The following is a 44373-nucleotide window of genomic DNA, read 5'->3' as shown; positions in this document are numbered from 1 at the left end:
CGCCTTACAAAACTGTAAAGCGTATATTGCAAGAACGGACTGACCGCTACAAGTCGGAACTGACCGACTCAGGCTCTAGTTACACGCTTGGCAACAAGACATTAACAGAGTGCGAATTAGTCCTTGACTATGTTTGAATACATTTTAAGGAACAGGAACCATGAATACTGTTGCAGTCCTGAAATTAACATTACATCACGTTGTCGTTGGATACTTGGCAGGATTTCAGAGCGGAAAAAATATTCTGGTTTTCACAGATTCTTTTCACTTGGATCAGCAACGTCCGACCTTGAGCTTGCTTACTTCCCCTTTATATCCTCAAGCGGATAAGATTTTAGAAAAGACCTATGTTACACATCAGCGCTTACACCCCTTGCTATCAAATCTGCTACCAGAAGGTGCATTACGCGAACTCATAGCACAAAGCCTCAAAATACATATAGACAATGAATTTCAGTTATTGGCAGCTTTAGGTCATGACTTACCTGGGGCACTGATTGCAACCCCAGTAGATCCAGAAGAAATCCCAGATGGAATAAAATTTAAGCTTCAGATCTCGAATCCAGATCAGATATTAAAACAAGAGATTCGGACAAATAATAAGTTTTCCTTGGCTGGCGTCCAAATGAAGTTTTCCATGAAAGCCAAAGATGGGCGTTTTACATTAGCACAGGCAACGGAATCCAGCCTACTCGGTGATTGGATTGTCAAAACTCCTTCTACCAGACATGCTTTTGTTCCGCTGAATGAATACTCTATGATGATCCTTGCCAAAATGGTCGGAATAGATATCCCAGAGATTCGTTTGGTAGATATGGCACTCTTACAAGACCTTCCACCATTAAATCTACCCCAAGAGCAATATGCTTTTGCAATTAAGAGATTCGATAGGCAGAGTACTGCTAATACTACAGAGCTTATTCATATTGAAGATTTTGCTCAGATCTTTGGTTCATATCCACACCAGAAATACAGCACCACAAATTATGAGCAGATCGGTAAGATCATTTATCACTATTCAGATAACAAAATTTTTGATATTCAGCAATTTGCCAGCCGTTTACTCGTCAATATTTTACTCGCCAATGGAGATGCACACTTAAAGAACTGGAGTATGATTTATCACGATAAAACAACGCCAAGATTATCCCCTGCATACGATATATTGATGACAAGTGTATATATTGAAAATGAGCGTCATTTCGCCTTAAATCTTGCCAAAAATAAAGATTGGTATTTAGCTGAGATGAAACACTTTGAACAATGGGCTGAAAAAGTCGGTGTTCCATGGCGTGTTATTGAAAAACAACTTCACGCGATCATGGACAAAGCACGGTCGGTATGGCCAGTGCTATTACTAGACTTACCTATGATTTCTGTTCATAAAGAAAAATTAAGAGAACATTGGAAAAAATTGCATCCGGACTTTCAGATACTTACAGATGATTAGGGTAATCTGAAACCAAACTAAAATTTCTCAAACAAGTTCATCACGTCATTTTCCGTCAGTTTCGCTTCGCCTTCATGATCTGTACTTAGAATAGAGTGTGCCAGTTCTGCTTTATTTTGCTGTAAGGCAAGAATTTTTTCTTCTATGCTTTTATTAGTAATCAGCTTATAGACAAATACCGGCTTGTCCTGTCCAATCCGCCATGCACGATCTGAAGCTTGATCTTCAGCAGCAGGGTTCCACCATGGATCATAGTGAATGACCGTATCTGCGGCAGTTAGATTCAAACCGACCCCTCCTGCTTTCAGACTGATTAAAAATACCGGCACTTGTCCAGACTGAAACGCTGTAATGACTTCATCTCGCTTTTTGGTCTTTCCAGTCAGCTTCACATAGCCAATTTCTGCGTGATGGAACTGTTGTTCAATCAGTTCCAACATTGAGGTAAACTGAGAGAAGATAAGAATTTTTCGCCCCTCTTCCACCATTGGAACGACCATATCCATCAACTGTTCAAGTTTGGCAGAATGCGCCTGCCCAATTTTCACTGAATCCAGCTTTAGTAAGCTAGGATGGCAGCACACCTGACGTAGCTTCAGTAAGGCATCTAAAATTTGAATTTGACTACGTTTAAAGCCTTTTTCTGCCACAATTTTCTGAATGCTTGCCTGCATCGTGGCACGAACAGCCTCATATAACTTGGATTGCTGGTCATTCATATCAATATTGACTTCAATCGTGGTTTTTTCTGGCAACTCTTTGGCTACGTCAGTTTTCAAGCGACGTAAAATGAAGGGCTTAATCCGGTTGACCAACTTTTGTCTTAACTGCTCATCACCGCGCTTTTCAATCGGATGACGGTACTTTTTATTAAAAATTTCTTGTGAATATAAAAATCCTGGCATCAGGAAATAAAATAGTGCCCACAGCTCACCCAAATGATTTTCCATAGGTGTACCGGTTAGACATAGACGATGTCGCGCTGTTAATTGCCGTACTACCTGTGCAGCTTTGGCGCGCGGATTTTTGATATTCTGCGCCTCATCCAAAATGAGTTGATGATATTCATATTGCTTTAGTTGTTCTTCATCTCTCGCTAGAAGCGGATAGGTGGTTAACACAATATCATAGTGCGGAATCTGCTCAAAATTCTGATGGCGGTCGGGCCCCTGTAGCAGCAATACCTTGAGCTCAGGGGTAAATTTCTCCGCTTCTTTGAACCAGTTATGCATCAGCGATGTGGGTGCAACAATTAAGGCGGGACTGTCCTGCAAATATCCAGCCTGCTTTTCCATGAGTAAATGGGCTAAAGTTTGTGCTGTTTTCCCCAAGCCCATATCATCTGCCAGAATCCCGCCATGCTGGGTTTCCCTTAAAAACTGTAACCAGCCTAAGCCCTGCTGCTGGTATGGACGCAACTCCCCCTGAAAACCTTGTGGTGTCGGCAGTTGTTGCTGATAGCCTTGTTTGAATTTCTGTACAAATTGCTGCAGGCGATCACTGACCTGCCATGTCATCCCAAGATTATGCTGCAATTCTAATAATTGACTCGCATCATAGCGATCAATACTGCGCTCTTCTTGCTGTAAAATGCTCTGCAGATGTAACAATACCGGCTTAATATCCCTAGCGGATAACGCCAAATCAGGTTGATCAACTGCAGTTTTCACGGTGAAAATTTGACTGTCATGCAGATGAATAAAAGTCCGCGGATCAAGTAAATCAGGATTTACTCGCACCAAAGCTACGAGCGCATCAAGTAAATTATAAGAATTGCCTGCACTGTCTTGAACCGTCGCCCCGATATTGAACCAGTCCTGCTGGCCTTCAGATTCAGTGATAGAAATATTTAAATTTTCAACATATTGCAGGTTAAAGGGGCTGTTTTCCAGATGCTCTATCTGCCAGCCCATCAACTCAATTTGATTGATGGGCATCAGCTGTTTGATCCAGTCTCCATAGAAAGCAAAAACCATAGAATCGAGACGTTGTTTATCCAGTTTTAATTGCTGGTCATAACTAAGATCTTTCACCCACTTCAGTGATTCGACCAATAGCTGTAAACGCTGGATTGACTGTTGTTCCTGAACTAAGTCCCGAAGCTGTCGCACCATTTTGTCATGCTGCTCACCAATGAAACTGTCACCTGATGTACCTGCTTTAATTCGCCCGCCTGCATAGGAGAATTCAATTTCAGCACAAACAGACTCTTCCCATTTCCAATCAAATTTATCTAAAACACCGAAGCGTAAAATTGGCTGGGGACTACCCTCAAGGACATCAATATGCTGAATAGACTCGGGCTGAGGCAGATTTTTCACGTCTGAATATTGATGAGTCAGTTTCTCAAACTCTGGCAAGAGCATAGATGGAAGATCAGGCATCTGTAAAAAATGGTACAGAAGATTTGCCGTATATTCACCATATAACTGGCCCACCGTGTTCTGTTGAATATCCACATAACACGGTGGCTGGCTAGCGAGAATTTGGATATGTGGATTTGATTTTAAATCGAGTCGAATATCACCATTGACCAATTCAATATTTAAATGCTCTGTCTGTTTGTTTACACCTTGTTGCCAGATCAGTTCGATGTGATAGCCTTGTTCTGACCATTGAAGTGCAGTATGGCTCTTTTTTTGCCAGTACACATCGCCACTTTGAATAAAAGATTTGAAATGCTCCAATAAAATTCCGGAGATATCAAGATTGCTTTGATAAAAACGTTCGTCACTGTTTATTTTGGCATAATAATAAATCTGGTTAAATAATTGTCGTTTTTGTTCAGGTAAAGTCAGATGCTTTCTGGTGATATTTTCATATTGGGTATAATAACTTTCCCCCGCAATTGAGCCGTTTTTATTGCGTCTGGCCTTCTGAACATCAACTGTCAATTTCTTTAAGCTGACAGACTGATCTAACAGGTAAATTAAATAATTGTTTGTTTTGACAGATTGCTCTGGTTCAGTCTGTTGTAAATACCGTTTAAAATCATTCAACCAGCGCTGTGCCTGATCATCCCCCCGTAGGCGTTTTGCGATTCCCTGCGGGGATTGAGAGTCAGCATAACGCTGCTGAAATTCCTGGCGATATTCCTGAAAGAATAACCGCGCTAAAGCAGCAGCATGTTTACAGTTATATCCAACCGGACAAGTACAGTCGTCATCGATTAAACGGTCTTTTTGGGGATTATAGGTAATTGCAGTATCGTAATAATCTGTCCCTTCAATTTGGGCATACATCGTAACCCCGTCTTTTTCCTCAAAGAACTCAATCGTTTCCCTATCAATGCGTTTAGCATAGCTCAGACTGCGCTGAAGAGTTGCTGTACTAAAGCGAGATAGAAAATTGATCAATGAGGACATAATTACCAGACACTAAAAATGTTTATACAATTATAACGGACAAAGGTGTCAATTCAGAATAGTAGCCGAACGGCCCAACCTGAGCATAACTTGGATTCACTCAAAAGGAATATTGTAAATAAAGACTACTTTTTGCATAAACATTCAAAGCCAAACCTCTCTAAGCCATTCAAATTTAAGTGAAAACTTAGGAATTTAGTTTACCTAATTCTGTCAATCTATTCAGCACTGCTACACGTCAAAATATATTACAAAGACTTGCTAATCAATGAATCTTTGTCATCACTGCTAATATCGCTATTGCAAGCCCAAGCTTCACCTTATTCCAGACCCAAACCTCAATATGTCTACATCATCACAGCATGCATTTCCCACACATATTGACTGCGCATCAATTGCTTTAATTGTTTAAGGTCTTGATATTTTTCCAGTATCTCTTGCGCTCGAGCTAATTTTTGTTGAACATGTCGATAGTCTTGCTCATATTTTCGATACAAATCCTGCACTTTAATTTTACGGTTAGAATATAAAAACTGACTCCAATTAAAAGAGTAAATAATGTCATCCACTTGCATTTGCAAAGTTTCTAACTGTTCTTCTAAAAGCAGGTTATACGCTTTTAATTGTTGATTGGCGAAAGACAAATTATGCTGCTGACCCAACTGAATTTGCAAATTTAACAATGTCAATAAATCATTGGCTTCATAAGCCTGATTGGCTTGCTGCATCAATACGGTTTTTTCTTGTTTTTTCTGCTCATCTTGCTCACGATCTGGGTGAATCCACGCTGTAATTTTTAAGTAAATCGCTTTAATGGACTGATTTGCTAGTTTCTTGGCTTCTTCACGCTGTTGCTGTTTTTTTGCTGCTTTGGCTTTTTCACGGGCAATTTGCTGTTCGGCAAAAGCTTTTTGCGCACTACTCAACTGACTTAAAAAATCCAGCTCCTCTTGTTCTTGCATTTTTTGTTCAAATTTTTTTATAAAGTCATCTAAATCTAATGGATCATGCTGAAAATCAAAAAAATCTAAATCTAGGTCATATTCTTCACAAAGAAAATGCTTCAAACTTTCTAGCTTGAGCTGTGCCAAGCGCTCTTGTTCAGACTCATCATGTTCAAAACTATTTTGTTCACATTGTTCAACATTTTCGTCTTCTGACTCTGTTGCTGTTTTAGCTTCAGATCTTAAATCCACATCATCTGTGTCTAGCAATTCAATATGATGCCCATAACTGTTCAGCAATTCTGTTAAAAACTGAACTTGTTCGGTAGACATCTGCTGCGAATCCAAAAGTTGTAAACTGAGTTGCTCAATTTTTTGATCCAGCTTAGTTTGCTGGGCTGCCGTCACTTTTTGTTGTTTTTGCTGAAGCAATTGTTGAATTTGCTGAAATATAACTTCACGCAATTGCGCATAAGTCGGTAAAATTTCACGGCTGGCACGTGCCTGTATATCGGCTTGTGCGGTCTGCCATTCATTCAAACGTAGCTGTTCCTGCTCAATTTTTTGGCATAATTTCTGAAATTTTTTCTGTGGCGCAGAAAGTTTCTGCTCTGGCTCTAAAGTACTTTTCTGTAATTCCATCTTCAATCATATCGAACACATAAGTCTGAGCCGTATTTTAACCAACTTCTTACTCATTAAAAACGCCTTTGCCCATCACCACATCTTTTCTCATCCATAGTCTTTGACCTGAAACATCTTCAAGCAATTGATCTTCCATTCTATACAGCACATTACACACAGTTCGATTATCATAGGCAGCAATACGATTTTTCCAAATATTTAGGACAATACATGAGCACATTAACCTGTTTTAAAGCCTATGACATTCGCGGAAAATTGGGCACAGAACTCAATGAAGAGATTGCCTATAAAATTGGTCGTGCTTACGGACAAATTTACCAACCTAAAACCGTTGTAATTGGCTGCGATATTCGCCTTAGCAGCGAAGGCTTAAAGCAAGCCACCATTCGTGGTTTAAATGATGCAGGGGTCAATGTGCTCGACTTGGGAATGACAGGCACAGAAGAAGTCTATTTCGCAGCTTTTCATTTAGACGTGCAAGGTGGCATTGAAGTGACTGCCAGCCATAACCCCATGGACTACAACGGCATGAAACTGGTACGTGAAAATGCACGTCCGATTAGTGCCGATACCGGCCTAAAAGACATTCAGGCTTTGGCAGAATCGGGCGAATTTACCCCAGTTGAGCACAAAGGTAGCACTCAAAGCTACAATATTTTGCCTCAATTTATTGACCATTTAATGACGTATATCGAGCCTAGCAAAATTCGCCCAATGAAACTGGTCATGAATGCAGGCAATGGCGCTGCAGGGCATGTGGTCGATGCGATTGAAGAAAAATTTAAAGCCCTGAATATCCCTGTTGAGTTTGTCAAAATTCATAATGATGCCGATGGCACCTTCCCCAATGGTATCCCCAACCCCATTTTAGTGGAAAACCGTGACAGTACCCGTAATGCCGTATTAGAACATCAAGCCGACATGGGCATTGCATGGGATGGTGACTTTGACCGCTGCTTCCTATTCGATGAAAAAGGTCAATTCATTGAAGGTTATTATATTGTTGGCTTATTGGCACAGGCATTTTTACTCAAACAAGCAGGCGAGAAAATCGTGCATGACCCACGTTTAGTCTGGAATACCTTTGATGTGGTCGCTCAATATCAGGGTGAAGCGATTCAATCTAAATCTGGGCATGCCTTTATTAAAGATGTGATGCGTGAGCACAATGCCGTTTACGGCGGTGAAATGAGCGCACACCACTATTTCCGTGATTTCGCCTATTGTGACAGCGGGATGATTCCATGGCTATTGGCGGTTTCGGTATTGTCTGAAACAGGACAATCGCTATCAAGTCTAGTCGAAGAAATGATTGCCAAGTTCCCATGTTCAGGGGAAATTAACTTTAAAGTGGCCGATACTCAAGCCACCCTCCAAAAAATCTTTGAGCATTATGCTAGCCAAAACCCAGCAATTGACCAAACCGATGGCGTGAGTCTTGACTTTGGGGCATGGCGTTTTAATGTCCGTGCGTCAAATACCGAACCATTATTGCGCTTAAATATTGAAAGCCGTCGTGACCACAATCCACGCCCGATGCAGGACTATGTGGATGAGTTGACGCAGTTGATTCAAGGTTAAATTGTTCTGCATGCTAATAAAAAACCATTCAACTTATCATATAGGTTGAATGGTTTTATTTTTAGCTGAATTTCCGATGGGTTCTCTAAAAACGGACAGCTTATTAAAATAATGAGCGATCCAATGGAATTTTGACTCCAATAGATACTCCCGCATCTTGACCATAGACATCAGAATCACTCACCCATCCATTCAGTTTCAATGGCGCATTTGGTTTTAAGTAATGTGTCCAAGTAAGATCTAAAGCTTTAATTTCATCTTTTTGAGTAAATGCCTGATTATTTATCGAATTTGATTGATTAACTTTTGCCACCATTACTCGCCCATTTAAGCGATTCATAACATCAAAGCGAATATCTCCACCAAGACTTACCATTTGACCATCCCCGCCCATGACATGCCCTAACGGGAAGCCGTGTTGATAATAGCCATCTGTATATATATGATGATCGTAAGAAATACCAAGCGCATCACCATTGGTTCGTGTATCTGCCCACTCTGCATAAATTTGATAAGGCATGCTATTCAGTTGAGAGGAATAATCAACTCCAGCCAAATACATTTTCTTAGAAGGTAGAAGTCCTGCCTCATCCTCACCCACATATTGAGCATACATACTCATGGGGATGTCTGTAAAATGATTCAGATTCAAGCGCGCATCAAAACCTGCTATTTGATTCGATGCATTGTCTTCACCAACACATACACCCTCATTACATCCATTATCTTTCCCAACAAAAGCATTCCAATATGCTTTTAAGCTACCTGGTTGCCCTTGACCATCAATTTGAAAAGTTCTTGAGGCACCGAGCTCAAGATAAGGCAATGGCTGTGCAGTTAGACGCAGCCCTAATAGTTTGGCATCTGGAATCGCACTGTAGTCATCTAATTGACCTGCAAAAGCTTGATATTGCCAAGGTCCAATCCAAGACAACCACTTTGTTTCAAAGGCCTGTTGTTCCGCTCTTTGCATAGTAAAACCATAAACAGGGCGACTCGCATCACCACGGATTAGGCTTCCTTCATGTCCAGGTCCCCAATAGGTCGGGATTTGCCCAGCAATGAGCCATTGATTCCACAATTTTCCTGCAATATAAGAACCTTCTAAATTGACATCATGTCCATGGTCAATGATTGGATCTTTTTCAGTATTGACTCGCAGTCTTGCATCCCACTGCGTTCCACCTGCATTCAATTCAAGGGCCGCTTGATATTGCGATTTTTGCTCATCTGCAAATTTTTGCGGGATGTTCTGTGGATCTGTTTCAGCAAATAAAGCGAGCTTAATAGAGGTATTTTCTGCTTCTAAATTTGCCATGACCGAATTGACAACTTTCTGCTGAGCATTATTTTCAATTTTGGCAGTAGATAATGCACGCTGAATTTCTTCACCACTCAATGGCCAAGTCGAAGTGCTGATTTGAATCACACCTTGTTGGTTCAGCCAATTTAGATCTGTACGTAGACCATCATTATTCAAAATGATCCCTTGAGCGTAAACCGGCAGAGCTAGAGAAGAAAAAATGGCAAATGATAAAACCCTAAGAGCTTGATATTTCATATATTATTTCAGTCAATTTATCTTTCACATATGATAACGATTTTTTTCAAACAAAAGATAAGATCTATCATCATTTTTGCACAATCAATACACGACTCACGACTTAAGTTAAGTAGTGAGAAGTATGGCAAATACAAAATTTGCCATACTGTATTTAATGAATTTACACACTAAATTTAAATCTTAGTTGTATCCATTTGGATTTTGCTTTTGCCAGTTCCAGCTATCCTTCAACATATCTTCTAAACCATATTGAGGCTGCCAATCTAACTCTGCGATAGCACGGGCATTATCAGCAAATGAAGTTGCAACATCACCTTCTCGACGAGGTACATATTCAAAAGGTATCTCAACACCATTCACTTTTTCAAAAGTATCTCGAATTTGTTTTACTGAAATTCCATTGCCTGTACCAATATTCCAAGCGCGGCATCCTTGTGTTTTTAAACGATGATTCAATGCGCATAAATGTGCATTGGCCAAATCAACCACATGAATATAATCACGCACACCTGTACCATCTACCGTGTCATAATCATTGCCAAAAATTGACAACTTATCACGACGGCCGACTGCCACCTGTGTGACATAAGGCATCAAATTATTGGGTATCCCTTGTGGGTCTTCACCAATTTGACCACTTTGATGTGCCCCTACAGGGTTAAAATAACGCAGCAATGCAATTGACCAGCGCTCATCTGCAGCCGATAATTTTTCTAGTAATTGCTCGACAATCAGTTTGGTATAGCCATAGTTATTACTTGGCATACCTGTAGGCATGGTTTCATTCAAGGGTGAAATATTGGCTTCATCATAAACTGTTGCCGATGAACTAAAGACCAACTTAAAGACTTGAGCACGCTCCATCGCTTTAACTAAGCTAATAGAACCTGAGATATTATTTTCAAAATATTTTAGTGGCTCTTTTTGGCTTTCACCCACAGCTTTTAAGCCTGCAAAGTGAATCACTGCATCAATAGAATGATGCTGAAAAATTTGATCTAAAATTTGCTGATCGAGAATATCACCTTCAACAAAGTCTAATTTTTTAGTTGTCAGTGCCTGAACACGTGCTAATGACTCGACAGAACTGTTGGATAAATTATCCAGTACAACAACCTCATGCCCTGCGGTTAAAAGTTCAATACAGGTATGAGAACCAATATAACCCGCGCCACCAGTTACTAAAATTTTAGCCATTATTCTTTCCTAATAGTATCTGCAATAAACCTTGTGTTGAGGCGTCTAGCGCAGAAAGATCATTCTGTTCCCCATTCAAAATAGGCAGTAACTGATTGGCAATTTCCTTACCTTTTTCTACACCCCATTGATCAAACGGGTTAATGTTCCAAAGCACCGACTGTACAAAAACTTTATGTTCATACATTGCAATCAACATGCCCAAACTATATGGATTTAGCTCTTGCAATAAAATGGTTGAACTTGGTTGATTACCTTCATATTGTTTATATTCCGGCAAATCTTGTACTTCTTGTTGATTTAAAGCTTGATTACCAAATGCCAGTAAGCGCGATTGAGCCAAACAATTGGATAAGGCCAAATGATGCTGTTCCACCAGCGCCTCTGCATTATCGACATAGGTAAATTGTTGTGCCTGATAGCGCTGCACTGGCGCAATAAAATCACAACTCACTGCTTGACTACCTTGATGCAGCAATTGATAAAAAGCATGCTGCGCATTTGGTCCCACTTCTCCCCATATAATCGGACAAGTGTCTAGATCTACTTTTTTCCCATCGCGTTGAATCGATTTACCATTCGATTCCATTTCTAACTGCTGCAAATAAGAGGCGAAATATTTCAAACGCCCATCATAGGGCAGTACTGCATGAGTCTGAATATCAAGGAAATTATTATTCCACGCACCCAATAAGCCCATTAATACAGGAATATTTTGTTCGAAAGGTGCCGTCTGAAAATGCTGGTCTACTGCATATGCGCCAGCTAACAGTTGTTTAAAGCCATCAACACCAATTGTCAGTGCAATCGGTAAACCAATACATGACCAAAGTGAATAGCGACCGCCTACCCAATCCCAGAGCAAAAATTGGTTTTCGGCTGCAATACCCCATTCTGTCATTTTATCTGCTTTGGTAGATACGCCAATAAAATGATGCTTTAAAATTTGTGATTCTTGTCCAAGTGCTTTTTCGAGCCATAACCGCACTGTTTGCGCATTGGATAAGGTATCAATGGTCCCGAACGATTTTGAAGAAATAATAAATAGCGTGGTTTCGGGGCGAAGTTGATGCAATAAATCTGAAAGCTGACTACCATCAATGGTCGACACAAAATGCACATTGAGTGGCTTATGTGTGGATTTTTTGAAATCAGATAAGGCATGACTGACCATCAGTGGTCCTAAGTCTGACCCTCCGACCCCAATATTGACCACGTCTTGAATGACTTCACCCGTTGCACCGCGGCATTGGCCGGCATGAATTTTTTCTACCAAAGCATACATACGCTCAAGTTGTGTATGCACTTGTTCTGCTAATTCAGGATGAGACTGATCATCTTTAGGTAACCGTAGCGCCCAATGCATGGCTGCACGCTGTTCGGTATAGTTAATTTCTTCAGTAGAAAATAAACGCTTTATCCACGACGTTAAATCTTGTGTCTGTGCCCACTGGACTAGATTTTTGACAACGGGCTGATTGACTCTATGTTTACTAAAATCAAAAACCACCGGCTCTAAAGGCACAGAAAATTTTTCGAATCGCTGAGGGTCTTCAGCAAAGAGTTCTGTTAAATGCTTATTTTCAAATTCAGTTTTCAAACTATGAAGACTGCCTAAAACTGAATCTAAATGTTCGACCGTATAGGGTTGAGTTTTAACAGCCATTAACGTCCTACCCCCATATATGCAAAACCTTGAGACTTCACATATGCTGGATCATAAATATTGCGCCCATCCAAAATAAGCGGATGCTGCATGGTTTTAAGCAATTCGGTATAATTTGGACTCCAATATTGTTTCCATGCAGTCAATAAACACAAAGCATGTGCATCTTGCACTGCCTCATATTGCTCTGTGCAATATATAAGATCAGGTCGCTCACCATATATTTTTTTAATTTCTTCCAAGGCTTGAGGGTCGTGTAATTTAACTTTTACACCTTGAGCCCATAGTGCTGCCAACATGGCATGAATAGGAGATTGTCGCGTACTGGAGGTTTTTTCTTTAAATGCAGCGCCCCATATTGCAACAGTTTTCCCTTTTAAATCACCATGATAATAATTCCATAATTTGCGGAATAAAACTTCTTTTTGCTGCTCATTAATTTCCCAAACTTGAGCTAGTAATTGGCTATTTGCACCAACACCTGACACCGTATGCGTTAGGGTCTGAATATCATGTGAAAAGTTTTCTCCACCAAAGCCTGCCCCCGGATAGAGATAAGATCCACCAATACGATTATCCGCAGCCATCCCCTGACGAACTGACTCAATATCAATGCCTAACTTCTCAGCAACCATTGCCAAGTCATTAATATAACTAATTCGTGTCGCCAACATGCCAGAGATACTTAACTTGGTAAATTCAGCATCTAAAATGGGCATAAATAAATATTGCTGCTGACGTGGGAATAAAGGGCGTAAGAATTCCTTAATTTTAATTTGAGCAACATTCGATGCAGCCCCAACAATCAACTGCTTGGCTTGGGCAAAGCTTTGTAACGCGTTTCCTTCCTGAATCATGTCGGGTAAATAGACCCACTCATCTTCATGCAAAATTTTTGCAAATTTTTCTGTCCCATGTAGTCCTAAAGTAGACGCATTGATCATCAGTTTAGGGTGAATAATGGGACGTTGTTTGATGTTTTGAAGAATTTCAATACATTGCTTTTCTTCAGCTGGGTTAAAACTGAAGAAATAAGCATCTGCATCTAATGGAATATTATTAAAGTCGCAGTATTTTAAAAAATTACTTTGTTGTTTGTTGAGTAGGTTTTTGACCGCTTCATCTTGCATATATACCTGTTCACTATCAGGTTTTTTGAGCAACATGCACCAAAAAACCTGATGTCCACATTCTGCCAACAAAGCAGCAAACACGCCCGAAAAAAGCGTTTGACCAAAGACTGCAACTTTCATCAAAACTCCTCAATTACAATTTGAGTTCTTGAATTAAGGCTTTAAACTCTTCACCCAATTTGGGATGATCTACACCATAATGTAAAACCGCTTTCAAATAGCCAATTTTACTGCCGCAATCAAAAGTTTGACCTTTGATCCGATAGGCTTCCACCGTATCGGTCGCTTGCAAAGCTGCAATTGCATCGGTCAACTGAATCTCATTACCTGCCCCTTTAGGCGTGTTCTCAAGTAATTGCATAATTTTGGCAGGTAAAATATAGCGGCCCACTACCGATAAATTTGATGGCGCAGTGCCGACGGTGGGTTTTTCCACAATACCTTGCATTTGAATGCTATGCCCTTCTGCAGGTATAGATGCAACATCGACAACCCCATATTGATCGACCATATGATCAGGCACAGCTTCAACCATAATTTGAGATGCTTGAGTTTCATCAAAACGTTGAATCATCAAACTCAAATCATTGGTTTCTGATGAATCTTTTACAAGAACATCTGGTAATAGCACAGCAAAATCATCATCACCTACTACAGCTTTAGCACACAGTACAGCATGACCTAAACCAAGTGGCTGTGGCTGACGTACGCTAATCACACTGACATGAGGCGGTAAAATTTCGGTAATTTCTTTGAGTAAATCAAATTTCTTTTTATGTTCTAGAGTGGTTTCCAGCTCAAAGTTACGATCAAAATAGTTTTCAATGGATGCTTTTGAGGAATGGGTAACAAGAATAATCTGTTCAATGCCAGCAGCAACTGCTTCTTTCACAACGTATTCAATTGCTGGACGGTCAACCACTGTGACCATTTCTTTGGGAATAGATTTACTCGCAGGTAGAAACCGTGTACCAAGGCCTGCGACTGGGAGAATGGCTTTTTTGATCATATGACTCATTGTGATAAAAATAAATTATTTACGAATTGATTCAGACTGAGAATTATTTTTGCTTGAAAAACGGACAGCTCCAACCTCTTGGTCCGGAGCATTAATACCTTCTTTCTTTAACATGACTTCAACTGTTTTAAACATAATGTTAAAATCAAGCCATATCGTATGAGTATCGACATATTGTACATCTAACTCAAATTTTTCTTCCCATGAAAGATTATTACGACCACTGACTTGAGCGAGCCCTGTCATACCTGGCTTTACTTCATGTCGTCGCATTTGCTCAGCAGTGTAGTGTTCCAAAAAATCTTTCATTTGTGGACGAGGGCCCACAATACTCATGTCACCCTTTAAAACATTTAAAAGTTGTGGCATTTCATCTAATGTTGTTGCGCGTAATTTATGTCCGAATGGTGTAATTCGTTGATCATCTGGCAAAGGATTTCCTTCTTTATCAAATGCATCTTTCATCGATCGGAACTTTATCATTTTAAAAAGTTTGCCATCTTTACCTGGACGGTCTTGTAAAAAGAATATCGGTGATCCCAACTTTTTGCGTACTTGATAGGCAACATATGCGAATATAGGAGAGAGTACAATCAGTGCTAAAGTAGCAATTACTAAATCTAAAAGCCTTTTAAGCATTTTACTAAAACCCTGTTATGTATTTTGTTTAAAGATAGCTTGATCTAAACACTTCTCATTTAGTTTGGTCTTGTTTAAGTCAAAAAACCATCCCCATTTATGAAAATATTTTATCGCACTTTCTAAGTGAGCTTTCAGTAATTTAGCATTTTTATATGAAGCTTGTTCATGATGATGTATCACCGTTGCAAGAGGATAGTAGATTGTACCAAATTTTTCAGCGCATCTTCTTGATAAATCAACATCCTCCATGTACATAAAGAAGCGCTCATCAAAACCATCTAATTCTAATAAACAATTAGATTTAAAAAGCATGAAACAACCAGATAAATAAGGCACGAAATAAGGTTTACTAAGATCTAAATCTTTCAATAAATAATTTTGATCAAGTTTCTCCGCCAACTTAGATGAAAATCTGCGTGCAAACAGGTTTAATGCACTTGGTAATAATCGCGCACCGAACTGATTCTCTCCACTAGGGTACACGATTTTAGGCAAGAATAGGCCTTCAGTACGGGTTTCAGCAAAATCTAATATTTTTTGAAATTCACTTTGAGTAAACTGAATATCAGGATTACAAATCAGGAAATAATCACTTTCTCTTGCATACTTTTGAATTGCAAGATTATGACCATATCCAAATCCAAAATTTCCTGCTGATTTCTCGTATATGACTTTGGGATGATGAAACTTTGAAGCCCAATCACTTTCATCATTATCGACAAGTATAACTTTTTCAATCACTTCGCAAGCACATAGGCTATCTAAGGTCTCTTTTAAATCATTGTAACTATGTTTATATATAACGATTGAAGCAAAAATTTTCATCTATCTAATATACCGAAATGGGAATTTTAAGTACTCGAAGACCAAGGATAAAATTAAAAAAAGTAAATTAATCTTATTATATCTAAACAATATCATATTTGCAGTAATAAAGCCTTTATGCATTGCATAAATGTTAGATGATAAGCCAGAATCACCAATAGGTTTTTTAAATCCACTTGCCAGAGGATAGTCTATAAAAAAAATCTTTTTTTTACCTTCATTGTTTATAATCCAACATAAGTAATCCTCGCAGTGACTTAAATTTTCATTAAAAGCTATAAATCCTTCTCTTAGAGCCATTACTGTAGGAGTTGCAATATATTGCTTAAAAATAAACTTACTAATCGATATTGATTTACATTTATTTTTTAACTTATATTTATTGAGGTCAAAATCACCCAAAGGTGAATACAAGTGAAATGTAAAAGATAAATTATCCTTCTCCATAAGATCATATTGTATTTTCAATTTATCTTTATCCCAGACATCATCAGAGTCCAAAAAAGCAATATATTTTGATTTTGATAATAATATACCCTTATTTCTTGCTACTGATGGCCCAGAATTTAGCTGAGAAATAATTTTTATATCAATTTTTGATTTCTTTTTTAATCTAAAAATAATATCAACAGTATTATCCTGAGAACCATCATCCACACATATTATTTCTCGCGGATATATAGTTTGATCTAAAACTGACAAAATAGATTTCTCAATAGTTTTTGAAGAATTAAAGCATGGTATTATTACAGAAACATCACAATACAAAATTCACCCCTTAAAAAAACCACTTAATTTTAACTTAAAATACAATAATATTCTTTTCAAATCAAATATATTAAAGTGATTCACTAACTTTTTTAATAGCACAAAAACATTTATTAACTTTGGATCATTATTATACAAGTGAGAAAACAAAATTTCTTTTTGATATTCATTAAGATGATGCTTTTCTGAAAATCTATTAAATGCTTTAAGTCCTTTTTCTAACTTAAAGTTAGATATCCTTTCAAAAGGATGAGATATATCATGAACATAAGAATATTTTTTAATATTTAAAGCATATCCTTTAGTTTTACTAAGAATGTGATACCAACATTCTATATCCTGCCACATAGGCATTTCTTCATCAAAACCTATCTCTTTAAGTATTGATGTTTTAATAAATACTTGGTTAGTAATGTAATTATTATAAAGTATATCTTCACTGAAAACTTTTTCTTTCTTAAATTTATCACCTAAGAAATTAATAACGAATTTATTTTTTTCTTTTTTAACGATTATATTGGAAAATAAAAAGACCGGAGAACTTTTACAATTTAAAAAATACTCAACAAAACTTTCTACTCGATTTTTTTCAAAGTAGTCATCATCATCCAACCCTGTTATAAAAAAACCGTTAGCATTTGCTATAGCAATATTTCTACTTTTGCACGCACCACTATTATTTTCTTTAAAATAATAGTGTAGTCTATTATCTTTTTTTGCCATTTCAACTAGAAGCTCTCTAGTACCATCTATTGAACCATCATCAACAACAATAACCTCTATATTATGATATGTTTGATTTAGCACAGAAAGAATTGCTCTTTCCAACAAAAACTTCCTATTATATGTTGGTATATAAACCGTTACTAATGGATTGTTCAATTTACCACCTCATTTTATATAATGAATTAAATTTTTATAAATTGAATAGAAGAAAATGTAACCTAACAACAATAAAACTCCATATGATAAAATACTAATCTGAAAAAGACTGAAATAAAACATAAGGGAAATAAATATTAAATATTTAACCCTAATGCCTGAATCAATAATAATTTTATTTAAACTAAGGACCAAGAACACAAATAAAAATACAAATATAGGTGCCATTAAACCAAAATCATAGTAAAATAAAGAATAAAATGTAGAATAGGCATTATAATAAATATCAGTTCTTATCGAGTACAAAGTGAATTCACTAAAAATCTCAGAGATATGTCCTTGAGGCAACCCACCAAAACCACTCCCTAAAAAATAAAAAAATGGTGCAAAAAAACCTTCAAAAACAGAACTAAAAGGATAACCATTATTCAACAAAATATTTGTATCAATTTTCTGAGACATTAAAAATGGTGGAATGACATGATATTCAAACAATACCAATAATTCATCCAAGTATGAAAAATAATCAACATCATCATTAAAAGATCTAATTAGAACAGTAAAAAGTGATAACATTGAAAAAATTATAAAAACAGGAGAATATTTTTTTATATAATCATACCATCTCCCCCCTTGTATAATTGTTTTGTAATACAAAATAAGCAAAACAATATACATATTAAATCTACCAGCAAAAGAAAGATTATATAAAACCATAGATATTAAAATGATATAAAATATAAAATTCTTTTTTTTTGAATCAATAATAAGTATTAAATAAAACCATATTAATACGGATATATAAAATTGAGTCATAATTGCAAAAAACATACTCCCATAAGCCTTTTCACGAATAAAACTTGTCGAAAAGTAATTACCCCTTAAATAGTCAAAGCCAAGCTCTTTCCCCATAAAGTATAGAACGACTGTGGGTTTTAAAATAAAAAATAAAACAATAATTAATAAAAAATAATCCCAAAGACCAATATCTCTATCCTTACCGCTATATTTTATTATATTTTTTTTCTCAGGAAAGGAAAAAAAAAGCATAGCTACAATAGAAGCTATATACAGACTAACCACCAAAAAAAAAGTTGTATCAGTATATTTATATGCAAAACCATCATAGAAAATATACATCAACAATTGAAAAATCATAAAAAATAGGGGTGGTAGCATTATATCTGCAATTTTTATTTCTTTCACAATATATTCCCTATTAATTTTCTACATTTAAATCTTTTTCACTCATCACTAATTTTATTTCACTTGATATAGGCCATTTTATATTTAAAGACTTATCATTCCACAAAATACAACGCTCATATTCTTTAGAATAATAATCCGTTGTCTTATATAAAAACTGAGTATTGTCTTCTAACGCAATAAAACCATGAGCAAAACCCGCAGGAATCCAAAACTGTTTATGGTTTTCGCCGCTTAACTCGACCCCTACCCATTGACCAAAAGTTTCAGAGTCTTTACGAATATCAACAGCAACATCCCAAGCACGTCCCTGAACTACGCGAACCAACTTACCTTGTGCATGTGGATTTAACTGATAGTGCAAACCACGTAATACCCCTTTTTTTGAAAGAGAGTGATTGTCTTGAACAAAATTTGGTATCTCTAATCCACGATCAGCTAAAGCTTTTTCAAACACCTGCTGATTAAAGCTTTCCATAAACCAGCCACGATCATCTGCAAAAACACGCGGTTCAAAAATCAACAAATCTTTAATCTTGGTCTCTACAACATTCATAACACAAACTCTAATTTAGATCATCTTTTAAGAACAAAGTACCCATTTGGGCACTTTGATTTTATTTCGCTTTAGCCGCATGTTCCGGATATAGTTTAAGCAAATATTGCCCATAACCTGTTTTCTTAAAGAACTCTCCACGAGCTTTCAACTGTGTTGCATCAATCCAACCATTGTTGAATGAAATCTCTTCAAGACTTGCCACTTTTAAACCCTGACGGTTTTCAATCGTTTGAACAAACTGACTCGCTTCAAGCAAAGAATCATGGGTACCTGTATCTAACCAAGCAAAGCCACGACCAAGCACTTCGACATTCAAAGCATTCTTTTCAAGATAAATGTTATTCACATCCGTGATTTCAAGTTCACCACGATGTGACGGTTTAATATTCTTTGCAATTTCGACAACATTGTTATCATAAAAATATAAACCTGTTACAGCATAGTTCGATTTTGGCTGTTCAGGTTTTTCTTCAATACTTAATGCCTTTCCTTCAGCATCAAAATCAACCACTCCAAAACGTTCTGGATCATTGACATAATAACCAAACACTGTTGCACCGCTGGTTTGATGAGCTGCTCGTTTTAACTGATCACTAAAGTGCTGACCATAGAAAATATTATCTCCTAAGATCAAGCAGACATTGTCATCACCAATAAACTCTTCACCCAAAATAAAGGCTTGGGCTAAACCATCTGGAGATGGCTGAACTTTATAAGAGAGTTGAATACCAAGTTCTTCACCTGTACCTAACAATTTCTCAAAGTTAGGTAAATCTTCAGGCGTAGAAATAATTAAAATCTCTTTAATACCCGCTAACATTAATACGGATAAAGGGTAGTAAATCATTGGCTTATCGTAAATTGGAAGCAACTGCTTAGATGTTCCCATTGTGATTGGATACAAACGCGTGCCCGAACCACCAGCCAATATAATACCTTTACGCTTTATTGAAGTTGTCATGTTTTTAAAATCTCATTCATTACTTGAGCTACTCCTTGCTGCCATTCGGGTAAGCGAAGTTTAAAAGTTTTCTGCAATTTCTGCGTATTCAATCTTGAATTCAATGGCCTACAAGCAGGTGTTGGATAAGCCGAGGTCGCAATTGGATTTACTTTTTGAATAGCTAAATTCACACCACTTTGGCGAGCTTGCTCAAAAATATATTGAGCATAATCATACCATGTAGTTTCACCCGTTGGTGCCAAATGATAATGCCCATGTAATTGTAACTGTTGTTCAGATGGCTGCAATGTGTAATAGCGCAAAACTTGTGCCGTAACATCAGCAATCAATGCTGCACCTGTTGGTACACCAACTTGATCCTGAATAATCCCTAACTCTTCTTTGGTTTGTGCCAACTTCAACATCGTCTTAATAAAATTATGACCATGTGCACCATATACCCAGCACGTACGGAAATTAATAAAACGCACTTGGCTATTTTCTAATGCAATTTCACCATCACGTTTAGTACGTCCATAATGATTTATGGGTGCTTTGATATCATCTTCAGCCCAGGCATTTGTACCCACACCATTGAATACATAATCGGTTGAATAATGTATGAACAATGCATTCTGCTGTTTGCATTGTTCTGCCAAATGTGCAATTGCAAGATGGTTAATCAGATCCGCTTGATCTTGTTCAGATTCAGCCTTATCTACAGCTGTATAAGCAGTGGCATTTACCACAATATCAGGTTGCACTTGCTTTAATACATGTTCAATCGCTGTAAACTTTGCAATATCACCACATAGACCATCGCTATTGATATACCGATCCAAAGCAATAACTTCGCCGAGCGGCTGTAATGCGCGTTGCAATTCCCAGCCGACTTGGCCATTTTTACCTAAAAGCAAAATTTTCATCTAATTAATTAAGCCTTTTCAGTTTGATATTGCTGTTGAATCCAGTTTTGATATTCACCACTCTGAATATGCTCAACCCACTCTTGATTATTCAGATACCATTCAACTGTTTTACGCAGTCCTGTTTCAAAGCTTTCTTGAGGTACCCAACCTAGATCTTTTTTAATTTTTGATGCATCAATGGCATAACGTAAATCATGTCCTGGGCGATCTGTCACATAAGTAATGAGATCTTGATAATGCTCAATACCTGATGGCTTATTCGGTGCTAACTCTTCGAGTAACTCGCAAATTGCTTTTACAACATCAATATTTTTTTGCTCATTATGTCCACCAATATTATAGGTTTCACCTACACGAGCCTCAGTAACAACCTTATATAAGGCACGAGCATGGTCTTCTACATACAACCAATCTCGAATTTGATGACCATTCCCATAAACAGGTAGTGGTTTACCCGCCAAAGCATTTTGAATAATCAATGGAATCAGCTTTTCAGGAAAATGATATGGTCCATAGTTGTTTGAACAGTTGGTGACAACTACAGGCAAACCATATGTGCGATGCCAAGCTCGAACTAAATGATCTGAACTGGCTTTACTGGCAGAATACGGAGAGCTTGGTGCATATGGCGTAGTTTCAAGAAATAAATCTTCTGTTCCCTCTAAATCACCGTAAACTTCATCAGTTGAAATATGATGAAAACGGAATGCTTGTTTTTTCTCTTGAGAAAGGGTATTCCAATATTGACGTGTTGCTTCTAATAGCTGATAGGTACCAATGATATTGGTTTCAATAAAAGTAGCCGGCCCAGAAATTGAACGATCTACATGTGACTCAGCAGCCAAATGCATAACAGCATCTGGTTGAAAGCTTAAAAACAAGTCATCTAGAGCACTACGATCACAAATATCTGTTTGTGAAAAAGCATAACGCTCCATATTTTCGACACTTGCTAAAGACTCTAAATTTCCAGCATATGTTAGTTTATCAACGTTCAAAACTGTATCTTGAGTATTGTGAACAATATGGCGTACTACAGCAGAACCAATAAAACCTGCACCACCCGTAATTAGTATTTTCATCATTTATCTCAATGCAATTGTAATAAAAAATTAGTTTTCACCAAACAAATCACGTGTATATAACTTAGACTGTACTTCTATTAAATCATCATTCATACGATTCGCTAAAATTACATCTGAAATATTTAGAAATTCATTTAAATTATTTTGGACTGAGTAGCTTTCATAATGTTCAACATTCAATGTCGGTTCATACACAACAACCTCAACATTATATTCTTTTAATTCACGCATAATGTCTTGAATGGCAGAATCACGGAAGTTGTCAGAACCTGCTTTCATTGTTAAACGATACACACCCACCACATTAGGGCGTTTTTTCAAAATTTCTTTAACAATAAACTGCTTACGTGTTTGGTTTGAATGAATAATCGCTTGAATTAAATTTTGTGGTACACCTTTATAGTTTGCTAATAGCTGTTTAGTATCTTTTGGTAAACAATATCCACCATAACCAAATGAAGGATTGTTATAATGGTTTCCAATTCGTGGGTCTAAACTCACACCCTGGACAATATCTAAACTGTTTAGATTATTTTTTTCACAGTAAGTATCAAGCTCATTAAAATAAGCCACTCGCATTGCTAAATAAGTATTCGAAAATAACTTTACCGCTTCTGCTTCAGTCGAATCCATGCAACGTGTTGGCGCATTTTTCTCGATTGTTGCATCTAAATAAAGTTGAGCAATCTTTTCACCACGTTCAGATTTTTCACCCACAATAATTCGAGATGGATGCAAATTATCATAAAGTGCCTTTCCTTCACGTAAGAACTCTGGTGCAAATACAATTTGATTGGTTTTAAATTTTTCTTTTAATTGTGCAGTATATCCCACTGGAATTGTGGATTTAATAATAATTGTTGCCGTGCTATTGATCGGTAAAATTTGAGCAATCACACTTTCAATCGATGAGGTATCGAAATAATTCGTTTCAGCATCATAATTGGTTGGCGTAGCAACAATAATGTAATCGGCATCTTTATATGCTTGCTCAGCATTTAAGGTTGCAGTTAAATTCAACTCTTGTTCACTTAATGCTTGTTCAATATAATCATCAGCTATGGGTGAATTTTTTTGATTAATTAAATCAATACGAGCAGAATTTATATCTAAACTAATAACTTGATGCTGTTTCGCAAAAAGAACAGCATTTGACAATCCTACGTAGCCTGTCCCAACGACTGTGATTTTTTTTAACATATTATTTCTCTTTAATGAAGTCTTTGAATATCTAACCATTGTCCCATCGTTTCTTGAGCTTTATCGTTAAATCCTCTAGCTATTCCAGCAGCTGGACTAAATGTTAACTCACCCAATACAACTCGATTATTACATTGAAAGAAATCAACTCTAATAAATTTGAAATCTTTGGCTATATCAGCGCAAATATTAACCATGTAATCGTAATCATTCGGTTTTTTAACAGGTTCCAATAAATTTTGTGGATAATCAAAATCCAACTCTTTCCAATCGTTGTCATAACAACGTGCTAAGCCTTTTTTAGTTTCTTTATTATCAAAACTCACTACCTTACAAAATCTTACTATCCCATTAAAGCAATAAAAATTATATTCAAGATTCTGTTCAGAAAAATCTAAAAATTCTTCAGCAATTATTTTAGGTAAAATTTTGGAGTAATGTTTTTCTAATGAAAGCATACCAAAATCTAATTTCAACCAGTTGTTAAATGTATTCTTTAATTCTAAATAATTTAGATCTTTCTTATTTTCACAAAAAAAATTAGTTCCCGAAGCATTATTTGTTTTTAATACAAATTTATTCGGAAGACTATCAAAAACAATTTCATCAAAAGTATCCCAAGATCCTAGCAACTTTGCATTAATCCCTTCAAGACCTTTATTTTCAAGATAAGAAGATAACAAAAATTTATCTGCACATTTAATAGCCAGCTCATTTTCAGGTAGGTCATATAATTTCAACCATTGAATCTTTTCATCAAATGTTTTTGGATTTTTTATATTTAGATATTTTTTGGTCACTTTAAAATAAAATAATTTCAAAAAAAATATAGGAAAATTTCTACGCAAAAAATCTTTTAAAAAATCTTTCATTTAACACCCTTATTTGATCTATAGAGAAAATTCAAATGTGTTTTCAAAATTAATCTATTGTTAAAAAAATAATTTGCAATTGTTAACGAAATAAGTTCGACTATTACAAAACAAATAACTGCACCCCAAATACCATATAAATTAATTAAAAAATATGATAATGCAACGCTTAACACAGTCATAACAAACATCTTTAATGATAAATATTTATAAGCACTAAATACAATCATATAACGATAGCTAATTGTACCCAGTGCTGACAATGCGGTACCTATAACGATGTAAGGAAGTAAATCTGACGATAGACTATATTCAGCACCATATAGCCATGCAACGATCCATTTGCCTAACCACAATACACCTAAGAGTGCACAGCCTGAAATTAGAAGAACAATGATATGTAATTGCTTTAAAATTTTTTGTTGAACTTCAAATTGCTTTTCTTCATAAATTTTGGAAAAAAAACTTGTAATTAAAGCAAGATTTACAAAACCCCATGCTCCACCCAAAGTCATGGCGACGTTATAAATAGCTACTTCTGAAAATGATACATACTTTGCTAAAAATATATTTGAAATTTGTGTATAGAAAACAATAGATAATGTTGAAAAAACTAAACTACTTCCCGTCACAAATAAATATTTATTATATTTTTTCGTATGTGTAACCAAAATTTTCTTGTTTTTCTGATGGTAATAAATTTTTCTTAGTAAATATGGAATCAATGCAATTATAATAATTGGATAGATCATGGTGTAAGGTTGTGCTTCAAATAACACCAAAAAAAATCTTAAAATTAAAGCTACAGCTAAACCAATGGTGTTTGAAATAGCATTTACATAAGAGATTAGCTGACTATTATTATAAGTCGTGTAAAAATCACTCACAATAAAATAGCTTGCTATAAAATTACCGAGTCCAAATATAAAGGTGAGCGGATCTGTATACAGCCATAAATAAACCAGAGCAATTACAGAGACTAACACACAAAAAAATTGTCGCATTTTTTGTGTGGATATAGCTAGCTTCAATCCAGATTGAGCATTTTGGCTAAATCTTTTAAATAGAATATTTTGAGCACCAAACCATGCCAAGGTCTGTACAAATAAAAAAATAGAAGTGGTAAAAGCTAATTTACCAAAATTTTCAGGCCCTATATATTTCGCCATCAATGCATTCACAAAAATTAAACCAAAAATGGAAATCACTTTTTCAAGCATCATCCATAAGGAATTAGAAAAAATCTTTTTAGAAAAAACTTGCATTTCAGACTTCTAATCCTATTAATAGCTTAACTCATCTACTTAGATATAATTAGTAAGAGTTCACTTACAGATTTCCACACATTATAGTAAAAACCATCTTTGTTGTCTTTGTTTTTTGACAAAACCCATGTTTTAGTGTTGTTTTTTAACATTATTAATGTACAAATCCATCTACATAAGTTCGTAATATCCTCATAAGTTGAGCTTTATTTTCATCGGTCATGATCTCATTAAATTCATTATAAACATTCGATATTTCACCATGTTTATAAAATTTCTCAAAAGACTTCAAAATCCTCTCATGCTCTGTTTTTTCAACACCATCTTGATCAATCAACAATTCCTCATATAGCTTTTCACCTGGACGCAAACCTGTAAATTGAATCTCAATATCTCCAATTCCATTTTCATCCATAGCGCGGAAACCACTCAAGCGAATCATTTGTCTAGCTAAATCAACAATCTTCACAGATTCGCCCATATCCAATAAAAATACATCTCCACCTGTACCCATCGCACCCGCTTGAATCACCAGCTGTGCAGCCTCTGGAATGGTCATAAAGTAACGCGTTACTTCAGGGTCTGTCACAGTCACAGGCCCACCTTGTGCAATTTGCTTTTTAAACAAAGGCACTACAGACCCCGATGAACCCAGCACATTACCAAAGCGTACAATACTAATTTGCGTTTTTGGATTCGTCGACGCTAGGCCCTGACAATACAATTCTGCCATACGTTTAGACGCCCCCATAACATTGGTTGGACGTACCGCTTTATCGGTTGAAATTAAAACAAAAGTTTCAACATTTTGATTCACCGCTGCATCTACACTACGCTGTGTGCCAATGGACGTATTATAAATACCTTCAAATGGGTTTGCTTCAACAAGTGGTACATGTTTATAAGCTGCGGCATGATAAACTGTTTGCACTTTGTACTCTTGAATAATACGTTCTAATTTTTGCTGATTGGTGACAGAACCTAGCACTGGAATAATTTGTATATCAGAAGCCTGCAATTCACGGTCGATTGAATACAAGGCAAATTCAGACATTTCAAACAGCACTAACATTTTAGGCTGATGCTTCACAATCTGACGACAAAGCTCAGAGCCAATTGAACCGCCCGCCCCTGTCACCATGACCACTTTATTTTTAATATTTTTTTCTAACAGTTCAGGTTTCGGCGGTACAGGATCACGCCCCAATAGGTCAATAATATCCACTTCACGGATATCTGAAACTTTAACCTTACCATCGACCAGTTGGGTTACCCCTGGCAGTTCCATAATTTTGACATCTGCTGTATCAAAAGACTCAATAATCTCTTTTTTCCGTGCACGACCAACGGAAGGCATGGCAAGTAATACTTCTTCAATGCCAAATTTTCCAAGTTTTGCTTGCGCTTTTTTGGGTGAATAAATTTTTAAACCACTCAGTGACTGACTTTGTAAGGAGCGCTTATCGTCAATAAAACACACGGGCAAATAATCATCAGAACGGTTTAAAGCGGCCGCAATCTGCTGACCTGCCAGCCCTGCGCCATAAATTGCTACACGTTTACGGCTTTGTTTTTTGGCAAAAGTTTTAAGAGTAGCGTAGCGAATAACAGCACGGCTCCACCACATGTATGAAAACAACATAAAGCCATACATGAGCGGAATACTCATGGGAATAAATGCAACATTTAATTTTTTAATCGTGTATAAGGCCACGATTTGAATAAATGTTCCGATTAAAATTCGCAGCAGATAGTCTTCATTAAATGAACGCACAATTGCGCGGTAAATTCCGAGCAAAGCAAAAATAGCAATGCCCAAAATACCGACATAAATATACCAAGCATCCAGTCCTTGCATGACCTGTACATTGGGACGCGCCAAACGTATGGCATAAGACAGCCACATCATTAACGGTAAAACACAGATATCCATCAGCACCAAAACGATTTGTTTTTGGCGACGCGGTAATGATGCTATAGAACGGATAAAGTCTTTCACAAGATGCTCAAATAGGGTCAATAAAGCGAATGAGAGCGCATATTATACGCTCTTTTCAGGTTTAGATTTTTGCGATCACCGCTTGGATCGCATCCACGGTTTTCTGCAGGCTGTGCTCAGACAATGTTGGGTGTACAAGGAACATTAAGCTTGTTGCACCTAGCTGTTTAGCTTGCGGTAAAGACTGCGCAGGACGCCAAGGCGTATCATCAAAAGCTTTTTCTAAATACACTTCTGAACACGAGCCGCTAAAACAAGGCACATTCAATGCATTGATTTCAGCCATGATTCGATCACGCGACCAGCCGTTGGGTAATGCATCGACATTGACTTGAACATAGCATTTATAGGCTGCATGCACATATTCAACAGATGGTTTTGCTACAGTAAAATACGGACTATTTTCAAACGCCGCTTGAATACGCGCCATATTGGCATTACGTTTTGCAGTCCATTCTGGCATTTGTTTGAGCTGTAAACGGCCAATCACCGCCTGTATTTCCATCATGCGCCAGTTGGTGCCAAATGAGTCATGCAGCCAGCGGAATCCCGGCGGATGTTGCTTGTTATACACGCTATCAAAGTTTTTACCGTGATCTTTATACGACCACATTTTTTTCCACAGACTTTCGTCATTGGTAGTAACCATACCGCCTTCACCGCCCGTGGTCATGATTTTGTCTTGGCAGAAAGACCATGCGCCAATATGACCAATTGAACCAGCTGATTTTCCTTTGTACATTGCACCATGCGCTTGGGCACAATCCTCAATCACAAAAAAGCCTTTTTCCTCAGCCAACCGCATGATCGGGTTCATATCACACATCCAGCCTGCCAAATGCACACAGATAATCGCTTTGGTATTCGGTGTTATCACTGCTTCAATGGTACGGCGAGAAATATTCTGTGAATCCAGCTCTACATCGGCAAAAATAGGATTGGCACCTGCAGTCACAATCGAGCTTGCCGAAGCTAAAAACGTGCGTGAGGTAACAATCACATCATCGCCTGCACCGATGCCGAGGGCTTTTAGGGCTAAATCCAGTGCCACCGTGCCGTTTGCTACGGCAATGGCATGTTTGGTTCCTGCAAACTGTGCAAATTCCTTTTCAAATTCACGGCATTCCGGACCTGTCCAATAATTCACTTTATTAGAGAGAAGAACTTTTGATACCGCATCGGCTTCTGCTTGGGTAAAGCTTGGCCAAGGCTCAAATGCACTGTTTAACATGGAATTTTCCTAAAACTTATTGCTATGAAGTGGTGACAATCCGCGCAGGATTACCCACTACTGTTGCGCCCGCAGGGACACTTTTGGTGACCACGGCGCCCATGCCGACAATCGCACCTTTGCCAATCACCAAAGGCTGATCGGAGGTGCCCTGCTTAATCATGGCACCTGCGCCAATATAGGCATGGTCATGAATATGAATATTGCCGTTGCATTTTACGCCTGGTGCAAAGGTAACGAAATCCCCAATCACACAATCATGCTCGACATAGCTATATAAATTGGCATGGAAGCATTTACCGATTTTAATATTGGAGGTGATTGTGACAAATGGGCTAAGTGCCGAACCTTCCGCGATGTGCACTTCATCCATCAAAATGACGTTGTCCGCAGAGATTGACCAAAGCTGAATACTGTCCGCTTCTAAACGATTGGCAATCTTTTCTCGTACACAACTATTCGCAATCGCAATTTGCACGTATTTTGTCGATGCTGATTCATTTAAAAAGGCTGAATAATTCATAGCACGATGACCATTCACCGAACCGATTTCTGTTAAAGCATCATCGATAAAGACAATTTCAGATGGATCTTGTTCACGCGCCAATTGCTGACGGGCAATCGGCATGAGACTGCGCCCACAACCTGATGCCCCATAAATTGCATAAAGTATTGTCATTTTTTTTGTTCCGGTGTGCCGGTAAATTTACTCATGGTCGCCTCGCCTTCGGCGCTGATATCATCTTTGGCAAGCACTTTTTTTATTGTTTTCAACATGATTTTAAAGTCGAGCCACAGTGATTGGTTTTCCACATACCATGTATCGAGTTCGAATTTCTTTTCCCATGAAATGGCATTGCGACCATTCACTTGTGCATAACCCGTGATGCCCGGACGCACGTTATGGCGTTTGGCTTGTTCCTGATTATATAAAGGCAGATATTCCATCAGCAGTGGTCGTGGACCCACAATACTCATGTCACCTTTAATCACATTCCACAGTTCAGGCATTTCATCAAGACTGGTGGCACGAAGCATTTTGCCAAATGGGGTGAGGCGTTCGCTGTCGGGTAATGGGTTGCCCTCAGCATCCAGCGCATCTTTCATGGTGCGGAACTTGATCATTTCAAATGGCTTGCCATGTAAACCCGGACGCACCTGACGAAATAGCACCGGTGAACCTAAATTCTTTTTCACCTTATGTGCCACGATCAAATACACGGGTGACAACAGAATTAAAGCCGTGGAAGCAATGGTGATATCAATAATACGTTTTAACATTGAATTCCTCTGCCCCTTAGTCAAGATCTGTCCAACGTCTATTTACAGATTGACCTGCATTATTCATGTGAATGACTTTGGCATAATTTCCTACAGCCGTAGCATTTTCAGGAATATCTTTCGTCACCACACTACCCGCGCCAATCGTTGAATTATCACCAATCGTAATTGATTCCACGATACAGACATGAGGTCCAATATAAACATTATTACCAATTTTGGCTGCACGACGACCACCATTGGCGCCAATCGTTGTGAATTGAGATAAATTGACGTTATGCCCAAGCTCTGCTGTGGGATTAATGACTAAAGGTCCACCATGTCCAATATATAAGCCATAGCCAATTTTAGTCGTGGTATGAATATCGATCCCATATTGCTTTCTTTTATAATAATAAATGGGATAAGCAAGTTTTGCTAAAAACGTTTTTGAACTGGCAATACGTAACCAAAATGAAAAATTAAAGCCGCGATTAAATAGGTAGTTTTTAATAAACAATTTAAAACTGACTTTTCCCGTATAACGATATAAGTCGCTTTTGATGTATTTAATCAACATGCGCCAGACTCTAAATTGATATCGATGACTCCCATTTCACCAAGCATATGTTTATTCACCTGATGCACATCATATTTATTTAAAGCCATCTCACGGGAGCGTTGCCCCATCAACTCGATAAGTTTTGGATCTTCAATAAAATATTGCATGCTTTTCACCAAATCATCGACTGATTTTACTTCGACCAAATAGCCGTTTACACCATGCGATACGGTTTCACGACAACCCGGCGCATCAGTGGTAATCACCGCACGTCCCATTGCCATGGCTTCTAGTACGGTACGTGGCGTACCTTCACGATAAGATGGCAATACATACACAGAGCTTTGTGCAATGGCAGGACGGACATCACTGAGTTTACCCCAATATTTGAGACGACCATCAGCCATCCATTGATCAAGTTCAGCTTGGGTAATCGCAGATGGATTATCGTCAATCCAACCGACCAAATGAAATTCTGCTTCAGGATATTGCGCTTTGATGATGCGTGCCGATTCCGCATATTCACGTACACCTTTATCACCGAGCAGGCGTGCAATCAGCAAGAAAGATGCTTTGACCTGCCCTTGTTCATTTTTTGGTAAAGGCATGACATCAAAATCTTGCACATTTACCCCTGAACCATTCACCACTACAGTCGGTTTACTAACATCCAGTAAGTGCATCTCTTGGAACAGCTTTAAATCATCTGGGTTTTGGAAAAAAACTTTGTCGCTACGTTTGAGCGCTTGTGTATATAAGCCATGCACCAGCTTTTGAAACAGACTACGCTTGCCAGATTCCACATTTTGAAAGGCATAGCCCAGACCTGTAATTAAAGCAAAACGATGCGGTACTTTCACAAGCCATGACGCAAGCGTGCCATAAATCACAGGTTTGATCGTGTAAGACAGTACATAATCCGGCTGAATTTGACGGATCTTCTGATAGAGATGTTTTAACAGTTTTAAATCCGCCAGCGGATTGGTGCCTGTGCGCTGCATGGGAATTTCATGCAGATGATAGCCAAGGGCTTGCAGTTTTTGCTGCTCTTCAGGAAATGATGCAAACTCAGGCGCCATAATATGAATTTCATAGTCTTGCGTATGAATAGCTTCCAACAGTTTCCCGCGGAAATTTAAAACAGAAGGCAGAAAACTGCTGATCATCAGAAATTTCAACGGCTTTGCTCCCAAACTTGCATATATTGCTGACTCACTTGCTCAATACTGAAATGTGCTTCTACACGCTCACGCACGGCTTGTTTTAAGCTTTGTTTTTCTGCTTCTGATTTTTGTGTATAGGCTAAAATCGCATCTGCCAAAGCTTGCGCATTACGTGGTGGAACAATACTTCCTAAATCCTGCACAATATATTTGGCATCGCCAACATCGGTACTGATACATGGCAGTCCCGATGCCATCGCTTCCACCAACACATTCGGAAAACCTTCGGTAATTGAGGTCATGAGAAATGCATCAATGGATTGATAAAAAGCAGGCATATCCGAGATTTGATCAAGCAAATGCACTTTTTCGGCATCTAGCTGATACTGCTCAAACAAGGCTTTTACTTCAGGATTTTCTAAACTCGCGCCGCTGCCAGCAATTTTAAAGATGATATTTTTATCTTTCAGTAAGCCCATCGTTTCAAACAAATAGGGGTAGCCTTTGGCCGTGTGATAACGCCCTGCAAAACCAATCACCGTAGGCTGATTTAACTGTAAATTCGGCTGAAACTTATCGAGAAACACGCCATTGGCAATCACTTGGCTATTGCCATTTTTAAAGCCGAAGGCCTGATGCTGTTGCATGGATGAATGCGCACAATAAATAATAGCACTAGGTTGCTGTGACAGTATTTTGCTTATGCCCAACGCAATCTTGGTACTGATCGATTCATCTTTAGGAGAAGCAAGCGAATGATGAATACCCCAAACTACTTTTGGTTTTTGGGCTAAACCAATAATGCTTAAACTTGTCAATGCATTGGCATGGTACATCCAACATTGCACGGTTTTCGGTTGTAATTGTTTGAGTAAAACACGCAGTTTTTGAATCGTCCCCAGCGTATTGATTCCATTCCAACCCAATGCATAATATGACTGACATCGATCTAAAGTACTTTGATACACCTCGGAGGTTTTCATCAATGCAATAACCACATGCTGATAGTCATGTTCAGTTTGCTGGATTAAGCGTGCCAGCATCATCTCAGCACCACCGACTCCCGCAAAGTTGGTAATCACATGCACTATTAAGGGTTTATTCATGATGCAGACTCCATCATACGCAAATACTGCTTAAGTACGGTTTGCTTATGAAACTGCTGAATATGCGCCTGAAACTCATTTTCAGAATACTGTACATAATCTGCAAAAATTGCTTGTTGCATGGCTTGGGTTAACCCTGCCTGATCATTGCATTCTACCAATAAACCAAACTTAGAATTTTCTAAAATTTCCATTGGCCCGCTTGGACAGCTGGTACTGACCACTTTTACTTTTGAAGCCAGTGCCTGAATAAGAACGCCTGGTAAACCTTCCCAATTGGAGCTTAAAACAAACAGCGATGCGTATTTAAAATAGGCGTATGGATTGGCATCAAATCCCGGTAAATCCACCACGTCTTTTAAACCCAATTCAGCAACTAAAGCCTCAAACTCTGCACGCAGTTCGCCCTCACCTAAAATCAATAATCGGGTTTCAGGATGCTGATCATGCAAAGCTTTAAAAGAACGGATCAGAAAACCGAAGTTCTTTGCTTCAGTGAGACGCCCCACTGCCAAAATCACTTTATGGTCATCGTTCAAAAATTTGTGTGTGACTGGCGCTTGGAGTTTTTCAAAATAGGCGTCATCCAGCACAGGGTTATAAATCGTGCTCAGATTATTATTTTTATAGCCATAATATTCACGAAAATCGGCTTCAACCCCTTTAGAGACACAGACCACTTGCTGTGCCATGGGATAAGTCCAATTCACCAAAGTTTTTAGCACAAACTTGGCAATCCCCTGCAACTTCATATTTTTAGACGGCGTAGACACTTCACGGAAGATCAAACGTGTTTTGACGCCTGCTAACTTTTTGGCAATGCCTGCCACAATATTGGTATGGGTTTGCGTTGCCACTAAGCAGTCATATTGCTCAGCTTTCATTTTTTTTTTCAAGGGCGTAATGCTATTCATCACCCGACCGCAATTAAAATTGACCAATTCAATTTTTGAACTCACTTCGGGTAACAGCTTGGCTTTTTCACCATTTAGGTCACATACACCCAAATGAATCTTAAGTCCTTGTTCGGCCAAACTATTCGCTAGTTGAATGACTGTACGTTCTGCACCACCACCGCCCAAGCTTGGCAAAAAGAACATGACTTTATTCAACATAATCAGACCTAAATAACATGAAATGGGAACGTATTAATCTGAGAGTTTTGAGGCTTGAATCACCATGGCACGTTCAACGCGTGCGCGGTAATCAATAATGCCAACGAGTTCACTGTCACTCGCGCAAGTGCTTTGAATTTTGGCTTGATAATCAGCAAAGCTCGACACTACTTTAGCCGGCACACCAATCGCCACAGAATGATCTGGAATATCTTTGGTCACCACCGAACCTGCACCAATCACCACATTGGAACCAATACTCACGCCCGGCATAATAATACTATTTACGCCAATAAAGACATGTGAACCAACCTGAATCGGTGCAAAGTGTTGATAACGTTTGCCTTTATCATCTTTGACCAAACAAGTACTACCATCATGGGTAATAAACTTCACGCCTGATGTGACCGTGACATGATCACCAATCGCGACTAAAAACGGTTCTGAGCCCCAATTTTTAATATAAATTCGACAGTTTTCACCGACTTTGACCCCCTTTTTACGTGCATATGCCACACTGCCTTTGGCCATAAAATAAACCAAATCAAACAGCTGTCGAAAAGCAGAAACAATAAATGCCATATACATGACCTATGTCAGGTTCTAAAAAGGAGGAAAAATCGCTGAATATTTTACGCTGAAAATGCGCTTGAAGATATTCGGACCAAAGTCAGTATGATGACCTGATTTATAGATTTTTGATTTTCTTGACGGGACTACCGACATACACACCCGCATCATCCAGTGGTTTAGACACTAAACTACACGCGCCAATCACGCTGTTGCTTGGAATGGTGACACCATCTAAAACCGTCACGCGTGCACCGAGCCAAATATTTTCACCGAGGCTGACACCGAGTTTGGTAATCGCATCTTTAACCAAAAGATCAGGCTCACCGAACTTATGATTACTGGCAATCATAATACTTTGCGTGCCAATCCGAGTGTTATCGCCAATCGTGACACCGCCACAGCCATTAATATAGGACTTGGAATTAATGCTAACATCTTTGCCAATCACCACCTTGCCACCGAAGCATTTGATATAGCAATTTTCACCAATAAAACTGTTGTCAGCAATCTCAAGCACTGCACCTTTTTCAACGATTAGGCTGGCATGATCGCCAATATAAACATTGTTGCCGATCTTGACTTGGCCATTAATCTCTAGGGTACACGCTTTGCCGAAGTAACGAAATTTTGTGCCAAATGCCATGTTGTACATCACTTTACGGCACTGTGAAGCAAACCAATTCATGTATTTTAAGGTTTTAAAAAACATCACTTTTTGCTACTCCACACAGAGAATAAAATGGCAAAGTTATAAAAAATCAGGGCAACCGGCACGGCAAGCAGCATATAGATTTTATCTTCTACCAGTAGATACAGGCCGAAAAATAAAACGAATTTAATCAATAACTCAATAATCTGCAATCTAAACAGCACATGGCTACTACGCTGTGCAATCAGGAAGGCCGAACTGGGCGGATTACAAAAAATGGCCCAATAGCCCAAGGCCAAAATCTGGAAATAGGTAGAGATGCCGACCCAGTCTTTGCCAAATACCCATAGATACAGGGATTCTGGCAGCACAAAAAACACGGCAAACAGCGGCAGAGACAGCAGACTCAACAGTACACTGCTTTTCAGGACTTCCTGACTATTTTCCAGATGTTTAAATTTGCGGATAAAGAACTGGCGAATGGTTTGCGACATTAAATTAATCGGCACCCGCAAAGTCCGCTCCACAATGGCATAGAAGCCCATCGCCTGCACACCGACAAAATGCGAGACCACATAATAAGGCAAGTTATGCGAAAAGCTGTTCAGCAAGGCATGTGGCGTATTGGAATAAATAAAATCCTGATAGTGCTTAAATGCCTGCCAACTGACCTGATAAAGCTGATTTTTTACAATATAAATCAATATAAACAGCAGCATCAGCAGCGAACTGGCACTGTAACTGTTGACCAGGCTGATGCTCATCAACAAGGGCAAACCCAGCTGTACCAGCACCACAATCAGGCTACGCAAAATATTCAGTCCGGCACAGAAATATTCTGCATGCGCGGCAAATTTATAATTATAGATAGTTTGAATCAGGGTATTGGCCATCACACCGCTACAAATGGCAACCACCACAGCCGCATTAAAAATAAAACTTAAGATGATGGCACTGACCGCCACAATACCTGTGGAGAACATCATTCCTTCAAAGATCAGGCTTTTTTTGTCCTGCTCTTCCGCGACCAATAAGGCTTGATCGAGACGCAAATTGGCAATGGTCGATAAAACGCTGACCACAGCCAAGGCGATACCATATTCACCAAAATCCTGCACCGAATAAAGGCGCGTTAAAAAAGGAAGTGCGATAAATGTGATTATCGCACCTACTAATAAACTCGACGTGATTAAGCCAATTGACTGATATTTGGCAAAAATACGTGCAATCATGTCAGATTTTTAACGTACCAGCGCATGGCCAGCTGAATACCGGCATTAATTCGAAACTCAGGTGCATAACCCAGGGCTTTCTCAATTTTGGCAATGCTGGCTTGGGAGTGACGTACATCTCCGGCACGGAAGTCACGGTACACCGCATCTTTCGTATAGTTCACGCCATTTTCAACCAGTGCAGCCTGAATCGCACGATACAAATCATTCAAGGTGGTACGGTCACCGACTGCGACGTTATAGACCTGATTTTTTGCGGCATCATCGGCTGTGGTCGCTGCCAGAATGTTGGCTTGCACCGTGTTATCGATAAAGCAGAAATCACGGCTGGTTTCGCCATCACCATTAATGAATACATCGTCACCGGCAATCATGGCTGCGGTCCATTTCGGAATCACCGCCGCATAGGCTCCGTTCGGATCCTGACGCTGGCCAAAGACATTAAAGTAGCGCAAACCAACCGCTTTAAAGCCATAAGTTTTAGCAAAAACATCGGCATAGAGCTCATTGACATATTTGGTCACGGCATAAGGCGACAAAGGCTTGCCAATGTTTTCTTCCACTTTCGGCAATGCTGGATGGTCACCATAGGTTGAGCTGCTGGCTGCATAGGTAAAGCTGGAGACTTTGGCATCACGCGCCGCAGTCAGCATGTTCAGGAAACCGCTGATATTGGTGGCATTGGTAGTGATCGGGTCAGCAATCGAACGTGGTACTGAGCCTAGAGCTGCTTCATGCAAGACATAATCCACACCGGCACAGGCTTTTTGGCAATCTTCCAGATTGCGGATATCGCCTTCATAAAAGGTGAATTTCGCCCATTGCGCCGCACTGACCAATGACTGCACTTCATCTAAGTTATGTTGATGACCAGTAGCGAAGTTATCCAGACCAACAACCGTTTGATCGAGTTTCAACAGTGTTTCTAACAGATTGGAGCCAATAAAACCGGCAACCCCCGTCACTAGCCAGATTTTAGGGCTTTGCTTTAATTGCTCGCATACTGTCTGATATTGGCTCATCTTTATAATATCCTTATCAATTATAAACGAAGATCAGATTCAGACTGTGCAAGTACATATTTCAAATCATATAAAACATATTCTGCTTTGCCCAAGGCACGAATTTTCTCTACGCCCATCTCTTTAAACTGATGATGTGCCACCGCCAAAATGATGGCGTCATAGCTGTGGTCTGTTAATGTCGAAACAGGCTGAATCCCATATTCATGCTCGGCTTCGGCACAATCTACCCATGGGTCATAAACATCCACATTCACGTGATATTCTTTCAGTTCATTGACGATATCAATAATGCGGGTGTTACGGATATCGGGACAGTTTTCCTTAAAACTTAAGCCTAAAATCAGCACCTTGGCATCTTCCACCTGAATGCGTTTTTTCAGCATGCCTTTCACCAGCTGAGTCACCACATAGGCGCCCATACCATCATTCAGACGGCGGCCAGCCAAAATAATTTCAGGGTGATAACCAATCGCTTGCGCTTTATGGGTGAGATAGTACGGATCCACCCCGATACAGTGCCCGCCAACCAGACCCGGACGGAACGGCAGGAAATTCCATTTCGTACCTGCAGCCTCAAGCACCGCTTCGGTATCAATCCCCAGTTTATTGAAGATCAAGGCCAGCTCATTAATCAGCGCAATATTGACATCTCGCTGGGTATTTTCAATCACCTTTGCCGCTTCAGCAACTTTAATGCTGGTGGCTTTATGGGTGCCGGCTTCAATAATCAGGTTATAGACCTGATCAACAAAATCAGCGACTTCAGGCGTAGAACCTGAAGTGATTTTGAGAATATTGGTCACGCGGTGCAATTTGTCACCCGGATTAATGCGCTCTGGACTATAACCGGCAAAGAAATCCTGGTTGAATTTCAAGCCTGAAACTTTTTCCAGTTCAGGAATGCAGACTTCTTCTGTGGCTCCCGGATAAACCGTTGACTCATAAACAACAATGTCGCCGTCTTTTAGCACTTTACCAATACTCTGCGAGGCTTTGACCAATGGTGTCAGGTCCGGCTGCTTATATTCATCAATCGGGGTTGGTACCGTCACAATAAAGAAATTGCAGTCTTTTAAATCTTCTAAATTTGCAGTATAGGTTAAATGAGTAGATTGTTTTAATTCTTCAGGCGAGACCTCTAAGGTATGGTCTTGACCGCTCTTTAATTCTTGTATACGTTTTTGCTGAATATCAAAACCCACAACAGGCAGCTTCTTGCCAAATTCAACCGCTAAGGGTAAACCGACATAGCCTAAACCAATAATGGCAATTTTTAGGTCTGAGAGCTGTAGCATTTGAGCGCCTTTTAATTTATATCTGTATTTTATGAAGAATGAATCTTTCGGCAGCGATTCTAGCAGAAAATCATGAAATTTCTATTGTGATTTGTGCTCAAATTACTTAAGAGGAGCAACAGTGTATAGTTTTTTGCGAATATTCAACTTTTTAAATTTGGCGGATTCAAGCGGCAAGTGCAACAGTATAAAAACCAGACATAACTTCACTCGGTGTATACCAACCTAGTGTTTTTCTAGGACGATGGTTGAGTGCAAATTCTATCTGCTCTATTTGTTCGTTTGACACGTCATCAAACGATGATGATTTTGGCAGATATTGACGGATTAAACCATTCGTATTTTCATTTCTAGCTCGCTGAATAGACTTGTAAGGATCAGCAAAATACGTCTCTATGCCAGCATCAGTAATTCTTTTGTGTTCGGAAAATTCTTTGCCATTATCAAATGTCACACTATAAGCATGGCTCATTTGTAAACGATCTAATGCACAAGTAATCGTTTGAGAGGATGCTCTCGTTGGCCCTAAATGAACAATATGTACATACAGGCTCTTTCGATCAACGAGAGTCAATAAAGCACCTTTATGATGTTTACCAATCACCGTGTCACCTTCGAAATCTCCTAAACGTTGTCGTTGATCAATGACCTGGTCTCGGCAGTGAATACTTGTTTTATCAATGATTTGCCCCCTACGATCCGTGTTTTTGTAACCGCGTTTTCGATATTTCTTCTGAAGCCTTAAGTGTAGATAAAGTTTACCGCCTTTTGATTTATCTTGATAAATGTACTGGTAAATCCACTCATGTGAAGGTACACCCAGCCAACCGCGTTGTGTTAAAGCACCTGAAATTTGTTCTGGTGACCAGTCCAAACCAATCAAATAATCAATATAAGCGAAGGCAAATGCTGTCATTGATGATGAAGGACGGTACCGTCTTTGACTTGCAAATTTAGCTGCCTGTTGAGCTCTATATCCACGTTGCCCAGTATTTCTTTTTAATTCACGGTAGATGGTTGATCGTGAACGTCCTAACTCTCGAGCAAGGGTAGCGATTGAACTTTTACTTTTCAAAGTAGCATAAATTTCGTATCTTTCATCTTGAGAAAGTTGGGTGTATTTCTTCATTGTGTGCTTTCCAATTGCGAGTTGAAAAAGTCTAATGATTCTATGAATACACCTAACTTTTTCAACTAACTACAAATGTGTTGCACTTGGGATTTGAATCTGCGTTTAGAGTAAATTCACAATTTGCGATTTTTATCACTTTTCGCAAAGAATTTGACAGAATCTGCAAAATGATTACAAATTGCTATGTACCTATTTTACAAGTTCGGTAAAATGACTGCAATTTATTTAAAAGATTTTAAAAAATTAATAATGGAATCTCGCGTGCGACACTTTCAACTGGCTGTTTTATTGGCATGTGGCATTGCCGCCACTGGCTGTGCTGTGACCTCTGGCTTACAAACCTATGACATACCAAATGAAGGGGTCTATACCACCGATTTGGGTACAGCGGTCAATGTAATTAAACTCACCCAAGACTCAATGCTTGCGGTGCAGCCTGCAGTTCACAATATTCAACAAGACTATGCGCATTTATTTCATACACCACAGCGTCAATACACCTTAAGTTCAGGTGATATTCTCTCTATTTATTTATGGGCATATCCTGAAATTACCCCACCTACCAACAACATCAACAATGAGCAAGCGATTCAATCTAACGGTTATCAAATTGACTCGCAGGGTTATATTCAATTTCCGATTATCGGGCGTTATAAAGCGGCAGGTAAATCTTTAGCGCAAGTGAATCGTGAGTTGCGCAGTCAATTGGCGCGTTATTTAAAAACTCCAGATGTGATTGTACGAGTCTTGTCTTACCAAGGGCAGCGATACTCGGTACAAGGCAATGTCATGAAAGGCGGGCAATTCTATTTAAATGATCAACCTGTGAGTGTGTATACCGCTTTAGGTATGGCAGGCGGGGTCAATGCCCAACAAGGTGACAATGCTTCTATGACTTTAGTGCGTCAGGGGCGTAGCTATCAACTCAATACCGTAGAGTTGGAAAAAGCAGGCTTGTCATTGCACAACTTACTCATCCAGCCGAATGACACCTTGTATGTCAACAACCGTGAAAACCAAAAAATTTATGTGATGGGTGAATCGGGTAAAAACCAATCGCTCCCTATGCGTGATCAAGGCATGAGCTTAAGCGATGTATTGGGTGAAAGCCTGGGCTTAAACCCACTGTCTGCCAGCCGTAGTAAAATTTATGTGGTCCGCAGTCAGCCGAATGCAGCAAATACCGAAGTCTATCACATGGATTTAACCAGCATTGCCGATTTTGGTCTGGCCAATCAATTTAAAATGCGCAGCAATGATATTGTCTATGTCGATGCATCAGGCTTGGCCCGCTGGCAACGTGTCGTGAATCAGATGATTCCGTTCTCTAGTGTGCTTTATCAACTAGATAATTTGGGTAAATAATGAAAATTAATCACATTTTGGTGGTGTGTATTGGCAATATTTGTCGTAGCCCCATGGCAGAATACTTTTTAAAACAGCAGTACCCACACTTACAGATTGAATCTGCAGGTATTTCGGGTTTGGTAGGCCATGCAGCCGATGACAAAGCCCGTTTATGTATGCAACGTCACAGCATCGACTTGAGTCCACACGTGGCAAAAAAACTCAATGCAGACTTAATTAAAAAAGCCGACCTGATTTTGGTGATGAGCCAAAATCAACAAAAGCATGTGGAACAAACGTGGCCCTTTGCCAAAGGCAAAACCTTTAGATTGGGGCACTGGCAAAGTAAAAACGTCGCTGACCCATATCAGCACGATCAGGCCGTATTTGATGAAACCTGCACATTAATTCAAGCCTGCATTGCCGACTGGAAAAAATATATCTAGTTTCTTGATATTCTAGATTTTTTTGATATTCTACTTTTTTGATATTTAAACTATGAGCCAAACCGCCAACACCGAAGACACCATTGATTTAAAGGAATTATTTTTCTCCTTAATCGCACAATGGAAACTGATTATTCTTTGCGTTCTACTCAGTATCGTCTGCGCTTTACTGTATTTAAGAACTACGCCAGACACCTATGCAGTAGATGCCTTAGTACAGGTCGAAGACAGTAAAGGTGCCTCTGCAGCACTATTGGGTGATCTGTCCAGCATGATTGAGCAGAAATCGCCTGCACAAGCTGAAATTGAAATTTTAAAATCACGTTTGGTGTTGGGCAGCGTGATTGATCATCTGAATTTAAATATTCGCGTTTCGGGTACGGAAGATAGTTTCTGGAATCGTTTAATTGCCAAGCATGAATATGACAGTGAATATTCAGCCAAATCGGTACTATTTAAAGACAATCAAAAAAGTTTTGATATCCGCCAGTTCGATATCCCACAATATTTTCAAGATAAAAACTTAATTTTAAAATTTGCACAAGGCAAATACAGCCTCACCGATGAAGAAACCGAACAGGTGGTTTTTTCTGCACCTTTAAACCAAGTCAGTCAATTACAGTCTGAATTTGGGCTGTGGAAAGTCGCTATTTTTAGTCAAGACAGCTTTAACGCTACCTATAACATCCAAAAACAAAGCTTACCTGCTGCCATGAAAAGCTTAACCGCTGACTATTCTGTAGCAGAAAGAGGCAAGTTAACAGGTGTGTTGGGGCTGAATTACCAAGGGTCAGACAAACAACACATTACCCAAGTACTAAATGCCATTTTAGCGGCGTATAGCCAACAAAATATTGAACGTCGTACTGCTGAAACTGCACAAACTTTAAAGTTTTTGGAAGACCAGCTCCCAGAACTGAAACAACAGTTAGACGTGGCAGAACGTGAATTTAACCGTTTCCGCCAACAGTTTAATACGGTCGATGTCACCAAAGAATCTGAGTTGTACTTAACTCAAAGTATTACTTTGGAAACCCAAAAAGCGCAGTTAGAGCAACAAGTGGCTGAAGCTGCTGCCAAATACACCAATGAGCACCCTGTCATGCAGCAAATGAATGCTCAATTGGGTGCGATTAACAAACGAATTGCTGAATTAGACGGCACACTTAAACGCTTACCTGAACTACAACGCCAATATTTACAACTATTCCGTGAAGTAGAAGTCAAACAACAGCTGTATACAGGCTTGCTTAACTCTTACCAACAACTGCGGATTGCTAAAGCAGGTGAAATTGGTAATGTGCGTATTGTAGATACTGCTGTAGAACCGATTGAGCCAATTAAACCTAAGAAATTACAAATTTTAATTTTGTCGGTTTTCTTAGGTGGTTTTCTGGGCACATTATTGGCCTTACTGCGTAATATGTTGCGTTCAGGTATTAAAGACTCGAATCAGATTGAAAATGAACTGGATTTACCTGTTTATGCCACTGTGCCACGTTCACCTGTGCAAGAAAGCCGTATTAAAATTCTGAAAAAGAAAAAGAATATTCCTATTCTTGCGGTTAAAAACAGTGATGATATTGCCATTGAAAGCCTGCGCAGCATGCGTACTGCTATTCACTTTGCCTTAGGTAATGCCAAAAACAATATCATTATGATTTCTGGTCCTGCACCAGAATTGGGTAAATCGTTTATTTCAACTAACCTAGCTACTATTTTGGCGCAAAGTGATAAGCGCGTATTATTGATTGATGCCGATTTACGTCGTGGTTATATGCACAAATACTTTAATTACGACCCTAAGCCTGGCTTAACCGAATACCTGAATGGTCAACACGAGTTAGGCAGTATTGTACGCAGTACTGAAGTTGAAAATTTAAGCTTCATCAGCCGTGGTAAAAGTCCTGCCAATCCGTCAGAGTTGTTAAGCACGCAAAAATTTTCAGACATGCTCACGCACTTGTCTAGTCAGTTTGACCATATTCTGATTGATACCCCGCCAGTTCTTGCGGTAACCGATGGGATTATTATTTCACAATATGCGGGTGTGAATTTGGTTGTGGCACGTTATGCCAAGACGCAAATGAAAGAGCTTGAACTGACTGTCAACCGCTTTGAACAAGCTGGCGTGAAAGTCAACGGCTTTATTTTGAATGATATTCAACGTGAAGCGGGCGGTTATGGCTATGGTTATAACTATGCCTATGCCTATAAAGCCAATAAGAATGAGGATTGATTTATTCAATCTGCACTGCTGGTGCTAGGCTTCCCCCTTTGTCAAAGATGAGCTATATCTCGTGCTAGCCTCCCCCTTTGTCAAAGGTGAGCCATATATGGCGCAAGGAGGGGGATTAAAAAAATCTAAAACGAGAGATGGATCCGGAAATTTGAACAACTCCTATAAGTGATACTCTGCTCCTCAAATGATGTTATAAACATCAATATATGGAGTATTTTATGGCACGTAGACCAAGAAGAAATCATTCAAACGACTTT

At 38.8% G+C, this 44373-nt stretch carries 38 protein-coding genes; 5 read left to right on the top strand and 33 right to left on the bottom strand.

Annotated elements, in window-relative coordinates; all coding sequences use genetic code 11:
* The first annotated feature begins 160 nt into the window (after positions 1-160).
* A complete protein-coding gene (locus FTU71_RS11115; RefSeq protein ID WP_004970273.1) occupies positions 161-1450 on the top strand; it encodes a type II toxin-antitoxin system HipA family toxin in 1290 nt (429 codons plus the stop codon).
* A 17-nt stretch (positions 1451-1467) separates the two neighbouring features.
* Here FTU71_RS11115 and FTU71_RS11110 read toward each other — a convergent pair whose 3' ends face one another.
* Complete coding sequence (locus FTU71_RS11110) at positions 1468-4815, bottom strand: DEAD/DEAH box helicase (protein ID WP_180112006.1); 3348 nt, start codon at positions 4813-4815, stop codon at positions 1468-1470.
* Between the two features lie 347 nt (positions 4816-5162).
* Positions 5163-6401, bottom strand: a complete 1239-nt coding sequence (locus FTU71_RS11105) for a hypothetical protein (RefSeq protein ID WP_131261285.1) — start codon at positions 6399-6401, stop codon at positions 5163-5165.
* Positions 6402-6614: 213 nt separating this feature from the next.
* Between FTU71_RS11105 and FTU71_RS11100 the strand changes: the two genes are divergently transcribed.
* Positions 6615-7985 (top strand): phosphomannomutase CpsG, encoded by a 1371-nt coding sequence (locus FTU71_RS11100; protein ID WP_180112005.1) that lies wholly within the window; start codon positions 6615-6617, stop codon positions 7983-7985.
* Positions 7986-8088: 103 nt separating this feature from the next.
* Here the strand turns inward: FTU71_RS11100 and FTU71_RS11095 are convergent, their stop codons facing one another.
* The 31 genes from FTU71_RS11095 to FTU71_RS10945 form a co-directional block, all read right to left on the bottom strand.
* Positions 8089-9546, bottom strand: a complete 1458-nt coding sequence (locus FTU71_RS11095; protein WP_180112004.1) for a capsule assembly Wzi family protein — start codon at positions 9544-9546, stop codon at positions 8089-8091.
* A 183-nt stretch (positions 9547-9729) separates the two neighbouring features.
* Complete coding sequence (gene galE, locus FTU71_RS11090) at positions 9730-10746, bottom strand: UDP-glucose 4-epimerase GalE (protein ID WP_180112003.1); 1017 nt, start codon at positions 10744-10746, stop codon at positions 9730-9732.
* Complete coding sequence (pgi, locus tag FTU71_RS11085) at positions 10739-12412, bottom strand: glucose-6-phosphate isomerase (protein ID WP_180112002.1); 1674 nt, start codon at positions 12410-12412, stop codon at positions 10739-10741. The genes galE and pgi overlap by 8 nt, the downstream gene beginning before the upstream one ends.
* Positions 12412-13665, bottom strand: coding sequence for a nucleotide sugar dehydrogenase (locus FTU71_RS11080; RefSeq protein WP_180112001.1), 1254 nt, complete (start codon positions 13663-13665; stop codon positions 12412-12414). The genes pgi and FTU71_RS11080 overlap by 1 nt, the downstream gene beginning before the upstream one ends.
* 13 nt (positions 13666-13678) lie before the next feature.
* Complete coding sequence (galU, locus tag FTU71_RS11075) at positions 13679-14554, bottom strand: UTP--glucose-1-phosphate uridylyltransferase GalU (protein WP_180112000.1); 876 nt, start codon at positions 14552-14554, stop codon at positions 13679-13681.
* Between the two features lie 24 nt (positions 14555-14578).
* Positions 14579-15202 carry a sugar transferase gene (locus FTU71_RS11070; protein WP_180111999.1) on the bottom strand — a complete coding sequence of 208 codons (624 nt, stop codon included), beginning with the start codon at positions 15200-15202 and terminating at the stop codon, positions 14579-14581.
* Positions 15203-15217: 15 nt separating this feature from the next.
* Positions 15218-16030, bottom strand: a complete 813-nt coding sequence (locus tag FTU71_RS11065; RefSeq protein ID WP_180111998.1) for a glycosyltransferase — start codon at positions 16028-16030, stop codon at positions 15218-15220.
* Entirely contained in the window at positions 16031-16798 is a 768-nt protein-coding gene (locus FTU71_RS11060) for a glycosyltransferase family 2 protein (RefSeq protein ID WP_180111997.1), read from the bottom strand.
* Positions 16799-16801: 3 nt separating this feature from the next.
* Entirely contained in the window at positions 16802-17680 is an 879-nt protein-coding gene (locus tag FTU71_RS11055) for a glycosyltransferase family 2 protein (protein WP_180111996.1), read from the bottom strand.
* 9 nt (positions 17681-17689) lie between these two features.
* On the bottom strand, positions 17690-18886 hold the full coding sequence (locus FTU71_RS11050) for an O-antigen polymerase (RefSeq protein WP_180111995.1): 1197 nt from the start codon (positions 18884-18886) through the stop codon (positions 17690-17692).
* Positions 18887-18899: 13 nt separating this feature from the next.
* Positions 18900-19442 carry a dTDP-4-dehydrorhamnose 3,5-epimerase gene (gene rfbC / locus FTU71_RS11045; protein ID WP_180111994.1) on the bottom strand — a complete coding sequence of 181 codons (543 nt, stop codon included), beginning with the start codon at positions 19440-19442 and terminating at the stop codon, positions 18900-18902.
* Between the two features lie 61 nt (positions 19443-19503).
* Positions 19504-20406, bottom strand: coding sequence for a glucose-1-phosphate thymidylyltransferase RfbA (gene rfbA / locus FTU71_RS11040; protein WP_180111993.1), 903 nt, complete (start codon positions 20404-20406; stop codon positions 19504-19506).
* Positions 20403-21314 (bottom strand): dTDP-4-dehydrorhamnose reductase, encoded by a 912-nt coding sequence (rfbD, locus tag FTU71_RS11035; protein ID WP_180111992.1) that lies wholly within the window; start codon positions 21312-21314, stop codon positions 20403-20405. Before rfbD ends, rfbA begins: the two co-directional genes overlap by 4 nt.
* A gap of 8 nt (positions 21315-21322) precedes the next feature.
* Complete coding sequence (gene rfbB / locus FTU71_RS11030; protein WP_180111991.1) at positions 21323-22399, bottom strand: dTDP-glucose 4,6-dehydratase; 1077 nt, start codon at positions 22397-22399, stop codon at positions 21323-21325.
* 30 nt (positions 22400-22429) lie between these two features.
* Complete coding sequence (locus FTU71_RS11025) at positions 22430-23602, bottom strand: nucleotide sugar dehydrogenase (RefSeq protein WP_180111990.1); 1173 nt, start codon at positions 23600-23602, stop codon at positions 22430-22432.
* 11 nt (positions 23603-23613) lie between these two features.
* The gene (locus FTU71_RS11020; protein ID WP_180111989.1) at positions 23614-24474 is read right to left on the bottom strand and encodes an ATP-grasp fold amidoligase family protein; all 861 of its coding nucleotides are present in this window, start codon (positions 24472-24474) and stop codon (positions 23614-23616) included.
* The gene (locus tag FTU71_RS11015) at positions 24471-25739 is read right to left on the bottom strand and encodes an oligosaccharide flippase family protein (protein ID WP_180111988.1); all 1269 of its coding nucleotides are present in this window, start codon (positions 25737-25739) and stop codon (positions 24471-24473) included. Before FTU71_RS11015 ends, FTU71_RS11020 begins: the two co-directional genes overlap by 4 nt.
* 154 nt (positions 25740-25893) lie before the next feature.
* Entirely contained in the window at positions 25894-27738 is a 1845-nt protein-coding gene (locus FTU71_RS11010; protein ID WP_180111987.1) for a nucleoside-diphosphate sugar epimerase/dehydratase, read from the bottom strand.
* A gap of 61 nt (positions 27739-27799) precedes the next feature.
* The gene (locus FTU71_RS11005; RefSeq protein WP_180111986.1) at positions 27800-28969 is read right to left on the bottom strand and encodes a DegT/DnrJ/EryC1/StrS aminotransferase family protein; all 1170 of its coding nucleotides are present in this window, start codon (positions 28967-28969) and stop codon (positions 27800-27802) included.
* 22 nt (positions 28970-28991) lie between these two features.
* Positions 28992-29648, bottom strand: a complete 657-nt coding sequence (locus tag FTU71_RS11000; RefSeq protein WP_180111985.1) for a NeuD/PglB/VioB family sugar acetyltransferase — start codon at positions 29646-29648, stop codon at positions 28992-28994.
* Positions 29645-30250, bottom strand: a complete 606-nt coding sequence (locus tag FTU71_RS10995) for a sugar transferase (protein WP_180111984.1) — start codon at positions 30248-30250, stop codon at positions 29645-29647. The genes FTU71_RS11000 and FTU71_RS10995 overlap by 4 nt, the downstream gene beginning before the upstream one ends.
* A gap of 16 nt (positions 30251-30266) precedes the next feature.
* Positions 30267-30809, bottom strand: a complete 543-nt coding sequence (locus FTU71_RS10990) for a serine O-acetyltransferase (RefSeq protein WP_104498391.1) — start codon at positions 30807-30809, stop codon at positions 30267-30269.
* Complete coding sequence (locus FTU71_RS10985) at positions 30803-31969, bottom strand: glycosyltransferase family 4 protein (RefSeq protein WP_180111983.1); 1167 nt, start codon at positions 31967-31969, stop codon at positions 30803-30805. The genes FTU71_RS10990 and FTU71_RS10985 overlap by 7 nt, the downstream gene beginning before the upstream one ends.
* On the bottom strand, positions 31966-33060 hold the full coding sequence (locus FTU71_RS10980) for a glycosyltransferase (RefSeq protein WP_180111982.1): 1095 nt from the start codon (positions 33058-33060) through the stop codon (positions 31966-31968). Before FTU71_RS10980 ends, FTU71_RS10985 begins: the two co-directional genes overlap by 4 nt.
* On the bottom strand, positions 33057-34175 hold the full coding sequence (locus tag FTU71_RS10975) for a glycosyltransferase (protein ID WP_180111981.1): 1119 nt from the start codon (positions 34173-34175) through the stop codon (positions 33057-33059). Before FTU71_RS10975 ends, FTU71_RS10980 begins: the two co-directional genes overlap by 4 nt.
* A 33-nt stretch (positions 34176-34208) precedes the next feature.
* Positions 34209-34757, bottom strand: coding sequence for an acyltransferase (locus FTU71_RS10970; protein ID WP_180111980.1), 549 nt, complete (start codon positions 34755-34757; stop codon positions 34209-34211).
* A 106-nt stretch (positions 34758-34863) separates the two neighbouring features.
* Positions 34864-35457 carry a DapH/DapD/GlmU-related protein gene (locus tag FTU71_RS10965; protein ID WP_179988887.1) on the bottom strand — a complete coding sequence of 198 codons (594 nt, stop codon included), beginning with the start codon at positions 35455-35457 and terminating at the stop codon, positions 34864-34866.
* Positions 35457-36629: a lipopolysaccharide biosynthesis protein gene (locus tag FTU71_RS10960; RefSeq protein WP_180111979.1), complete on the bottom strand. Its 1173-nt coding sequence runs from the start codon at positions 36627-36629 to the stop codon at positions 35457-35459. The genes FTU71_RS10965 and FTU71_RS10960 overlap by 1 nt, the downstream gene beginning before the upstream one ends.
* Entirely contained in the window at positions 36626-37651 is a 1026-nt protein-coding gene (locus FTU71_RS10955) for an NAD-dependent epimerase/dehydratase family protein (RefSeq protein WP_180111978.1), read from the bottom strand. Before FTU71_RS10955 ends, FTU71_RS10960 begins: the two co-directional genes overlap by 4 nt.
* A gap of 20 nt (positions 37652-37671) precedes the next feature.
* The gene (gene tviB / locus FTU71_RS10950; RefSeq protein ID WP_179988869.1) at positions 37672-38949 is read right to left on the bottom strand and encodes a Vi polysaccharide biosynthesis UDP-N-acetylglucosamine C-6 dehydrogenase TviB; all 1278 of its coding nucleotides are present in this window, start codon (positions 38947-38949) and stop codon (positions 37672-37674) included.
* A gap of 166 nt (positions 38950-39115) precedes the next feature.
* The gene (locus FTU71_RS10945) at positions 39116-40078 is read right to left on the bottom strand and encodes an IS30 family transposase (RefSeq protein WP_180111977.1); all 963 of its coding nucleotides are present in this window, start codon (positions 40076-40078) and stop codon (positions 39116-39118) included.
* Positions 40079-40342: 264 nt separating this feature from the next.
* Here FTU71_RS10945 and FTU71_RS10940 point away from each other — a divergent pair, with 264 nt between their 5' ends.
* Genes FTU71_RS10940 through FTU71_RS10930 form a run of 3 tightly spaced genes read left to right on the top strand, consistent with a single transcriptional unit; the run spans position 40343 to position 44113 of the window.
* Positions 40343-41446 (top strand): polysaccharide biosynthesis/export family protein, encoded by a 1104-nt coding sequence (locus FTU71_RS10940; RefSeq protein WP_180111976.1) that lies wholly within the window; start codon positions 40343-40345, stop codon positions 41444-41446.
* Positions 41446-41874 carry a low molecular weight protein-tyrosine-phosphatase gene (locus FTU71_RS10935; protein ID WP_180111975.1) on the top strand — a complete coding sequence of 143 codons (429 nt, stop codon included), beginning with the start codon at positions 41446-41448 and terminating at the stop codon, positions 41872-41874. The genes FTU71_RS10940 and FTU71_RS10935 overlap by 1 nt, the downstream gene beginning before the upstream one ends.
* Before the next feature lie 52 nt (positions 41875-41926).
* Positions 41927-44113, top strand: coding sequence for a polysaccharide biosynthesis tyrosine autokinase (locus FTU71_RS10930; RefSeq protein WP_180111974.1), 2187 nt, complete (start codon positions 41927-41929; stop codon positions 44111-44113).
* Positions 44114-44373 lie beyond the last annotated feature (260 nt).

The organism is Acinetobacter sp. YH12136 (assembly GCF_013418545.1).
Classification (GTDB): domain Bacteria; phylum Pseudomonadota; class Gammaproteobacteria; order Pseudomonadales; family Moraxellaceae; genus Acinetobacter; species Acinetobacter towneri.
Note: the sequence above shows the minus strand (reverse complement) of the source record. Positions and strands in the feature narration are given on the sequence as shown.

Bases quoted from the DNA above. Each gene is read 5' to 3' on its own strand.
- FTU71_RS11065 (WP_180111998.1), bottom strand. From the start codon at position 16,030: ATGAAAATTTTTGCTTCAATCGTTATATATAAACATAGTTACAATGAT.
- FTU71_RS11015 (WP_180111988.1), bottom strand. From the start codon at position 25,739: ATGCAAGTTTTTTCTAAAAAGATTTTTTCTAATTCCTTATGGATGATG.
- FTU71_RS11020 (WP_180111989.1), bottom strand. From the start codon at position 24,474: ATGAAAGATTTTTTAAAAGATTTTTTGCGTAGAAATTTTCCTATATTT.
- rfbB (WP_180111991.1), bottom strand. From the start codon at position 22,399: ATGAAAATACTAATTACGGGTGGTGCAGGTTTTATTGGTTCTGCTGTA.
- FTU71_RS11115 (WP_004970273.1), top strand. From the start codon at position 161: ATGAATACTGTTGCAGTCCTGAAATTAACATTACATCACGTTGTCGTT.
- galE (WP_180112003.1), bottom strand. From the start codon at position 10,746: ATGGCTAAAATTTTAGTAACTGGTGGCGCGGGTTATATTGGTTCTCAT.
- galU (WP_180112000.1), bottom strand. From the start codon at position 14,554: ATGATCAAAAAAGCCATTCTCCCAGTCGCAGGCCTTGGTACACGGTTT.
- FTU71_RS10935 (WP_180111975.1), top strand. From the start codon at position 41,446: ATGAAAATTAATCACATTTTGGTGGTGTGTATTGGCAATATTTGTCGT.
- rfbC (WP_180111994.1), bottom strand. From the start codon at position 19,442: ATGAATGTTGTAGAGACCAAGATTAAAGATTTGTTGATTTTTGAACCG.
- tviB (WP_179988869.1), bottom strand. From the start codon at position 38,949: ATGCTACAGCTCTCAGACCTAAAAATTGCCATTATTGGTTTAGGCTAT.
- FTU71_RS10945 (WP_180111977.1), bottom strand. From the start codon at position 40,078: ATGAAGAAATACACCCAACTTTCTCAAGATGAAAGATACGAAATTTAT.
- FTU71_RS10995 (WP_180111984.1), bottom strand. From the start codon at position 30,250: ATGTTAAAACGTATTATTGATATCACCATTGCTTCCACGGCTTTAATT.
- FTU71_RS10975 (WP_180111981.1), bottom strand. From the start codon at position 34,175: ATGTTGAATAAAGTCATGTTCTTTTTGCCAAGCTTGGGCGGTGGTGGT.
- FTU71_RS10955 (WP_180111978.1), bottom strand. From the start codon at position 37,651: ATGAGCCAATATCAGACAGTATGCGAGCAATTAAAGCAAAGCCCTAAA.
- FTU71_RS11080 (WP_180112001.1), bottom strand. From the start codon at position 13,665: ATGAAAGTTGCAGTCTTTGGTCAAACGCTTTTTTCGGGCGTGTTTGCT.
- rfbD (WP_180111992.1), bottom strand. From the start codon at position 21,314: ATGAAAATTTTGCTTTTAGGTAAAAATGGCCAAGTCGGCTGGGAATTG.
- FTU71_RS11070 (WP_180111999.1), bottom strand. From the start codon at position 15,202: ATGCTTAAAAGGCTTTTAGATTTAGTAATTGCTACTTTAGCACTGATT.
- FTU71_RS10990 (WP_104498391.1), bottom strand. From the start codon at position 30,809: ATGTTGATTAAATACATCAAAAGCGACTTATATCGTTATACGGGAAAA.
- FTU71_RS11005 (WP_180111986.1), bottom strand. From the start codon at position 28,969: ATGTTAAACAGTGCATTTGAGCCTTGGCCAAGCTTTACCCAAGCAGAA.
- FTU71_RS11025 (WP_180111990.1), bottom strand. From the start codon at position 23,602: ATGTTAAAAAAAATCACAGTCGTTGGGACAGGCTACGTAGGATTGTCA.
- FTU71_RS11100 (WP_180112005.1), top strand. From the start codon at position 6,615: ATGAGCACATTAACCTGTTTTAAAGCCTATGACATTCGCGGAAAATTG.
- FTU71_RS11105 (WP_131261285.1), bottom strand. From the start codon at position 6,401: ATGGAATTACAGAAAAGTACTTTAGAGCCAGAGCAGAAACTTTCTGCG.
- pgi (WP_180112002.1), bottom strand. From the start codon at position 12,412: ATGGCTGTTAAAACTCAACCCTATACGGTCGAACATTTAGATTCAGTT.
- FTU71_RS10965 (WP_179988887.1), bottom strand. From the start codon at position 35,457: ATGTTTTTTAAAACCTTAAAATACATGAATTGGTTTGCTTCACAGTGC.
- FTU71_RS10980 (WP_180111982.1), bottom strand. From the start codon at position 33,060: ATGAATAAACCCTTAATAGTGCATGTGATTACCAACTTTGCGGGAGTC.
- FTU71_RS11110 (WP_180112006.1), bottom strand. From the start codon at position 4,815: ATGTCCTCATTGATCAATTTTCTATCTCGCTTTAGTACAGCAACTCTT.
- FTU71_RS11095 (WP_180112004.1), bottom strand. From the start codon at position 9,546: ATGAAATATCAAGCTCTTAGGGTTTTATCATTTGCCATTTTTTCTTCT.
- rfbA (WP_180111993.1), bottom strand. From the start codon at position 20,406: ATGACAACTTCAATAAAGCGTAAAGGTATTATATTGGCTGGTGGTTCG.
- FTU71_RS10970 (WP_180111980.1), bottom strand. From the start codon at position 34,757: ATGGCATTTATTGTTTCTGCTTTTCGACAGCTGTTTGATTTGGTTTAT.
- FTU71_RS10930 (WP_180111974.1), top strand. From the start codon at position 41,927: ATGAGCCAAACCGCCAACACCGAAGACACCATTGATTTAAAGGAATTA.
- FTU71_RS10960 (WP_180111979.1), bottom strand. From the start codon at position 36,629: ATGATTGCACGTATTTTTGCCAAATATCAGTCAATTGGCTTAATCACG.
- FTU71_RS11000 (WP_180111985.1), bottom strand. From the start codon at position 29,648: ATGACAATACTTTATGCAATTTATGGGGCATCAGGTTGTGGGCGCAGT.